Here is a 48,311-nt window from a genome sequence, read left to right as displayed (position 1 = left end):
GCGAGAGCCAGAGGGCCATACCCCAGAATAAGGAGATATAGCCAGCCAGGTAAATACATACGTGTTGCCATGGGTTCAGTTTTAAGGAATGTGTGGTAAAAGCGCTGTCCAGCAGCCGCCTGAAGCTGCGATACAGTTGTGCGGTCAATGTGCAGGCCAGCAGGTGGCAGGCGGCTACGCCCAGCAGTACCAGCAGCAGCAGGCTCAGGGTGCCGGCATCTACCGTGGCCGCGGTGCTGTCCGCCAGCCGCAGCAGCGGACCGGCATACAGGAAGGCCGATAGCAGGAGGAGTACCAGGACGGCTTGTCTCCCCCATCTTCGCAGGTGCCGGTATCGCGGCCCCTGGGCCTGGTCGTGCAGGAAATCGACATAGTCGTCTTCCCACGTTACTTTCCGCAGCCGGAACGGTTCCGGATGCGGGGGTTTTCGGGTGTTGCTTTGTGTGTTCATCATCTTTTGTTTTTTAAGGTTAATATTTGGAGTTGAGGAGTCTTGGAGTTGGGGAGTCCTGGAGTTGGGGAGTCTTGGAGTTGGGGAGACGAGGAGACTTGGAGACTTGGAGACTTGGAGAAATTTTATCTAACCTTCTCTCCCTCTCACCTTTTCTCCCTCTCACCCTCTCACCTTCTCTCCCTCTCACCTTCTCACCTTCTCCTCAACTCATCAACTCATCAACTCACCAACTCATCAACTCACCTGACTTTCTCCATGCAAAGCTCCCGGTGAAGTGTTAAGGTTTTTGCACATTACCATAAACTTTAACATTTATGTGTTTTGAGGGTATTTTAAGCATCATTCCCCGAAATAAGCCGACAAATGGCCTGAATTTCACGGAAAATCGGGTAATTTTCTTCTTACGGATTTCTTTAGTAATTCTCAGGAAAAAACTTACATACACACCCCCCCGGCCCCGCTCAAGACTTGTGCTGCGTTTATCGAAGTAGGGGAGCTTTTGGGCTCTTAAAAGAGATTAAGGCTTTGGTTGGTGAGGTTTAGTGTAAAGAATATTATATTTTCTCCCCTTGAGGGGGCCTGCCCGCCGGCAGGCGGGGATGCCGCGGTTGCTGAGCCCAGTCGAAGTAAAGGCAAAGGGGTGACAGCCTGGTAGCCGGAATGACTTAAATCTTTGCGGGACGGGGAGTTTTGACCAGCCCGAACTTTGGCGTATACACCCAAACATTTGCGCTGATACCAATGGTCCGGGACTTCAAACCCTCCCCCCGTAGCTGCGCTCGGGTACCTCTACTTCGACTTGGCTCAGCACGGCGCCTTTATCTAAAGGGAGGAGCCTTTTAATTTTTAACAAAACACACAATTTACTCTTTTTCAAGTTATTATTGCGTCAACTAAATGACGTTGGGCTAAAGCAAGGGGTGACAGCCTGGTTGCCGGAATGACTTAAATCTTTGCGAAACTCTGTGAGATCTCTGTGTGTCTTTGTGAAATAGCTATTACACAAAGTTGCATAGAGCATTCACAAAGAACCACAGAGAAAAATACATGATTGGTACGCCGAGTCCTTCGACTTTAGTTTGTCCTGAATTTATCGAAGGGCTCAGGACAGGCTAAAGTACAATGTCATTTCGTTCAGCAGATTTATTCATTTTTTGATAACTTTCCCAATCTAAAGGGAGGAGCTCTTTTTTAAGGCTCCCCTCTTGTGATGAAGAGGGGTGGACCGCTTTGCGGGACGGGGAGTTTTGACCAGCCCGAACTTTGGCGTGTTTGCCTTAACGCTTGGGATTATCCCTATGGTCCGGGACTTCAAACCCTCCCCCCTTCGCTGCGCTCGGGTACCTCTACTTCGACTTGGCTCAGCACGGCGCCTTTATCATCCCGATGACTATCGGGAGGGAGGAGCTTTTTAATTTTTAACAAAACACACAATTTACTCTTTTTCAAGTTATTATTGCGTCAACTAAATGACGTTGGGCTAAAGCGAGGGAGGACAGCCTGGTTGCCGGAATGACTACATCTTTGCGAAATTCTGTGAAAACCTCTGTGTGTCTGTGAAATAAGGCTATGACACAAAGTTGCACAGAGCATTCACAAAGAACCGCAGAGAAAAATACATCATTGGTATGCCCAGAGGGCTCGCTCCCGATAATCCCGATAATTATCGGGATCGGGAGCCGTGTACTTATTATGGTTTTAAGGGTTGGGAAGCAACACCGGGTATATTTACGCCGAAAATTATAAAGCCTCTTCCCGGTCTATTTTCTGAGACAGGTGGAAGATGAGTTCTTCCAGGAACCGTGCCCGTTGCCCTTTACGGTCCTTAATGGAAGCATAGGTCCTGTAAACCTGGGGCAAACGGACACCGAAAAAGGCTTCAAAGGCCTCGGTAATTTCCCGGATACCGGCCTGCCCGTGGTTAAATACCTTTCCGCTATAGAGGGCATAGATGAGCTCTACCACGTCTGTTTTACTCCCGGTCCAGGTGAGTGTGCCTTCCTCGCGGCGCCCCGGTGTGCCGTTACTTCGGGGCGGATAAGAAAGGTTGTGCATTTCCTTGTTAAGATAGGCTATCAGCCTGTCATGGGCCAGGATGGTGGCTACCATACTGTCATGCCCGGTAGAAAACCGGTCGTCCATGGAAAAATACAAGGTGTCCGGGTATATGGGGAGGTCTTCTTTATTCCGCTGAAAATAATGATGGTCCAGCATATCGGCCCCACGCCTGTAGTAGTGGTAAAACTCCGCATGGTCATTAAAATAGCCTTGCAGCTGGTCGATCTGCCCGGCCAGGTACTGTTTTTGAGTTTTTATACTACTCCGTGGCCGTTTGCTTTCGATATGGAATAATTTCATGTAATAGATCAGCCTGCTCACGGCCTGTGGTTTGATACGTTTAAAAAAGTCCTGTTCGGCTTTCTTGTCTTTAAAATCTTCCCGGATTACCCCGTTACGCATCCGTTCAATGATCTTGCGGCTGGTGTGCATCCCCTGCTCTGCCCGGGTCAGCATATCACTTTCCTTCTCTTCCAGCTGCGTAAGCTGCCGCCCCAATTCCTCCAGTAAATGTTCGTAGATGCTCATAAACAGGTTTTATCCATACACAGACTTTCGTTATCGGGGTATCACGTAAGTCTTGTCCATATTCTTTTTAAGCCTTCTAATATAATGCACTACACGTAACAGGGGGTAGCCCCGGCGAACACTTTTTTTATCCTTTTGGGACACCGGATTAACATTTATGTCCCCTACTTTTCCCTTTTCATGACCGGGATTGCAGTGTTGAGAAGTTATTTTATCATAGAGAAAGACCAAAATACCATCCGGACCATCCGTAAGGTCATGGAGGGTTTTGGCCAGTTCCGTTGCCTGGGCCATACACACTACCGGGAAAAGGCTATGAACGTCTTGCTCGAACAGCAACCGGATCTGGTCTTTTGCCGTATAGACCCCCCGGTATTTAAGGAGGCCTTCGCTTTTATGGCGGAATTACACCTCTACGATATCCGGGTGCCGGACCTTATTGGCATGTCGGCGACCCCGGGCCAGGCCTACAGGGCTTTTAAATACAACTTCCTGGATTACCTCCTGTGCCCTGTGCCCGAACTGGAAGTCCGTAAAAGCGTATTGCGTTATACGGAACGGAACCCTTTACGCCCTAACCTGCTCTGCCTGAAATCCTATCGCGACTACCATTACCTGGATACCGGCGAGATCCTTTTCCTCAAGGCCGATAATAACACCACAGATTTCTACATGGCCGATGGCCGGGTCATCGGGGCTTTCAAGACTTTAAAGGTTTTTGAGCATTCGCTCCCGGAAAACTTTCTGCGTATCCATAAAAGCTATATCGTCAATGCCGACTATGTGTCCAGGATCCACTTCGGTAAGCGCATATGTACGGTTAAACGGTATAGGCAGCCTATTCCTTTTACATCTACCTTTCAAAAAAACATCGACCGCATACATCACTGCCTGGGCCAATCTTCTATTTAGGGGCCACGGGTTATCCCCCGGTTTTCAGCGCTCAGTGCGCATTTGAGGTTTTCCTCGCAAAACAAAGGGGTTTACCACTACACGTACGGGTTTCCCTAATCATCCCGCTTTTCAGGCTGGAAATCGCCCGTCCTCCTCCTACTTTAGCCCTGCAAAAGCTGCTTTCCGGCATGGACACCAAGCCGACCGTCCATGCTTCCATAGTGCACTATCGGACAGGACCCGGCCGCCATCTGCGGCCCTGGAAAACTACAACCGTATTTAAACCCGTTTACAATGAAAACCGTAGTCACTTTTTTCCTGTTACCGGTATGTTTCACTATGGCGGTTTCCTGTACACCACCGGAAGACCTGGCCGAAACATCACCACCCGCACAGGACGTCATGGTTACCGGGGACGATGTCAGCACCCCGCCGGACAACGAAAAAGATGGATAAACCGTACTTTTTTAACACTTATAGTCCATTTTAACACAAGCCTTTAACATAATATGTTAAGGGCTTTTTTTAGCTTTGTACCAGGTTCAAATACAATGTTGGTGGTTACCAGGTGTACATACGGCCCCCTTGTTCTTCTTTTTGTTATTGTTTTAAACGTTACTTCTTGCCAAAGAAAAGCACCCCCGGAACAACAGCAAAAGGACCGGATTTCCTTATGGCTTGCCCGGGCGGCAACAGATACAATTTCTCCTTCACTCCGAAAAGAATTTCTCCACCTGGCCTATACCCGGGGCACGCAGATAGAAAACGACTCCCTGAAACAGCACAAACTGTCGGACATTGCTTACCAGGCCTACCAATACGGGGAATATGCCGTGTTTAAAAAAGCAGGCAGGCCTTTCAACTGGCCGTTCAAAGGAAAGATACCCTGGGTATGGCCGATGCTCATTGGAACTACGGGGCCTTTTACCTGGACCGGGAAGTGTATGACAGCGCCTATTATCACTACAGCCATGCCCAAGATCTTTTTGAAGCTGCTCCCCACCCCTATTATGCCGGGAAAATGCTTTACAATATGGCCATGATCCAGGGAAGGCTTAAGGATTATATGGCCTGTGAAGTCCTGGTATTCCGGGCTATTGCCCTCCTGGAACCTCTAAAGCGGTACAAGCAGCTCTATTATTGCTATAACCTCCTGGGGGTTATTTCTGAAGAACTCGAAGCCTACGCGGGGGCCATCCAATATCATCAAAAGGCAATGGATTACCTGGAGCGGGTGGAACATAAGAAAGCATTCATTCCGCATAGCCTGAATAACATCGGTATCCTTCACCAGAAACAGGGAGACCAGCCCGGGGCGATAACTCATTTTGAGGAGGCTTTACGTATTCTCCAACCCCGGTCTTCAGACATTTCGTTGTATGCCCGCCTCCTGGATAACCGGGCTTACAGCCGCCTGCTGGCCGGGGATACCACCGGGCTACCGCAGGATTTTTATACGGCTTTACAACTCCGGGACAGTACCGGAAACCGCTCGGGGGTGATCATGAGCAAGCAGCACCTGGCGGAATATTACGCGGCGCTCCGCGATACCACCCGGGCCATCACCTATGCCAAAGCGGCCCTGCTCCTGGCGCAAGAGCTCCGCAACAACAGGGATGTCCTTAAAACCCTGTTGTTGCTTTCTAACCTGGACCGAGCCGTCAGCAATACCTATTTGCAGCAATACATCGGGTTAAGCAAAGACCTCCGGGACCAGGAACGCAAAGTCCGGGACAAATTTGCCCGGGTACAGTACGAAACCGACCGGTATATGGAACGAACCCAGCAGTTGTCTTCACAGAAAACCTGGATACTAACCATTGGCATCGGGCTGCTTTTTATCATGTTGTTTTTATATATCCTTTACCGCCAACAGGCCAAAACCAAAATGCTGCACCTGGAAACCGCACAGCAAAAGGCCAACGAACAGGTTTACCTGATCACCCTGAAACAACACGAACGCTTACAGGAAGTGCGTAACCAGGAACGCATACGCATCTCTAAGGTGTTACACGGCGCCATTATCAGCGAACTCTTTGCCATCCGGATGCACTGGGGATTACTTCTCCTGGAAGGAGGTCCCGAAGCCATGCGGGAGCATAAAAACTACCTCAAAAAACTAAAGCATCTCGAAAGGGAGATCCGGGAGGCTTCGCATGCCCTGATAGGAAAACTGGTCTTTTACCCGCTGAACCTGGTGCATATGGTAGAAAAACTCACCGAAAGCCGGTGCCGGACCCTAACCCTGGAACCCGAAGTACGGAACGACGAAAATATTCCCTGGAACAAGGTGGACCTTTTTATCAAGACACAGTTATATCATATTATATCGGAAGGGCTTCAGAACTGTATCAAACACGCCAGGGCCAACCGTATAACCATCCGCTTTGTCCGGCAGGGCCGGTACCTGCTGTTAACCATACAGGACAACGGGCAGGGCTTCCGCCCGCATAAACGACAAAAAGGCATCGGCCTGATGCACATCCAGTCCCGGGTACATAAGCTCCGGGGCAAATTCCGGGTGGATACCGCCGTTGGGCAGGGCTCCACCTTAACCGTGTCTGTACCCGCCTTTAAATCCTACGAAGAAAATGACAGAAAAAGCAAATAATTACAATATCGTATTGATCGACGACCACCCGCTGATCACCAAGGTGTTCCGCGACACGTTAAAAGGTGTGGCCAGGGAAGACCTCCTGGTATTTAATATCGTAGAAGTGCATTCCTGTGATGAGGCCCTCACCCTTTTCGGAAAGCTTTCGTCCTTATACCGGATCGATATGGTTTTCCTGGACCTCCAGCTGCCCCCTTCTTCCGACGGGGAAATGATTTCCGGGGAGGACCTCGGGCTCTCCATACGGGAACGTTCTCCCGACACCAAGATTATCATCGTAACCGCTTTTAACGACCCGTACCGTATACATACGCTGCTGGAAAACATTAATCCGGACGGCTTCCTGGTCAAAAACGACCTGGAACCGGAAGAACTCCCCACGATTATCCGCCACCTCATCCAGGACCCGCCCTATTACAGTGCTACGGTAGCCCAGGCCCTGCGCCCCTATATGGCCCACCACGCCCTGCTGGACAAAATAGACCGGCACCTGCTCCACGAATTGTCACTGGGAGCCACGCTCTCCCATATGGTTACCGTCCTGCCGCTCTCCCGTTCGGCCATTGTTAAACGAAAACAACGGCTCAAAGAATACTTCGACATCCGGGGCGGGGACGACCGGGAACTCATCCGCAAGGCTCATGAAAAAGGGTTTGTTTAGGAACCCTGTTAAAAAAAGGGGGAAATTGTATCCTCCGGGTACACCTATTTGGTTCGTTTGTGCTTCCGGGTTTAACATCGGGGATTGTAATTTTACGTCATGGCCTGCTGTTCTAGTACAGTACGCTGAAAACATCTTAAAAACTACCCCGTTATGCAAGTTATATCCAGACACCGGAACGTCCTGGCAGTGCTCATCTGCCTGTTGTTTATCCTCCTCTTTGTGTATGCCGCCTGTACCAAGCTTATGGAATATGAAAAATTCCGGGTACAGCTGGGGCAGTCCCCTATACTAACATCCATCGGTTCATGGTTGGTTTGGACAGTGCCTGCCGCAGAGCTGGTCATTGCCGGGATGCTGGTGGTGCCCCGCCTGCGGCTTATGGCATTGTACGCCGCCTTTAGCCTGATGACCATGTTTACGGCCTATATTTTTATCATCCTTACCTATAGCCCTTTTGTCCCCTGCTCCTGCGGGGGTATCCTCGAAAAAATGGGCTGGGAAGAACACCTGGTGTTTAACAGTGTGTTTGTGCTGCTGGCCCTTACCGGCATACTGCTCCTCTCCCGGAAACAACCCGGTGTTGTTACCGGAAACTCCGAACCCTTACAAGCTCACCATAACTAACCGCGACATGAAAACAACGCTCCTTACCATAAGCTCCTGTTTTATACTCAGTATACTGGTCGTGGCCGGGCTGTTTGCCTGGTCCCGGCAAAAGACCCGTAAAGACAATGGGTTTTACCGGCTCTTGCCACCGCATCCGGCTATTAAAGTGAAGACTATGGATTTGAATTACAATTCCTATTATGTAGCCGGAACGGACAAAGATGTGGTGTACCTGAGTAATTATACCGCTCCGTTACACCTTGTTAAGGTAAGTTTACCTGACCTGGACACCACCCATATCCAACTCCGGGTGGATGAGCCGGAAATGAAATTTCGGAAGAATACGGAAGTGGCCATACGCCCTCCCTATTTCTATCTTATGGATGGAGTGACTCCCATGTTGAAAAGAGGAAAACTGAACGAATGGACGGCTCGTGACTTTATATATAACGAAGCCTATTTTTCTACGGCGGTACCTTTTGGCAGTGCTTCCCTCTTTATTGATGCCCTGAGCAACAAAACCAAAGAGCGCAGCCTGGGTATAGAGACCGATACTGAGCCTCATGTAAGGCTGGTGCCCGAAGTACTGGAAAAGCAATTGGACGGTATTTTCTGTACCAACGGAAAAATGCTGTACAACCAGGACCTGCACCATATGGTGTATGTATACTACTACCGCAACCAGTATATCGTAACTGATACCGCCTTAACGGTACAGTACCGTGCCCATACCATAGACACCATATCCAGGGTACGGATAAAAACGGGAACCATTAACGACGGCAAAACCAAAAAACTGGCCTCCCCGCCGTATGTGGTAAACAACAACGGGGCCACCTCCGGGAACTTCTTATATGTACAGTCTAACCTCATGGCTAAAAACGAAAAGCCGGAAGACTTTGAACACAAGACTGTTATTGATGTCTACGACCTGGTACGGCAGGACTATGCCTTTAGCTTTTACCTGCCCCCCTACCGGGAACAACGGGTATCCCACTTTTATGTGACCGGGGATTACCTGCTGGCCTTATATGGGCAACACCTGGTACTCTATAGCGTATACAATGAATTTACATAACGATACCAACAACATTTTTCGCGCGAGAAGTACAGGGTTATAGGCCCCTGTATAAATAACCGCCTGTACTCACTGATTTATTAATATTAAACTTTATTATCATGAAAAATTTTAAGTTTATTTTACCTGCAATGGTATTTGTAATGGCTATTGGAATGTCGTTTGCCTCCATATCCATAAAGGATGATACTCTGCAAACAGAGTATATTCAATTGACCGGGGAGTGTAGGAATATCACAGCAGGTTGTGATAGCTCTTCTTCACAAGACCCTCTTTGTGAAGTTCAATCCACGGTTACGGAGAATACTGCTTTCGTATTTCAAATACAGGATTCAGAAACAGTTTGTTCGCAACCGTTTAGGATGACAACTTCTACTCCTATTCCTATTGACGAAGACTTTTAATTGTCTATTGAATTGGGGGACTTACTTCCCCCAATTCTAATATATTAACATCATCAGACATTTAAAAAATCTAATTCTTACTCAGGGTAAAAGTAATTAAGTTAGCTTCATCCAGAATTTCATTAGCAAAATTTTGAATGTCACCAGATGTAACATTGTTTAAAGCGTTGTTTCGAAGAGAAAAGATATCATCACTTTCATCACCATCTCTGTATTGACCTACTAAATCTGATAGGCGTAGATTTGCCTTCCTTTTATAAATTAAATATATTCGATTTAAAGCATGCACGGCATAACTCATGTCCTTTTCCTTAATCCCATTATCTTTTATTTCTTCTAATTCTTCAAAAACAGCTTTTTGTACTGTTTCTTCTTCTCCGATTTTACACTCAGATACAATAGATAATTTTATCCAGTCGGGATTCCTATAGAATTTATGTGTTACACGAGGGTCATAAGATATATTATCATCGCTACGCAACCGATTAAAAATTATTCGATTCAATATCGTTGCAAGTATTTTAAATTTCGTTTCATTTTGTACAGTGTGTTGGATACTTTTGGTAAAACACATCTCAACCAATGCTCCATCATAGTCTTCCTTAACTTTAACAGTTTTTGGTCCATGTATAGCTATTCGCTGTACTTCAGCATTCATCTTATTACTCTTATTAAAATTTGGCAGGCTCCCTAAATAAAGATTAATGATAGGAATAACATTTTTTAAATCATAATCCCCAACAAAAACAAAAGTGAAATCTTCGGCAGTTGAAAACCGCTCCCTGTAGATTTGATAGGATTTCTTAAAATCTGTTTGGGCCAATCCTGCTAACCTGGTGGAATAACCCAATGTATTATGATCTCCTATAATATGGGCAATGGTATCATTAAATCTCTCTTTAGCTGTTACCTGTCCTTTTAAAAATTGCCGTTCGTTATTAAACCAATCTTTATATGCTTGTTCATTACAATTAGGATGAGTCAAATACAGATAAATTAATTGCATAAAATCTAAAAATTGATCTTTACCACATGAGCCTTTTATCCCTTCTTCGGAATGGTTTATATAAGGCATTAAATTTATAGATTTAGATTTCTGATATTCCCGTAATTTAAAATAGTCTATACTATTTACCCCACTATGTAAAATAATCCCGGCAGCATTATAAGCAGAAAAATAATCTTCAGATGTATATAAAGATGCTCCTCCCGGACTAAAACCATGTGCAAAAATTCTCTTTGATTTTTTTAACGGCTTTAATATCACTTTAACTCCATTATTTAGTTTTAACTCTGTTACTTCTTCTCCCTCTTTTATTTTATATGGTTTAGCGGCAAGTTTATCAATATCCGTTTCCGCCATTATTTTTTTAGGTAAACTATCATTTTTATAGGGAGAAACTTTAGTTCTCCAGGCTTGATCTATCCAACTTCTTATGGAAGCACTATCCAAATCTTTAATAGGACCGGGACTTAAAAGCACCAGGTCTGTAGATGTATCGGGACCGAATCTTTTCCCAAATTCCCCATTAACTTCATTAAGGGATATTTTATCAACCAGATCTATTTGCAATTCCTTTTTATCCTTCGGAAAAGCTTCCCTGGTAATAAAATGACTTAGACATTCTTCTAATACGATTTCATTATTCGAAAAGTCTTTGGCTTTAATTTCGCTGATTAACGCTTCTTTGATACTCACCAATTCACTCTTCGTAAAGCCATGGTCTTTAACTTGCTTTAATACTATTATAGCCGATTTTAGCATTGATTGAATCGAAGGCAAATCAGTAGTTTCCAAATCTATTACAAATACGGGATAGTCTTTTTGAAATTTAGCATCTATACCAATTACTCCAGAGTTATATTGTTTTTTGATTTGTTGTAACCGCCTTTTCAATAGGGCTCCGGTGACATTTTTAACCATCCTGTTTTTTAGGTCTATTTTCTTTATTATTTGACTTTCTTTTGGTTGCTTGAGATAAAGTTTCAACTTTGGGTTTGGCAGAATTCGATGTTCAATAATTATAAATTGCTCTTTATTTTTTAAATATTCTTCAGCATAGTTTCGTTGATTTCCTGTGTAATCAGAAGGTTCTAAATCAGAAAACCGATTTTTAATTTCTTCAATGATAACATTGGTGTCCATTTTTAAATCTCCCACAATAATTAACCCCATTTTTTCAGGTATATACCAATGCTTATAGAATTCATAGAAATCCTCTACGGTATAATCCTTCATAAGTTCAGATAGATTGAAGTGGCTTTTTCTACCGGGAAATAAAATTGGCACAGATCCTAAAGTATCCAATGGGCTTCTATATCCTTTTTGAAATTCTTGCAACACTTCGTTTTTTACCTGTACTGTATTCTTGCCAGAAAAATAAAGATTACCGGCAATATCCCTAAAATATGTAATTCCAGTAATAAAAGCCTTCCTATTAGCTCCCCGAAAGTTAAAATCATATTGGGTATAATCTCCAAATGTGCGAGCATTGGTATCGTATTTACCCCTCATCCCCAAATTGACAAAGTCAATATCTTGCCATATTCCATTTGGATGATGTAAAGTCCCTGTAAAGGGAATATGTTCTATGGCATGGGCTATTTGATTTTGGTTTAAAGTTTCATTACGAGATCCTGCTCTAACCACAAATGCCATTAATACCTCACCACTATTTGATGCTTTGTTGTTAAAAATATAGTAGGTAAAACCATTATCGAGTTTCCCATAAGTAATATCCGGATTTAAGGGTAAAGAGTCCAAGATCAAACGAGCTTCCAGGTTTTGCGATATGATTTCTGTCCGGGGAAACAAGCCTACCATCAGGGAAAGAATAAATGGCATGGCTTTTTCCATAATATGCACATTGAGTTTAATAGCCATCATTATTAGGTTTAAGGTTGGGGTTTTTGGTGATTTCGGTTTCCGGAATTGGGAATAAGATGTCTGTGGCCTGCCAGGTCGGTTTTAGTGTACCTAAAACGGCATCTGCGGTATTGGTCCGTTTTAAATCCAGCCAACGGTGACCCCATTCGGTAAAAAACTCTTTACGACGTTCTTGTAGAATGGTATCGAGTAAAGTCGACTTGGTTATTTCTGGCTGTACATCAACAATAAACGGTATTCCTGCCCGCTCCCGTATTTTGTCCAGGTCAGCAATAGCTTCATCCAACTTCTCCTGTTGCGCCCGGGCTTCAGCACGAATCAGGAATTGCTCGGCATATCGTAAAACAACAGAATATTCTAATGGAGTTCCAGTAGACAGCTTTACTTTGTATTTAAAAGGATAATAAAAGATAGGTTGATTTTCATCATTTGTATAGGTTCCAATCCAATTCATTAATCTTAAATCTTCATCTTCAAAAGAATTAACCAAGGCATTCCTAAGCTTAAACCGAGGGGATGAAGATTCAATAATAAACAAATTCCCCTCCTTCGTAGAACCCGCTAATACTGGTTTTATCTGCCATATAGCTTCATGACTATTTTTTAAAAAAACCAGATTTATATCATCTGATAATTCATATATTTCCGTGGCACCAATAACCTCTTCGGCCATCGTCTCGGCTTTTTCCCATTCTTCAATGTATAGGTAGACTCTTGCCAATAAAGCTGTCGCTGTATAGTAATTGGGTCGTGTACGATCCTCTCCTATATACGCTATACTCAGAAATCCTCTGGCTTCTTCTAAATCTGTTATAATTTGGGTATACACTTCTGTTTCCGAAGTCCTTGATATCAAAGCATTCTCCCGGTAATCCGTAGTAAACACTAAAGGAACATTGCCATAAAGATTTACAAGGTGAAAGAGCGTAAAAGCCCTAATAAACAATGCTTCCCCCTGCAATTGTTTTTTCACCTCCTCGGTAACCCCTTTTGAAGTTGCTAATCCCTCCAAAATGGCATTCGCCATGTAAATTGTATTATAGGCCGAAGACCACAGATAACCATTTCCCGAATTATTTATAGTTATATCATTTTGATTAAATTCAATATCGGTATCGGAAGTGGTAAAACCGGACTCTATTTCATCGGCTACCAAACCACTTATTACAGTTACGGAATTAGGGCCACCACTGGCAAAGTTGTTAGCATTAAACAAGCCATAGTATAATCCTTGTACTGCTGAAATAGCAGTTTCGTCGTTCTCAAAAACAATCTCGTCAACAATCATGGAGTTAGGCAGTTCAATATCTACAAAGTCCTTACATCCGACTATAGAGAAACAAAAAATTAAGATGCCTATCGTTTTAAAACTATATTTGGTTTTCATTATGTTAAAATTTTAATTGTACACCCCCGGTAATCATTTTAAGGGCTGGTAAAACATCTGTCCCCCTGGTAGCATATTGCGGATCCAACCCTATAAAATTGGTCCAGGTAATTAGGTTCTGTGCATGTAAATAAAGTTTACAGGATTTCATACCAATTTTCGAAATGAAGGCTTTCGGTAAGGTATAAGACAACGATATGTTTTTTAAACGGATAAAAGAAGCGTCACTATTGTAACCTATATCACTACTTTTCGCATAGCCGTATAATGTATTATTTGAAAGAAGTGTTGTAAAGTTTTGAGTGTTGGGATTATTCCATAGTTCTTCAGCTATATTTCCTGAATTGTTTGGCCCCCTACCCGAAGCATAGTTATGAACAAAACGATTGGCTACTCCTTTCTGTCTCACAAACTCCAGCAAAAAATCAAGTTGAAAATTTTTGAATTGTAACGTGTTATTTAGCCCACCATAGTACTTTCGTCCTAAGGGAATGGTCATAATACGGTCATCATAATTATACCTACCATCTTCATTCACATCACGCACCTGGTATAAACCTGTTTCCGGGTCAATTCCAGTATACTCATAGGCCAAGACAATATTTAACGGTTGCCCAACCCTATATCGATTGGCATAGGAAGACTGTTCTAAATCATCATACTTTACGAGGGTGTTTTTCGGCCAGGTGATATTAAAAGAAGTATTCCAACTAAGGTTAGCAGATTTAATGTTTAGCGTATGTACTTCCAGTTCCCAGCCCGTATTGCGAACCGTAGCCGGCATATTGGCCTGGACGGAGGAGAACCCGGTGACATCTGGTAAGGGATAACCTACCAATTGATTGGAAGAACGATTATAATACCATCCTATCCCGGTACGGATCCGGTCTTCCAGGAACCCGATGTCCAGGGCAGTTTCCAGTTTTTTATTGACCTCCCAGCCATAGTCCGGATTGGCCAACTGTGTGGGGTATAAACCGCCAGGTCCATTAGTAGGTTGGTAAATAGCATAATAGCCATAATCCGGAATTTGATCGTTCCCCGTGGTTCCGTAACTCCCTCGTAACTTTCCGAAGTTTATGAAAGGTAAGGCCTTCCTAAAAAGAGTTTCTTCGGAGAAAATCCATGCAGTACCTACCGCACCAAAGTTACCAAAACGGTTTCCGGGACCAAACCGACTTGAACCATCCCGACGTCCGGTCAAGTTAATAAAGTACTTTTTGTTCCAATTAAAACCGATTCTACCAAAAATTGCAGTGTATGCATACTCCGAATTGTTTTGTTTTGCGGAAACATTAGCTGCTGCACCCAAATTACCTATTAAACTTTCATTAGCGTAACCTTCCCCGTTCAGAGATAGTGCAACATATTCATTTTTCTGAAAGGTAGTCCCCACTAATACATCCAGTTTTGCATGACCTAAAGTTGTTGCGTAAAATAACTGGGGTTCAACAATCCATGACTTTCTTTTCGTATTACCATGTTGAGAACTATGGGAAACTCTTGATTGGTCTCTGGGCCTATAACTACTCTTGGGAATTTTTACCGTTTCTTCTACATTCAAATCGGTATATCCCAAATTAACTTTTAAAGATAGATCAGAGAAAAAAGAGTATTCTAAAGAAGAATTAACAATAAAATTATCGGTCTTAATTTCCTGTTCCTTTTGCTGACCCGCAAAAGGGTTGGACCACGTTTCATTTTCCCAGTTTAATTCCCCTCTATCGTTATAAATACGAGGAGCATTTGGAGATAACCAAATAGCTTGTCCAACTAAATTTAAATCAGCAAATAATCGATTATGGTCTACACCATAATTAAGGGAGAGTACCGCCTGGAAACGGTCATCATTGGACCTGTGATTCAGGTTTAAATTCCCGGTAAGTTTATGATACCCAAAATTACCCGGAAATACGGTCGTCTCCTGATGGTAAGAGCCTCCCAGCAAAAAAGAAGTACGGGCACTACCTCCGGAAACACTACCGTTTATATGGGTAATATTGGCGGAACCACCAATGAATTCCTTTTGCCAGTTTGTATAACGATTTTGATCCCAGGTGCCATTAATGTCGTAAGCAATAGCCGGGTATTCCGTAATACCGTCATTGGCAAAGGCTTCCCGGCGCATTTCCAAATATTGCCCGGTATTGAGCAAGTCCATGGTGTTTGATACCTTACCTACCCCGGTATATAGGTTAAAGTCATAAATCGTTTCTTCCGCACCTTTTCCCTTTTTAGTGGTAATGAGTACCACACCATTGGCCCCGCGAGAACCATAAATAGAAGTGGCATCAGCATCTTTTAATACCTCAATACTTTCTATATTGTTCAAATTAATGGTTTGTAAGGGATCAATTCCTTGATCTGCGGGCATCAACCCTCTGGTTGATATGGGATCGGAAGACACAGGAACCCCATCTATAATATATAAAGGAAAACTGTCACGCCCTAAACTATTACGTCCCCTTATTTGTATTCCAGTATAAGAACCTGGCACACCACTAAACTGATTTATTTCTACTCCTGCCATCCTACCTTGAAGAGATTGTATGGGATTGGCTAAAGGCTGTAGTTCAATATCTTTTAATGTGACCCTGGCAATACTCCCCGTCCTTTCCCGTTCCTTTACCGTATAATACCCAGCATTGACCGTAACCTCCCCCAGGGCCATGACATCCTCCTGTAATACCACATTCAGCGTAAGCCGCTCCCCTACCCTTTCTTTCCGTGTTTTAAACCCTACAAACGAATATACCAGGGTATCCTGCGCAATGGCCGTAAGGGTATAGGAACCGTCAAAACCGGAGATCGTGCCCTGCCCTTTGCCGGACACGATAATATTGACCCCGCCCAGCGGCTCGCCGTTACTGTCGGTAACCGTTCCGGTTACCTGGTGTTGGTCATCAATTTGTAAGGGGGGTAATGCCATTGCAGGCAACGGTAGGTTAAGTAAAATAAAGGCAATAGTTATGGGGCACCAGCAGGACAGGCCCGCTAATGTGGTGATCTTCATAATTTTAATATTTGAGTGTTAGCTAAAAAGCCCTGTGGGGTTACAGGCTAGAGGTTGCGGGTTCCGGGTTCCAAGTTCCAGGTTCCAGGTTCCAGGTTCCAAGTTGCAGGTTCCAGGTTACAGGTTACAGGTTCCGGGTTCCGGGTTTGTTTTAATTCCTGAAACTGGCCGGAGGGGTGGTTCCTGGGCCCTGCCGAAGGGTGGTTCCTGAGCTTCGTCGAAGGGCCAGTGCATCCAGTTTTTGTAAGCACTCCCGGAGTTCCCCGGTAAGGGTATCATGGCTTTTGCGTAACTGCCGGAAGGTTTCCAGTTCGGCGTTACATGCCTCTTGTAACTGTTCCAGTTTTTGGTGTGATTTTTTCATAATAAGCGTGTTAATGTGTGAGTATTAAAAACCGACCACCATGCTTTAAGAAAGCAAATTTGCATGTAAAGGGAAAAGCTATTACTTTTATTGGCAGTGTGAGTACCCGATAGGTGTAACGGTCTTTTACCCCTGTGGCAAACCTATGGTGTTTTTCCGCAGGCACGAGGCCGGTGTTACCGGACAACATTGCATGGCCTGACGCCTTTGCTTTTGCCGCCGGTTGCGCCCGCGTCATTCAGGAGCACGTTTTTGTTTTTTTGAAATGGGTTGTAGTGATTGGGGTTGTGGCTGCCGGTTGCAGCACAGGGCAAAGCCTGTTGCCGTAAAATGCTCTGGTGGGTGTTTTTTTCTCGTCGTTTTCATAATCGTGCTGGTATGGTTATGACAACGATGTGTACTCGGGAAGCTTAGGAATATTAAATTGGTATAAGACCAGTACGCGCCCTCGCAACTTAAGTTCGTGGTTCCGCCAGAACCTCCTTTCATCCTAAAGGAATCAAGGTTGCCCCGAAAGTTAACGAGGAACGCCATACTGGAATATATCACGAAGATAGTAAATTCCAGCAATAGGCGATCACTCGGTCAACTCGTGGCAATCTGGCGGATTTCGAACGAGTCAACATCGTCATAATAAGGGAGTATCCCCTATTCGGTGTCGCTATTATAGAACAAAGATAAAAAACTAATCGACATAAACAAATTTTATTAATCGACTAAATGAAAAAACATGCAAATATCGATGAAAAAGAGATATTCCTCAAGAACATTTCTAACATCGTTATGCACTTAAAACTAAGCAAATCTAAGTTCAATAAAAAGTTGGGCTGGTCAACCAATAAATTATCTAATATTCTTGCAAGCAAACAAGAACCTCTATTGAAAGATATCAAATGCATAAGAAGAGTTCTGGGATTAACGACAACTGATCTTTTGACAAGAATTCTAAATAAATCTGAAATTGACAGGTTAAAGGATAGGACTACGGATATTAAATTGGTAAGAAATACTTCTACAACGAGCAATTCCGGAAAACCTATGTCCTATATCATTGTATTACTACATAAAACCTATAATTTAAAAAGTGAGTTTACGAAAAAGGAGATAATTAACTCACTACCAAAGAAATTTGCTGATTACTCTATTGAATGGGAGAAAACCAGACTCAAGGCACATATTGCAAAGGCAGGAGAAAGAATCAATGCGGACAATAATATTGAATACACATTTAGACTGATAAAGAAATTACCATCGAAAATGGTGGAGCAAGCGGTACTGGATGTTGGTGATGATTGGTTAAATAAGAATTAAGAGTTTGTTAATGCAGTATATAAGTGGATAAGTACGAATGATATCTACAATAAGGAGATCTTCGAAAAAATATTGCCCATGTAAAGATTAAAAGAGTGGCGTTGACATAATATTTAAAACACCGTACATATCAATTAACCAGAACCAAAATTAGAATAGAATTGTCTTCATTACCAACATATTATTCCTTGTCTAAAATACTTAATAGGGTTAAAACTATTATAGATGATAATATAATAGGTAAAAGATTTTGGCTAAAAGTGGAAATAGCCAATATCAATTTTCATAGATCTGGACATATATACCTTGAGCTTGCTGAAAGTCAAAATGGTAAAACTGTTGCCCGATGTAGAGCCAATATTTGGAGTTATAATGTGCAGCAAATAAAGCATGCATTAGGAAAAGATTATGGTAACATTCTAAAAAAGGGAAATGAAATATTATGTTATACAAGCATTCAGTTTGATACAGTCTATGGTTTAAGTTGTATTATAACAGATATAAGTCTGGAATTCGCAGTTGGCCAAATAGAAAAGAAACGACAGGAGATCATAAATAGGCTTAAGAATGAAGGTCTTTTAGATTTAAACAAGAAAGTTCCAGTACCTCTAGTTCTTACCAATATTGCAGTAGTAGCCTCTAGGGATACCTCCGGATATCAGGATTTTATTAAAAATATTCAGGAAAACCAGTATGGTTATGTATATAATCTAGATATTTTTTCCGCTACCGTCCAAGGAAGTGGTGCAGAGGTCGAAATCCTTGATAGGCTTCAAACCATAAATAGAAAAAAGTATGATTGTGTTGTAATTATTAGAGGAGGGGGGTCTAAGATGGATTTGGACATTTTTAATTCTTATGAAATATCGAGACAGGTAAGTCAAATGCAAAGTGCAGTATTTTCCGGTATCGGTCACGAAACAGATACAACAGTACTGGATTTTGCAGCGAACAAAGCTTTTAAGACACCAACAGAAGTTTCCAATTATATCGTAAACAAGACCTACAATTTTGAAAAGGGGGTTGTTAATAATTATGAGTTAATCATGGAAAGGTATATTAAGCTGATGGACAGAAAGCAAGGAAATTTAAAGCTGTTTACCGAAGGTATAGCCAATGCATCTAATAGTTTTACCCGTTTGCGTAGAGGTTCTTTACATACGCTGATGAATCGCATAGTTTCTGAAACAAAGAAATTTATTAATCAAGAGAACAGCAAGCTGTCATCGAGCAATAAAGAAAGTTTACACGAAAGTAAGAGATTGCTTTACAACAGGATAGAATACATACATAAACAACGTGAAATGCTTGTCCTTTTGGTGGAGAATGTTATCAATACAAGAAGAGCCTATTTAACCAATGCTTTTGTATTGGTGTCCTCCAGTAGTCCTACAACAGTTCTCAATCGGGGATTTACTATACCAAGGGTAAATGGGAGCCTTTATTCCGGAGAAGAACTGACCAAAGACACCATTATTAAACTGGAATTCAAAAATGCGGTTATAGTTACCAAATATGTAAAAAAGGAAAAACAATGGAAAGTAAATCCGTTTCAGAGTTAACTTATGAAGAAGCATCGAACGAACTCGAGTCCATTCTTCAAAAATTAAGAAACGATGAGGTGAGCATCGATAAGCTGGAAGAGGTAGTTACTAGAGCTGCGGCATTATCCAAACTTTGTCAGGATAAATTGCGTAATACAGAAGCAAAAGTTCAGGAAATAATTGACAAACTAGGACTTTAGTACCTGCAAAAACAAAATCTGAGACTAGTTTTAATATCCTCATATCCCTAACCTATTTGGTATTACACAAGATTATCAAAACTAAATAGAAATAGCTAATTTATACAAAGATTTTAATATGCGTAACCCCAAGTGGCATCCGGATGAAATTTTATTGGCTCTGGATTTATATTTTCGCTTAGAACCGGGGCAAATCTATGCTAGAAATGAAGAAATAATCCAAATATCTAATCTTCTTAAGAAACTGCCTATTCATAAGATCATTCCAGACATTACCAAATTCCGCAATCCCAATGGTGTAAGTTTAAAGCTTAGCAATTTTTTAGCCATCGATCCAAACTATAAAGGAAAAGGCATGCAAGCTTATAGCACACTTGATAAAGAGCTCTTTGACAAGTTTGTCGATAATAAAGAGGAATTAAAGCGAATAGTACAACAAATAAAGTCTACACTAAACGGTGATATCAACCTTCAACTTCACCATATAGAAACAGAAGAAAAGGAGTTTTTCGAAGCTAAAGAGGGCGAGATTATTTACAAACTACATAAGCTAAGAGAGCGCAACCCTACCCTAACCAAGAAAAAGAAAGACAGCTACTACAAGAAACACGGCAAATTGGATTGTGAGGTTTGCGGGTTTGACTTCTATGAAGTGTATGGTGAATTAGGGAAAGGGTTTATTGAATGCCATCATCGAGTGCCCTTAGCCCAGTTGGACGGGAAGTCTAAAACGAAGCTAAAGGATTTGGCTTTGGTTTGTGCTAACTGTCATAGAATGTTGCATAGGGATATGGGGAGTATTGGGGTTGAGGAGTTGAGTAAGATGGTGAGAAAATAGGTTTACTTTTCTTTTTTTGTTGTTTTTACGGGAATCCACATATCTTTTTTGGAAAGATTTGTTTACTTTGAGAAATGGCAATCAAACATCAACCTAATAGAAAATAATATGAATGAAAAAAGAATTTCTTAAGAATAGTTGGAGAGAAAACTTTCTTTTCAAAGTCTATTCTAATACCTCTGTACATTTTAAAGAGAACTTTTGGTCTATATGAAATTGAATAACCATTATTTAACTGACAAATGACTAAAATAGGGTATCATATGCATTCTGATATTCTTAGTTTCCTCCAATGATCTTATATATGCAACAAATGTTAAAGAAAATATTTATTTCCTACAGTTGGAAGCCTCGAAGTAACAAAATGATTGTCACCGAATTGGCTGAAAGACTAACAAATGATGGAATTCACGTAATTTTAGATGATTGGGACTTAAAGGAAGGTCAAGATAAGTACCATTTTATGGAACAAATGGTTAATGATGAAACTGTAGACAAAGTACTATTAGTTTGTAATAAAGAATATGCTCTAAAAGCAAACAAAAAACAAGGAGGAGTTGGAATAGAGAGCTTGATTATATCAGACGAAATATACAATCAAGTCGAACAAACCAAATTTATTCCAATAATAATGGAATACGAGAATGACAAACCTTGTTTGCCAACATTTGTAAAAACACGAATTTACATTGATTTAAGTAAGGAACAGATTTACGAAGAAAACTATGATAAACTTATAAGGAATATATATAACAAACCCATTTCTAAAAGACCTCCTATTGGTAAAATGCCAATTCATTTAGAGGACGAAAATCCAGTTTTTCTGCCAACTGCTCATAAAGTTAATCAAATAAAAAACTCACTTTTAAACAACAATAAAAACAGCATATTATTAATCAAAGATTATCTACAAACTTTCATTGAAAGTTTATTAATTTTTAAACTTGACCAACAGAAAGATGAAATCGATAATTCCAATTTTATTGAAAAAGTAGAATTATCTATCGAGCAACTTCAACCTTTAAAATTAGATTTCATTGAGTTTCTAAATGTTATTTGTAAATATTCATCAGAGGTTTATGATGATCTTCTTATTGATTTTTTCGAGAATTTGCTTCAATTCTATGAAGATAATGCAATTGAATTGGAGCCTGGAAATAGTTTTAATAATATTATTAATGATAATTACAGGTTTTTTAATTATGACCTTTTTTTAAACTTTGTTTCCGTGATGATAAAACTGGAAAAATTTAAATCATTAGGGATAATTTATAGCAGTTCCTTTATTGTGACGAGGAAATATAATAACAAAGCTGAACCTGTCAATTTTGTAGATTTCAGAAAATACAATTACACCTTAAATGAACATAAAAGTAAAGGAATTAATCCAAAAAGAGTAAATGTTGTTGCAGATTTAATAAAAAAATATTCAACAGTAGTAAAATTTGAAGAAAACATATCTTCTGATATTTTAAGTTATTATATGTCCCTGATTTATCCTCCAAAAAGAGGTTATGCAGATCAATGGTTTCCTGAAACAGGTTATTATAATTCTGGGTATTCTGCTCTATTCCCGAAAATAATATCCAAAAGATATTTCGAAAAGATTAAGAGACTGTTTAACGTAGATAATATTGAGTCATATAAAGAATTAATAAATCAAGTCAAAGAAAAGGATAATGTTCAACGGGGCTATAATAAAATTCCAAAAATTGAGAACGGACTTAATCTCGAAAATGTTTGTAAACATGAATAATAGAATTTTGGGGAATAACTAAGCGTTTGTGCGGCCGGTACGTACGCCCTATCATGAACGTAGTGTGACAGGAAAAAGTTTTAAAGTGGATTAGGGTATTATTAAATTAAGGAGAAAGTCATCCCGAATTTGATCTAAAGATGACCGGAGGATTTTGTTTCATATTTATACTATAAAGTGTATATACATATGTTAGTGACGATTAAATACTAAGATTAAAACAACTAAATGTCAAATAAAAATACAACATGATATCAAGAGTGGCTGAATGATGAAAAATTAGTTAACACCTTAACCCAAGTAGTAAAAGAGACAAATGGTGAACTTTTGCCTTGTAGGGAACCCTGAAGTATGAATAGATACATAAAAGCAATGGAAATAGGTAATGCCTATGAAAAGGAAGGTATAACCTATTATGAATTAAAAGATAAGTTACGCATTGAATTCGATGTAAATAGTGAAACCACTTTTGTTAAATGGTTTATGAAATACTTTGATACTGCAATTGATTACACGATTAGAACTCCAATAAATACTTCATATCTAAATGAATTGACATACCAATTTATTCTAAAAAATCACAATTGTGAAGGCAGGTTTCAGATTATACAAAAAACCTTAGAGAGTAAAAGTTTTCTTACCGGTGAAGCATCCAAACAATACCTGGAATACATAGAATTAAAAGAATCCAGGGAATCATCAAAATTGGCAATTGAAAAAGCTGAGGAATCAATTAAATTAGCTAAGAAATCCACAAATCTTGCTCGTTGGGCTTTAATAATTGCCATAATAACAAGTGTCATATCTATAGTGTTCTCCATAGCAGAATTTAATAAGTAACCAACCATATACTCACACCCCCGTTGTGATGTAAATATTGATAAGACTTTAGATATGAACGTTACTAACCCAATTATTATTGATACAATTAAAACTAAATAATAATTAGTGTTCAATATAATAGTATCAACACCCCGCTCAATGAAGTGTTCAGAGCGAATGTCTCTGACTTCGCAGCCTATGCCCTATTTATACTAAACCCATTTTTTAATATTTACTATTGATAATGCCTGCTTTTGGTTGGTACTTTTTTGTTTTTTACGGGAATCCGTATGAATAATTGAAGTAATTTTAGTTTGTCATTAATAATATAGCATGAAAAGAATTCTAATCTATTTTACCATTATAATCGGTGCATTACTAGCAATTGTTATTTTACCACATCTTCTGTTATCCTATTCCATATTTCCCTTCCCCGAAGGAAGTGAAGGACTTTCTATACTAATAAATAATGCTACCAGCCCGATCATTTCAATATTAACTTTGATGGGAGTTTTCCTTGCTTATTTTTCGCAACAAAAAAATCACAGGGAACAGATGAAACAGCTTAGGCTTGAATCTCATTATAATTTCATCAATGATTTATATAATAAGGTTTCTCAAGATTTTTATAAGGATAACGAGAAAGGGCTTAGGCTACAACATGGTAAAATCATTGGGATAATTAATTCCTACAGGTCAGGGCAGCATCCGTCTTCTACTATGGAAGCTGACCAAAAAGAACTTACAGCAAGGATTAGTAAATATAGATATCATCTTGATAATTATGGGATGTTAGCAGACCAAATTTTGGGATCGGAATTAATAAATGCAAAATTATATAAGATTTTCAGTAAAAAAATACTGTCTGATCTAGAACTATTATATAATAAGCCACTAAAAAAAGTACTGGATCAGAAAACAAATAAAAAGCATAATTCACATAATTTGACCCCACTTAAAAAAATCATAGAAGATTATTTTATGGATGTCAATAAACTTATTAAAAAAATACATCAAATGTGATTTAGGATATCAACAGCATACTAAGACGTGTTTATACTAATATGCATATGTAATGTATAAAATCAACTATACAACAGCTATATTTCTCATTGGCAGTACACAGATAACCTATGCAAGACAAAATTGAAAAGACAGGAAATAATTATCATCTGAAATTAAACTGGATTTTTGACTATTTCCAAAAATTATAAAAGAATAAAACATGAGTAATAAAGCTTCTATTAGTAGGCTAAAAATCATTTTATCACTTCCTAATTTGTCTCCTTTTTCAGTTAGTTTTTTTGTTTTTATGGGAAACCACAGTAATGTGTGCTTCAAATCAGGTATTATATTGTATTAATTTATAATTATTAGCAGTTATATGTAAATAAAAAATTAATTTCTTAGACTTTCAAAAATAATATGGAGTATTGATTAATTTACATCATGCTTTTTTTCATAAATGCAGTAACTGTCCCATAGGACTCAGATTCAATAGTATATGGATTCCCATGATGAATTAAAAAAGACCGTCCCAACTTACTTGACCAAACTCCCTTATTCTTACCATAAGTCAATTGCCTTGAAGCATGAGTTGCTTCACCTTTTTTTTCATAAAATGCGACCTTTTTATAACCTTCTTCATAATCCCCATCTATACATTTGACGTAACCTAATTGACCAAATATTTCAGTCAGTATTCTTATGGAAAACTCGTCATCTACTCCAAATGGCCAATCTAATTTAACGCCATCCAATCTAATTGTAGGTCTTTTCTCCAAAGGCAAACTTACCCACCAACAATCAGTAACATTAGCAGCCCAAGCTATACAATTATAATTAGGACTGGCTTTATCTACAATTTCAAAAACCTTATCGTCTTTTAATTTTGGAAATGCATTAATGATCTGATTTCTATTTACTTCAGAATTTATCAATGAGGTACTATCTAATCATTAAACATTTTGAATTCTACCACTACGATAAGCTTTAACCCATTTTTTACATACCTGTTCAATAGTTTCTCGTCCACTTGAACTCATAGACTTTCCTGTGATTATATTTAGAGCCCAAACTAAAACACTTGGTTCTTTTTCAATTTCGTCAATGATTAATGGTACTACCTTGGCACCCAATTCTATAATCCTTTTGAAATTATCATCTTCAATAATGTTAGAAATTGAAGATTCAAAAGCAGTATTTTGTTCCCATAAATCAACTAATGTATCAAACTTGTCTTTTAAATAAATATTTTCAAATAAATCCTTATCTAATTTAATATCTTCATAATCATTTGGAATTTGCCGAGCACTTTCTTCTTTAATATTTTCTATTTTGGTGCTTTCGATCTTGACATTTGATGGTGGTAAATCAATGATAAGTGGCATAATCAACTTATTAGTTTTTTGGTTTCTTCTGTAATTCCATCATTAAATAATTGATTTTTTTTATCTCTAATTTTCTCAAATAAAGATAATATTAAATCATTATCATTTTTTATCTTATTATTATAGAGCACATCTATATCAAAAATATATGGAACGGAATCTCTTAATGGAGTGTCTAATATATGACTTATATTTATTTTAAAATTATTTTCTTTATCAAGTGAAGCAAACTTAAATTGAAAATTATTAACTGAAAAGGTGTTTTTATCATCCTTTATAAAGGTAGTGAAATATTCACTAATGTCTTTTAAGTCTAAGGGTAAGTTTATTTTATTGACATATCTTAATGAGATTCCATTTAATTCTTTTATTTCAAAAGCATCATTAAATATATCCCAAAACTTAAACGACTTCTCTTTGAAACTATCCCATCCAGTATATTTTCCATGAGACTGGAAGGTGAATTTTGTTTCTGTTATAGTAAAAATTTCTTGTCGATTTTTTGACATTACTTGAATACCATAAAATTGTTTATCCTTTAAAGAAACACTCGTTTCACTATTGTCATTATTCACTACAATATTTTGAACAAATCTTTCATTAACAATAGGATAATCTGATTTAATCTTTTTGGCTATTTCTTTAACCATATTAATATCAAAACTCTCAATCTTATCATATCTAAATTGAATCATAGATAAAATAATAGGAGCATTTTCATAATAGGTATTATTATCTGCCATTTTGTTTTGAATATTAATTAGTGAAAATTACTATGCAAATTTAGAGCTTATTAAATTAAAAATTATACATTTACGTATAATTCAGCCTTAGCTTTTAAAATGGATATTGAAACCCTAAGACTACTTTTATATAAAAAATCATTTAATAAAAAAGATTTATCTGTTTCGTACAGAACATTAAATCATTATGATGAATATGGTATTCTCCTTCAAGAAAGAAAAACAACTAATCAATGGCGAAAATTTAATGCAATTGAATACGTTTGGATAGAAATGATAATAATACTAAGAGAGCTAGGAATGCCTCTATCAAAAATTTTAATTCTCAAAAATAAATTATTTAAAGAAGGAACAAAAGGAAGTATAGACAAAGCAAATTTCATAATAAAATCATTTGAAGAAGAGATAATACTTTCCGTAATAAAAAACTATGATCTATATATTCTCGTTTTTATTGATTGTAATTATACATTTCATGATAGCTTATCTTTACAGCAATGGAACAATGGTATTTATAAAAATGAACCTCATATAAACGTTCCTCTAACCAACTTAATACAAGAAGCATTAAATAAATTAAATAATTTAGAAACATCTTAATCGGATATCTAATCCCCTGTTCTACAAAATATTTAAGACTCTGTGAATGTCCCCGCTCTCCGAAATGTCATATGCTAGGCGAATGTCTCTGAATTCCCAGCCTATATTAAGGGCATAAAAACTAATATGAACCACTCAAAGCCGTGGTTGAGGAATTGTACAAAAAATGGTAATCTGCCATTATATTATTGATATTTTACTATATTTATAGACATATTGATGACTTTTTAATAAAGCAGCAATACACTCCCCCCTACTTTTGCCCGGAATGAAATTCTTTGTTTTGGATGGTTTTTCTTGTTGGTTTTGTTGGTTGATTTTTGGGAAAATGATTTGGTTTACGGGAATCCACAGTAGAGTTTTGAAGTTGTTTTGTTTCTTTGGAGGAAGCTAATTTATAACTCTTCGTCTTTAAGAGATTTATATGTAATAATTCAAAAAATGGAGAAAGTAACTATCAAAAATCTAATTGATTTTCGCCAAAAAAGTAAGCGAGCACGAATCACCTTTGTCAATAATTTAAAAAAAGAAAAAAAATTAGATGATGGTTCTTCTGGCGGGGATTATTGGATTAGCTGCCTAAGCGCAATTAGTAATGCTTTCAGATATGATAATAAGGACCTATTAGAAGAAAAGATTGATTTATTGAGAGACAAAATTCAACACACACAAATCAAAAGAATACAAGATCAGTTTCAAAGGAATATTGATATTTTAGCAAATTTCCAGGATTTTGATTTTCAACACCTAAAGCCAAATTTGGAATTGGCTTTTCTCAAACGACCAAAAGTTAAATCAATCATTATAGTCAAAGACTTTCCCATTGAGGTAAAACCAAGCTATGTTTTTTCCTTTTCAGAAAATAACAGTGAAGAAATTGGGGCGGTTTGGTTTGTTGTAAAACTAGGTGGCTTCAAAAAAAGTGAATTAGGAATGTTTGCAGATATAATGTATCGATATTTAGACAAGCATTATTCCAAGGACTTTTTTGTTAATCCAAATTATTGTATTGCCGTGGACTTATTCAATGGTCAAGAAGTAAGATATTCGGAAATCCAAAATGGAGATATTCCTATATTAATTGATACAACTATTGAGGAGATTAAAAGGACATAACAAAACTAAGATAAGGTAATAGTGCATGTATTGTGATATTCTTTGTTGCGGAAATTATGAAAAGACAGAATCTTAAAATGGATATAAACAAAATTGATAATACAAGTCTTAATAAATTACCTGCCGGAAGTAGTTGTGAAATAAATTGTATTCATATAAAAATAAAAGACTTCAGACCAATTATAGAGGAATTTGAGAAATATATTTGTGATACAAGCTGGATAAACGAACTTGATGAAATATCTCAAATAACTTTTAGAGCAACTTCAAAAAAAACAATTGATAAAATTGTTAACGATATTATTGCTAAAATATCCACAAATGTAAATACAGATATTGGAGAATTTATTGTTTCATATGCAGCACAACAGGCATTGGAAATAGAACATTCTCATAAACTCATCCCGTTAGCCGAAATACTTAAAGAAAAAATATCTGGTAACCCAGGCTTTGATTATCATTCTGTGAGCGCAAACAGTTTTTTAGTTTTTGGGGAAGCAAAATTCAGCTTAGACTCCACACCAAGAGCTAAAGCATTAGATCAAATTATTGATTTTATTGGAGATAGGGATAGTTCTGAGTTACTATGGTTAATGCCATTTTTAAATGACAAGACAAAACAAAATATCATTAATAATCAAAAAGGATATTCAGCAGCTTTTTCTCATAATAATGACAACGTAATCAACACGATGAATAATGCTCTGGAATCAGATCCAATAAAAGAGATAATTAAGTTTAATGAACTTTATTTAATTGCAGTTGAATTATGTTAGATGAGAAAATATTCAACCAAGAAATTGATAATAACTTAATCAAAACTATTCTTTATGATTTTCATAAATATGGACCAACTAATAATAATCATCTAGAAACTTTATCATATATAAAAAAATTCAATTCTTCTTCGTTTAAAAGATATGAATCTAAACTAATGTATTTAATGGGGTTATTTTACAAGACGAAGGAACCTACCTCATTTTTAGAATCAATATACGACTCATATGCAGAAACTATAATTTCTGATACAGGTCATAACTTCACACCAGTTCAAGCAGATGCATATAATTCAATAAAAAAGTATACAAATTTTTCATTTTCAGCACCGACTAGTGCTGGAAAATCTTTCTTATTTCAAGAACTAATAAAAGAAACTCAAGGAGATATAATTATTGTTTTACCTTCAAGAGCTTTAATTTCGGAATATTTAATTAAGGTGAAAAAGCTTGTTTCAAAAGATACTTTAGTTTTACAATTTATTGAGGTTGTAAACACTAACAGAACAAAAAACAGAATCTATATTATTACTCCAGAAAGAGGAGAAGAATTATTCAAAAATATACCGAAGCTAAATGTAGAATTAATTCTACTTGATGAAGCACAAATCTCCGAGGAAGGAATAAGAGGTATGAAATTTGATTCCTTTGTACGAAGAATTGATAGAAAGTTAAATAATATAAAAAAAGTATTTACTCATCCTTTCATTCTTAATCCCGAAGCTCAATTTCAGAAGCATAATATTACAAAAAACATAGATTCAGAAACTTACCATCAAAAAACTGTTGGTAAAATCTTTATAGAACATGCAAAAGGTAAATTCAAATATTTTTCACCATTTCAAGACGAAATGAAAGGAAAAGATATTGAAAATGATATTGTAAAAGAAATTATTCAAAATGGAGGCACTGCTTTAATTTATATCTCAAAATCAAAAATTTATGATGGTAGCTACATTGAATCATTTGCAGATTATATAGAACTATGTCCAGAAATTACTAACAAAAGTGGACTTAGATATATAGAAAAACTTGAAGATTTTTTTGGAACTAAAGATGATAATGAAAAGAATTCAATGCTAATCTTTTTAATGAAAAAAGGTATTGTTATACATCATGGATCAATTCCATTAAAGGCAAGATTAATAATCGAAGAATTTGTAAATGGAAATCATGCAAAAATTTGTTTTTCAACTTCAACTCTGATTCAAGGAATAAATATGCCCTTTGATATTGTATGGATTAATAATTTTACTTTCAATGGTAATGAAGACCAAAAAACTCTAAATCTGAAAAATTTAATTGGAAGAGCCGGAAGAGTTACATTAGAAGATAATCACTTTGATTATGGTTATGTTTTGATTGAGGGAAGGAATAAAAAATTATTTAATGCAAGACTAAATAAAGAATCTTCATTAGCAACTACATCTAATCTTGATAATCAAACTGACCCAAACAATGAAGATTTTATAGATATAGTAGACGCTATTAAAAATGACACCTTCAATTCGGAATTACAACTAACGAAAAGCCAAATAGAACGTATTGAAAGAGCCAATTTGAATGACGAAATTTCTTTTATTTTAACAAATTTTCTAAATCAAGATCTAGAGCCTTTAACCGTTAAAGAGTATTATTTACTTACGGAGTATACAAGAAAAAAAATAAAAAAAGCTTTCGAAAATATTTATAAGGCACATTTGAGAAGAGTTGAATTAAGAAATGGAGAAAAAAGTGTACTTAGTACTTCAATACCTATCCTACTTTGGCAAATTCAAGGTAAATCTTTTGCAGAAATCATTTCACTTCGACACGCATTTTTATCTGAAAAAGATTTTAGGCGAAAATTAAGACGAAAATTAAGAAATAAAAAAATATCAATAAGCGATTTTAAAAAGCAACTTAAAGAAAAAAAAGCAAGGTTTTCTTGTATTGCCGAAGCTTTACCAAACAAAAGCTTTAAAAAACCAGTTCCTTTATTCAATAGTAACACAAGCATAATTGATTTAGATTTTGATAAAATCATTTATGATACTTACGATTATATTGACAAGGTTCTTTCCTTGTCTGTAAAAGATCCTATTTCAAGCACATTAATTCTTTACTTTCATAAAACTAATGATTTGAGAGCACAAATATTAAGCAATTATATAAAGTATGGGACTAATGATTCGACTGAAATTTGGTTATTAAAGTATGGATTTAGTTTTGAAGACATAGAAAAACTAATTAAACATATCGAAAAAATAGATGAAACAGAGATAATATTTAAAGATTCAATACAGCAATTCATTTCTGACCCGGAAAATAATAAGTTAGTTGAACGATACATATAAAATAACTTTTGTCAATAATAACCACGTGTTCATGTGGTCGATACGACCTAACATGAGCACAGTGCTGACCGAATAGATTGATTATTAAGTGGCCTCCAAGGAAGTACTATGTTCTAACCAATAATTGTTACTATTGTTAAACGTTAACCGTATTTCAGACGGACCGCAGTTAGCTGCATGTTAAAATATTTAATGAACATTAAGCATCTTGAAATAGAAATCCCAAAGGAAACCCCTTTTGCAAACTGCAAACTCGAAAGAAAAAAGTATGCAGATATCCTGACAAACATTGTTAATTCTTACAGTTATGGTTTTGTTCTTGGAATAAACAACAAATGGGGAACAGGGAAAACCACATTTGTGAAAATGTGGGAACAGGATTTAAAAAATAAAGGACATAAAACAGTCTATTTTAATGCCTGGGAAAATGATTTTGAAGACAATCCATTAACAGCACTAATGGGTGAATTAAAAACATTGACCAAAAAATCAACAGAACCAGAGTTTAAGTCAACGCTTAAGAAAGCTGCAACATTATCGAAGCATATTGCACCGATTATTGCTCAAGCTCTTGCAGATAAATATATCGACACCAAAGGTGTTAAAGAAGCAATCACAGGTCTAACTAAAGGCTTATCCGATGTTTTTGAAAATGAGGTAAACGAATATGCAGAAAAGAAAAAGAGTATATCAGGGTTTAAAAAAAGTCTATCGGAATTTATAGCAAATACAAACGAAGGGAAACCATTAATATTTATAGTGGACGAATTAGACAGATGCAGACCAAATTATGCTGTATCGATATTGGAACAAATTAAACATTTCTTTTCTGTTCCAAATGTCGTATTTGTTCTATCCATAGATAAAATTCAATTAGGTAATGCGATAAAAGGTGTTTACGGCAGCGATTTTATAGATTCTGAGGAATATTTAAGAAGATTTATTGATTTAGAATACGCAATTCCCGAACCTGATACCGATGTATTTCACGAATACTTGTTTGATTACTACAGGTTTAATGAATTTTTCAATGTTCCCGAAAGACTAAAACATCGTGAATTGCGAAAGGATAGTGAATATTTTCTAAGCATATCTAAATTACTTTTCACAAATAGAAGTATCCCCCTAAGACAACAAGAAAAGATATTTGGACTCGTACGAGTTGCACTACGCAGCTTCAATCCTAATAATTATGTGGTGCCTCATATATTTCTATTCTTAGCTTTCATTAAAATAACGGACAGTGAATTTTATGAAAGTATGAAAAACAAAAAACTCACACTTCCACAAGTCCAAGAAAAGTATTTAAAGACAGTAATAGCAAACAAAAATGATGATACAGAAACCGAATTAATATTACTGGAAGTTTATTTGGTTAATTTTTACCACAACTTTTTAAGACCAAAAAATTCTCGAAAAAAACTCTATGAATTCGATAGTGATATTGGGTCTAATAAACTTTTGATAGATTCTATAATAGGAATGAATAATAGTTTTTTGAATATTTTGGAAGACATACACAGAGGACGAAATGAAGGGAATTTAGATTTAGGGTATTTCTTAAATAGACTTGAATTATTGGAAAATTTAAAAACATAAAAAGTCAGAAAGAGTTTTTAGATATGAACTGGTATGAATATCAAGAATTAGTAGCTGATATTTTCCGAGGCATTGGAGCCAAAGTCAATACAAATTATAAAGCTGTAGGCGCTAGAGGTGAACATGCTATAGATGTTTGGGTAAAGATGGAAAAGTTTGGAATTGAAATGACATGGATATGTGAATGTAAATATTGGAAGGACTCAATACCAAAAGAAAAAGTACTTACACTTTATGAAATAACCAAAGACTTGGGCGTTGATAAAGGATTCTTATTTTCAGAAAGTGGATTTCAATCCGGAGCTATCAGATGTACAAAAAATACGAATATAACTCTGACCAATGTTGATGAAATTAAAGAGTTGATTCAGCAAGAACTTGAAGAAGTAAGATTGATAGATTTTCTTAAGCGTATTGAAAATTTAAAGAAAACTTTAAAAAATTCGTGGATAGATGATTTAGGATATCCAATTGCAAACAATAACACAAATTTCGATAAGTGTTTGACTATAGACGGAACTCTAATGTTTATGATACTTCAGGTTCAAAAGGCATTAAATAACGATTTCCCAGTGTATCTTACCAAATACTCAACGGAGGGCTGTAAGTGTGAGAATGTTGTAGAATTAAATAAAACGTTAAGTGAAGAATTAAAAATAGTTGAAACCATTGTAAAGGAAATAGATAATCAAACACAGAAAACAGCTATAGAGGTTTCCAATAATATTAACATTTTTATTCAAGCAATAAAAAACCTATTAAAATCGTCCGAAATTCAATTATTTGATAAATCAATTGACATTGACAATCAAAGTATGGAGACTTTAAAATATATGAAAGCTATAGCTAAATCAGCAGATGATTTAAAAAGGACCTCTAAAGGTGCTATAGCTCGAGAGATACATAATATGATGAGATTGTTAATTGAATATATTTATCCTCATTTAACAAAGGTCGAAATGAATAAAAATGAGTGGAATGATTCCAAAGAAAGGATTCTTAATCAATTAGATATTCTATGTAGTATCTCATAAACTGTGTATATAGTAAATATTGAGGGGGCCCGCTCTCCGAAGTGTGATATGCTATGCGAATGTCCCTGACATCGCCGTCTATATTAAGGGCATAAAAACTAATATGGCCTACTCAAAGCCGCGGTTGAGGAATTGTATAAAAAATCGTAACCTGCCATTATATTATTGATATTTTTCTATATTTATAGACGTATTGATGACTTTTTTGGTAAAGCAGTAATACACTCCCCCCCTACTTTTGCCCGGAATGAGATTCTTTGTTTTGGATGGTTCTTCTTGTTGGTTTTTGAGAAAAATGATTGTATTTACGGGAATCCGTAACATAGTTTTAAGATTGTTTTGTTTCTTTGGAAGAAGTTAATTTATAACCCTTCGTCCTTAAGAGATTTATATGTAATAATAAGTAGGCAAAGCAATGAATAGAAGAAAAAACATATATGGGTTAGTTTTATTTATAGGTTTTGTATTTTCAGGTAGTTTTTTTTCTTTCGGACAAGACAACAAATTGATTGCATCTTGTTGTGAGGGAAGCGAAGCTAGGTGTACAGGTTCGGCCTATTGTTCGGCCTGTACAAATTGTAGTAGATGTAAGCATTGTAATAGTGGTGGTTCATGTGGAGTATGCTCTGGAAATTATCGAAGAACCCAAAAAAGGACCTATTCCAATAATAATTCTCAAACTTACAAAAGAAAATACTCGACAGGCTCTTCAAGTTCAAACAATTCAAACTTTCGGAATCTAAATTCTATTACTTCCCATAGTTCTTATTCAAAGAATAATATATACTATTTACCAAATGACACATTCTCGAAGTATTATCTAAAAACATTAATAGTTAATACAGAGACACTTAATTTGAGAAGCGGGCCAGGAACCTCATATCCAGTAATTGAAAAACTAACAAAAGGTCAGAAACTCACATTTCTTGCAATGACCGGAAATTGGGTGAAGGTTAATGTAAAATCAACTAAAACGATTGGGTTCATACACTACAAATACATACTTGTGGTTGAATAAAGCACTTGTACCTAATTTAAAACTTATATTTATGAAAAGTAAAAATCCCCAAAAGACAAAACATGCAAATTTATATCTCTTCCTATTTGCCTTGTTAATTACTATTATCATTTATAAGTCAATAGATATTGCTAATGAACTTTTACCGGAGGATAAAAAATACAGTGCTGAAATATGGGGAACAGTAAATGATTGGATAATTTATGGAGTTATGCTTGTAACGGCTGTATTTCTATACCAAACGTTACAATCCCAGATGAAGGTACAGAAGATGCAACAAAAACTTATGGATATTGAGGACTTCAAATTTAGAAGAGAACTCATGCCTCGTTTTGATATACAAGGTGATCCTCCCGAATATAAAAAAAATCATATCCTTACTAAGTACAATGTTATTGTTAGAGACAATGATGCTCAAAATATTAGTATAGAATGTAATTCAAAGTCTTCAATTCATTCTGGCAAGAAAACCTGGAATAAGAAAATACTCGACAAAAACAATACCATGGACTTTCACTATGAAATTCCGATCGAGGCTGGAAGTATATCATTTGAAATAAGGATATATGTCAATTTTGAAGATATTAAAGGAAACAGATATAGCCAATATGCAGAAATTATAAAACCAGACAAACGTACGCAATCGTATGGTCAACGGCCAAGGCCAACTCCCCTTACGGAAGAGGTTTAGTGACATGTTCTCCAAATACGGAAATTCTCCAAAAACGGAGCCCCAACTAGTTCTCGTTTGAGCTCCAAACTGGTCCCCCGTATGTTGAAAACTCTTCGAATGTTTCCCCACTTTACAAAGTGGGAAAGGCCACACAAAAAGAAGAAAAAAGCGATAAAAAAGTGTTGTTATCCCGGAATTTTAAGGAATAAATAGCTGTATTCGAATTGATATAACGAGTTAATGGTAATTTAAAGTTATGCCGACATTAAAAGAATATTTCAATAATGATTTTACAGATTTGAGTTTAGACTCAGATTTAACAATGACTATTCATAAATCAGATAAAAACATCCAATCGACAGAAACCGTCATTATCAAAAGAAGAGTAAGACATAACCTTGATAGTTCTTGTCGCTTATTAACTTTTTATATACCAGAAAGGAAAGACACGTTATTGATAATTGGTAATATCCTTGAAAATATTGCTAACCACATAGAGCAATCCAATGATGTTGAAAGCATTGGAGGTTATGAAAACGATTTACAAATAGGAACTCACGAAAATATATTTTCACATAGACTATATTTCTATACGGAATCTTCATTAACTAAGGATGAGATTATTAAACTTGATAAATTCTGTAAAGGAAAAAAGGTCTTTGCGACTATACGAAGTGAAGAATACGTTAAAACTCGAATGAAAAAAGAAAAACCTTTAGCATTTATCTCTCACGATTCAAGAAATAAAGAAACAATAGCGAAACCTCTTGCAATTGGGCTCAGCTCACGACTTTGTTCAGTTTGGTATGATGAGTATTCATTAAAAGTCGGACAAAGTCTTCGAGAATCTATCGAAGACGGTATTAAAAATGCTAAGAAGTGTATTTTGGTCTTAACACCAGAGTTTTTAAAAAACCCAGGATGGACCAAAAAAGAGTTTAATTCTATTTTTACAAGAGAAATGATTTTTAATGAAAAGGTTGTAATACCAATCTGGTACAATGTTACAAAAGAAGATGTTTATACATATTCGCCTTCATTAGCGGATACCGTAGCATTAATTTGGCCAGATTCATTAAACAAAAGTGATGATGAGTATAAAAAAGATATGGAAAAACTTATTAGTAAAATTCATACTGTAATAATGGAATAAAAAACTACCACTAATATTAAAACCGAATGAGTAAAAAGCTATTTAAAAAAGGACAAAAATTTAACGATTGGACTCTAGTTTCCTACTTAGGTGGTGGTGGAAATGGAGAAGTATGGCAATGTGAAAACTCTAAAGGAAAAATTGGTGCTATAAAACTGATTAAAACACTAACACAAAAATCCTATAATCGTTTCCTGGACGAAATAAAAGTTGTTGAAGCCAATTCTGACATTGATGGTATTATTCCAATTATTGATAAAAATTTACCAAAAGAACTAGATGGAACTGAAATTCCATATTTTGTTATGCCAGTTGCCAGTAGTGCGGAAAAAGCTCTTAAAGGCCAAGCAATTGAGAAAAAAATTGATTCCATAATTGAAATAGCCAAAACTTTAAAAAATCTACACGATAGAAAAATATCTCATCGAGATATAAAACCACCCAATATTTTAGTCTATAAATCAAGGTTTTGTATTGCTGATTTTGGATTAGTGGATTTTCCTAGTAAAAAAGACATTTCTCATATAAATGAAGTAATTGGAGCTAAATGGACAATGGCTCCCGAAATGAAAAGAGAATCGTCATCTGCTGATAGCTTAAAAGCTGATGTTTATTCACTTGCGAAAACACTTTGGATTATACTAACAGAAAATCAAAAAGGTTTTGATGGACAATACTCAACTGACTCAATCATAGAATTAAGAAAATTCTACAACTCTCATTACACTAGTCCAATTGACAAGTTATTGACAGGCTCAACCGATAACGACCCAGATAAAAGACCTACAATGAAACAATTCATTAATGAACTTGAAAACTGGAAATTATTAAATGAGGATTTTCACGAACAAAATTTAGAACAATGGTTTGAAATTCAAACTAAACTTTTTCCAACCTCATTCCCTAAAAGAGTCATATGGGAGAACAAAGAGGACATAATTAAAGTTCTTAATTTGATAGGTTCTTACGATAATTTAAACCATTTATTTTTTCCTGATGGTGGAGGATTGGATTTGGTAGGTGCAAAAATTTCTTTTGAAAGAGATTGTATAGAACTAGATTTTGGAGGACTAACAGATATTGTCAAACCCAAAAGGCTAATATTTGAGTCCTTCGGAACTGAGGCAGAATGGAACTATTTCAGATTAGAACTCGATGAATTAGCATTATCAGGCGTTTACAAAAATGATGACGGAAAAATACCATACGAACAAAATCATGATAAAGAAAGTGTGTCCGAAATTTACCCTGGAACGTATGACAAATATGATTTAGTAGAGCATCGATACGACTACAATGAAATGGGATATGAAATTCCTGAAACGGCAAGACATGTTTCTAGATTTTTCAGAGGTTCATTTGTCATTTTTAGCAAAAGGTCTACATATAACTTGACACCTTCAACTTATGATGGTCGACACAATAAAATGACCACTGATGAATTTAGGGAATACATTAGCAATTGGATGAATAAATACAATAGCGAAATGTCATTTTTAGAAAGAATGATGAGAAGACGTAGATTAAATCAAAAATAACAGCATACAATATTAGTATGTAATGCGGCTGATATAGCCTAAACCAAAGTTTTCGGTTTCCCTGCTCTACGAAGTGTTGAAGGGCCAACTGGTCCTCGTTTGAGCCTAGCGGAAACGAGGGCCTTAGCCCAAAAACAGTTTTATCCGTATCTTTAATGCTTCCATAAATTATTTTATGGGCTAACAGGTAAAAACCCAACTCAATGGACAGCATCAAGGAAATCACCGAAGCACTTATACAATTCAGGGACCGCCGGGACTGGCAGCAGTTTCACGATTCCAAGAACCTGGCTACGGCTATTGCCATCGAGGCCGCAGAGCTCAACGAGTTGTTTCTCTGGAAAACCATCGAACAATCGGAGCTGGTAGATAAAGAAAGGCTCCGGGAAGAGCTGGCCGATGTATTTTCCTTTGCCTTTTTAATGGCCGAAAAACACGGTTTTGACGTGAAAGAAATTGTACTGGACAAGATTAAAAAAAACAACCAAAAATACCCCGAAGACAAAGCCAGGGGCACTGCTAAAAAATATACCGATCTATGATCGTTTACCACCGTACTAAAGAAGACTTTAGCAATGATGTACTCACCAATAATATTGCCGAGATCATTGCTTCTCACATCCAGGAAAAGACAGGCAAAAAAATAGCCCCCAACGAGTTACGCTCCTTTAAAAATTCCCTGGGCCATATGGACCGTATTTTGCAGGACAAGGATATCCCGGACGACTGCGGTATCTCGGTAGAATATCACATCCCGCAAACTTCAAAGCGGGTAGATTTTATTATAAGCGGTTCTGACGGCACCCATGATAATGTTATTATTATAGAGCTTAAGCAATGGAAGGAGGCACATCTGACAGACAGGGACGGGCTGGTGGTTACCCGTTACCAGGGCGGATTAAGTGAAACCAGCCATCCTTCATACCAGGTGTGGTCGTATGCAGCCTTGTTACAATCGTTCAACCAAACCATAGAGCAGGACGATATAAGGCTCTACCCCTGTGCTTATCTGCACAATTACAAGCCGGATACTACCATTACGAACGAATTTTACAGCTATTACCTGCAAAAAGCCCCCGTGTTTCTGAAACCGGATGCCCTGCGGTTCCGGGAATTCATCAAACGTATTATAAAACAGGGGGACAGGAGCAAGATACTTCATCGTATAGACCACGGTAAGATGCGCCCCACCAAAACATTGGCCGATAGTCTGAAAAACATAGTAGCAGGCCAAAAGGAGTTTATCATGATCGACGACCAGAAGGTAGTTTATGAAAATGCCCTGCAACTGGCCATGCACTCTCATGAGAACAACAAAAATGTACTGATTGTAGAAGGCGGGCCCGGTACGGGGAAAACCGTAGTGGCCATAAACCTTTTGATAGAGCTGGTACGAAGAGGTAAAATGAGCCAGTACGTCACCAAAACCTCTGCGCCCAGGGAGGTGTATTTCGAGAAGCTGAATGGCACCAGGCACCTGGTGGAACTAAAATCTCTTTTTGTGGGTTCCGGTACGTTTATCTCTGCTCCGCCCAATATGATCTCATGCCTTATTGTAGACGAAGCGCACAGGCTTACGGAAAAGACCGGCTTTTTAAAGCGGGGAGATAATCAGATTAAGGAAATCTTACGTTCGTCGGTTTCATCTGTTTTCTTCATTGACGAGTACCAAAAGGTTTCTGTAGATGATTACGGGAACATCGCCACTATTGAAAGAATTGCTTCTCAATTGGGCATAAACGTTCATAAACTGGCACTGGAATCGCAGTTTAGATGCAATGGCTCTGATGGCTACCTGGCATGGGTAGATCATATGTTAGAGATCCGGGAGACCGCAAATTATGATTTCAGCGCTGATTATGATTATGACTTTAAAGTTTTTGATACCGCCAAAGAATTACAGGAAGCTATTTTTGAAAAGAATAAAATAAATAACCGGGCTCGAATGGTAGCCGGGTATTGCTGGCCCTGGGACAGTAAAAAGAATCCTGCCACTTATGATTTTAAAGCGGAGGAATTTGGGTTTAACATGCGATGGAATATGACTTCTTACGGAGGTAAATGGATTATAGACCCCGAATCTATTACCGAAATAGGATGTATTCATACTTCCCAGGGCCTGGATGTGGATTATATTGGTGTTATTATTGGTAACGATCTTGTGGTAAGAGATGGAGAAGTCAAAGTAAATCCGAAAGCAAGGGATAAGGGTGACCGGACCATCAGGGGCTGGAAATCCGGAATTAAGAACAATCCCGACTACTGGAAACCACTTGTAAGGGAAATTATAAAAAACACCTATAGAGCATTAATGACCAGGGGAATGAAAGGGTGTTATATTTATTGTACGGATAAGGAAACTTCAGCATATTTTAAAAATGCTTTGGGGAAACAAAGGGCTATGCTAAAAACATCCAGCACGCCGTAGTGAAAGCACATTGATAAAAAAATCTACTATTCGTAGTTTTATTCACTTCCTTTTTGGTATCCGGGCAGGAATTTAATTTTGGCATTTACCATGCCCTGCCCTGGAATATAAGTGAATGCATAGCACGGAAAAGAGGGATTGTGTATATTTATGTAATAGCGGTAAGCTAAAACGAAACAACAGGATTAATAAATGACATTCTTATACACCGCAAGAGGTACATACGACAAGAATTATGACGAAGACGGAATGCCCTGGAAGAAATATATGGAATGGTCTAAACTGACTCATTTGACGGAGCTCGTTTCTCTTGATGGAATGCTGAATGAAATATTGGTAGAACCCGATTATGACAATGCAGAAGATTGGAAGTTCATTCATCTTGTTGAACACTATCAAACAGGATTTTTCACAACCCTTGAGTATGTATTTAAAAGGCTAAAAGCGAAAGACCGGTATAACTTACTGACTGTTGTTTTAGAACCGGACAAGAATTGTGAAAATATAAAAGTTGACGGTTATGAATTTATAGGTTACGATTTGTTAGACCAGGATTTCAGCATTAGTGCGTTAACGAACTGTGGTGGTTTTGATGAAACATTTTTAGCCCGGGATTTAAATAACAAAGGACTCATTGATACCTTTTCGAAAGCCTATGACATTAAAAAACGACTTCTAGAAAACAATCCTGAAGAACATCATGCAGACACTAACGTAATTGCAGTTTGGCGACATAAAACAATTGGAAGGTGAAAAACGCTAATCAAACAGACAACTCTGCCAGTAACAAAGACCAGAAAGTATGCAAAAGCATACAAAAAAGAAAAGCTGGACAAAATATTTTGGGATTAGTCACATGATATTTGAGTATAATCCACAGACTGAACAAAGCGAATGCGAAATATACTGACCTTAATACTTATTATGGGATTTTTAAGTAAACTATTTGGCCAAAAAGAGACAAAAACGGAATACCAGCCCGATTGGACTTTCTATTTCTCCAACGTAAATGACAAACCGGCTTCTATTGCCACCGACCTGAATCTGATAAACGTAGCACCGATAAAAGGACAGGAAAATGTTGTTTATGTTTCTATAAAAATGCCCAATCCAAGAGAAGACGGGCTTTCCAGTAATGAAGATGCTAACGAACTATGGAAGATCGAAGACGAGATCATAAACGCATTGGATAAAAACAACCTGGAATACACCTTTGCAGGACGCCTGACTTCCGACGGATACAGGGACCTCTACTTCTTTGGAGAGAACACCATTTTAATGGAAAAGCAGGTTTCTTCTACCATGATCGCTTTCCCGGATTTTGAATTCGATTTCGGACATCAACCGGACAAGGAATGGAGTCAGTATTTTGACTTTTTATATCCTTTGCCCAAACAAATGCAAATTATCCAAAACCGACGGGTACTGGAGCAATTAGAAAAAGAAGGAGATCCTCTAACAAAAGAAAGAGAAGTTTTTCACTGGATCTATTTCAAAACGCAAAGTGACCTCGACCAGTTTGAGAATTTTACAAAAAGCCAGGGGTATAAAACATTAAGAAAAGACAAATCGCTGGATACAGCCGATTATGAATTTGTTATCCAGGTTTCAAGAGTGGACAAAGTAGGCTATAACGAAATAGACGATTATACTTTGCAACTCTGGGAAAAAGCGAAGGAGTTGAATGGCGATTATGATGGTTGGGAGACTTCGGTTGAACATTAAAAATGTAGATAAGTTCCATACGATTCCCCGCTCCCAACTGGTCCTCGTTTGAGCACCGCGGAAACGAGAATCTAACATATAAAAGCATTTGTAACGCTTACCAACTAGCAAAAACACATACAACTGAAAGCTAAACAGACATATTTAAAGGGAAAATCAGTTTTTGTAGTTTCCTTGATCGTCATCGGGATTACCATACTGACCGTTTATTTAACCGGAGTAAATTACAACCGGAGTTTGACTTCAAACCTGTATTTATCATTAGGGATCATTGCAACCACCCTTTTCCTGTTTATGACTTACGGGCTTTATAAAGGAATGGGACTGATTGACAATTTTCCAAAATTCAGGAATTTTAGAAAAGGGGATATTATCGGACATACAGCACCCGCTTTTGACACACCGGGTGTTTCGGTCGGGGATGGAATGAGCGGGTTGATCATTTCCATCTTATGTTGGATTGGGGTTACGATACTTTTTATTGTCCTGTTGGTCGTATTAGAAGCTGTATTTTGGTTTTCGATTTTTATAATCCTCGCCATGTTGTATTGGATTTTTTTCAGGGCTTTAAAGTTTGTTTTTAATAAATCAACGGAAACTAAGGGAGACATTGGAATTTCAGCAATTTATTCGCTGACTTATACTATACTCTATACAGGTTGGATTTTTGGAATAGTGTACCTGACACAAACAATGAAATAAAGCTCGTTGACATTATCGGTCCCATCTTCATGACGTATTTGGGACCACCCCATGTAAACCGTTGCCAATAATAATGAACAAAACCTTCAAATTTCAACATTCAATTTTACTTTTCTTTGGATATGCAGCATATCTTTTACTAGAAAATCCTTTAAATTTAATTTTAGAAAAATTTTCATTACCCGTACTATATCAAGGTTATTTATCTAACCTGATTTTACTACTTCCTCTTTTATTGTTTTTAGTCTTTTTACTATACAACCTCAATCTAGAAAAATATTTGACAACAAAAGACAAAAGGATATTTTTAATACCTGCTGTTTATTTATTGTATATTATAGCAGCAAACTTTAAAGAATTTGAAAATACCTTTTCTCTTGAGTTTTTTATATTCTTATTTGGACTCTGTTTGGTTGGGTTTACCGAGGAGTTTTTATTCAGAGGTATCCTATTTACAAAATTAACTACTCCCTTTTCATCAGTATATATTGGAGCCATAATGTCTTCTTTTTTATTTGGAATAGGTCACTACATAAACTTAATTCATAGTCCTGATTTTATAAATGAAATCACATTTCAGGTGATTTATGCCTTTTGCATAGGAATACTGATGTGTGGGATTTTTTACAGAACAAAAAATCTATTTATTCCGTCTTTAATTCATACAATTCTGAATCTTCAAGCCCAAATACGCACATTTAATGCCATTAGAAACAAACAAACGCCTATAATGAAAAAACAAGAGGTTTTTCATCCATCACTAGGAGAAATTTTAAGCCAAGAATTAATGTTTAGTTTGTTTTGTTTAATTGTGGGCTTTATATTAATTTATTATCAGCATAAAAAAGACAACAATAAAATTACTATTGGCAACAGCTAAGGCCTTCAACTAGTCCTCGTCTTGTAGCCTTACCCGCTCTTCGAAGTGTGATATGCTATACGAATGTCCCTGACTTCGCAGCCTATATTAAGGGCATAAAAACTAATATGGGCCACTCAAAGCCGTGGTTTTATCCCGTATGACATGCTTCGGAGCAATGAAAACATCCGTTTACCTGGTCGTAATGTTTCCGGGCCTCTCTTACGGCACTATGGCAGTCGTAGTGGTAGCCCAGATCCTTTCTGTTTTCTACAAGAGGTAACCTAAGACAGCTTTCCTTGTGCACTTCATGGTCTCCGTTGGCTTGGGCATTTTTGTTTACATAATACTTTGGCATGGTTTTGTTTTTTAAAGTTCAGGGACAAACATAAGGGCATACTGCCGCGCTTTATTACGGGAACCCTCATTGTTGTTGTTTTTATATTTTTGGGGACAAGCTGTGCTTTGTTTATTACCGTACAAATACTAAACATATTTTACACGCTAAGGTTTTAAGAGACTATACATGTCCGGTTTAGGAGTTCCGGAAACTCCTGACCAAGTGGATGCAAAATGAAATTTTATTAAATTACGGGCATTTATCCGTATGAGATAGGAAGTAATTTACCATTGGATAAGTCGTAAGCCATGGCTTATAGGTGCTGTTAGCGGCTGTTATTTTACTTGTTTTTTTATCCATTCAGTCATTTCACTTAAGACGATAGGTGAAAATGATTCATTTAACGTTTCATATTCTTCTGGCAAGCCTGTTTCACAAGTCTGAAATTGGTGATTTAAGTTTGGGAGTTCTTTAATGGTTATATTTTTATTGCCTGATTCCACTAATGTGCTTTTCCACATTGGTAGATTTTCTTTTGCTAAAACTTGCAAATCGTTTAAGCCATTTAGTGCAAGAACAGGACATTTTATTTTCTTTATGTACTCTTTTGGGTTGTATCTCAAGAAATTGACCATCCAAGGTCTTAATATTGAATTGACTTGTGCCGATACATACTCCTCATAGCTCATATCTTTTGGTTTATCAGGGTCGTTTTTCGATATTTCTTGGATGTAGGCTACCATTTTTTCTTTCAAAACAGTATCGTTTTTATTCTGCTTTACAAGTTCAAATGCCTCTTGATTTACTTTCTGTAATTGGTCTATTTTAGTTTTGTTTACTCCTCTTATTTTGGCTAGAGCTCTTTGTTGGTCTAGTAGGATTTCATCTCCTGGTAAACTCGGTCCTGCCAATGAAACTATAAATGCTATATCTGATGAATTTGAAGCTACAATAGGTGCAATTAGACCTCCTTCACTGTGACCTATTAAGCCAATATTGTTTTTTTGAATTTCTTTTCTCTTCAAAAGATAGTCTAGGGCAGCACTTACATCTTCTGCAAAATCATACGAATTTGCGGAATTAAAATCTCCCTCTGATTCGCCTACACCTCTTTTGTCATATCTCAACACCGCAATACCGTTTTTCGTCAAATAGTTGGAAATGTCTAAAAAAGGTTTGTGGTCACCAAATTCAGAATTTCTGTTATTTTTTCCATTTCCACTTATTAAAATAACAGCGGGAAAAATTCCTGATTCATTTGGCAAAGATAAATTTCCTTTAAGGGTAATATGGTCTTTGGAGTTTTTGAAAGAGACATTTTCAGAAATAGGAGAAATTAAATTCTGTTGTCCTGATTTTTTTTGGTTTTTACATCCTACAAGGGTAATAAGAAGAATTAGGTTTAGAATGCTACAAGTAATTTGTTTCATAGGATAGTTTTATAATAGACGATTAAATAAAGTTTTTGTTACACTCTATTGAATTTTCATTATAATTGCTGCTAACTCATAAATATACGCAATACCATAACCTATTTCTTGTTTTTCCAAAACGTATACGCATCACAATATACGATTAACATACAAGATATTATATAAAATTATAGCGATGTGCATTTTGTATTGTCAGGAGCAAACATACGGTTAATGATTTCTACCTGTTTACGGTAATCCGTATATTTCGCAATCTATGTTACGTAATCAATATACTAATATGTGCTGCTCATTGCTGAGGTTCTTCCAAAACGGTAAAAACAGCCTTAATCTTCTTTTTTATGATTTTACGGGATTCCGTATATTATTTTTGAAAAGATTTGCTTATTTAGCTGAAAAGGCAAAATGACTAGCCAGGAAGTTTAATTAATACCGGCTCTAAGAAATTTATACCAACAAAGCTAAAGGGGAAATGAAAAAACTTATACTAACTTCATTAACTAATATTTTTTGTACAGTATTACTGATAGCACAGGATCATATAGTAGTAGATAAAGAAGTTATACTAAACACAGCTACAAATAAATTTCATGGTATAGAATATTATAGAGGTAGTGAAGGAGGATTTGTAAATCCATATGAAAATGATTTTGTTAATTCAAATTTGAAAGATATTGGGGTTGATTTAGTACAGATTAAAGTTCATCTTAAGGACATTGCTCCTATTAATTCAAACACAAATCAAGTAGAATATAATTTTGAGGTTTTAGATAGAGATGTAGAATTATTAAATAGTAAAGGTTACACTGCTGCTATACAGATAATGCCTGACAGAGCCTGGTTTCCATTTCAGCAATATTATATAGATAATAAAGATAATGGTGACTTTGTTTACAGGCAAGACGAAAATGGTCAATTCGATTATGGTTGGTGGAATTATAACTATATGAATGGATTACACACTATGAGCACTTGGCGAAAAGTAATTTATAACATAGCAAATAGATATAAAGATAAAAACATTAGATTGATAATTTTTGATGAACCATGCGTGTATGATGATATAAACATAACAAATTGCACTAACGAAGAAGAATTTGCACTTACTTATGATAAAGCTGCCGAAGTATACATTAACGCAGCACAAGTGGTTAAAGGTTATGACAAACTGAGGCATATAAAAATTGGAGGGTTTGCTGGTCATAAGTTTCAAACATCTGTCTTAGCAAAAAGAATATTCGACAAAGACAATAACAGTTATGATAATCTTGATTTTATTGCAATGAATATTTTTTTGGGTAAAACAAATGACTATATACGAAATGGAAATAACGGTATTCTTAAAGAAGAAAAACGATTTGAAGTTTTGAATAGAACTATACAATTTGAAGAATTGGCGAGTTCTACCTTAGATCAAAATAATGGATTCGCTAAAGAGTTAATGGTAGATTCGTATAATGTTTTCGGTTCTAGCGGACTTACGTTTCCCGCAAACAGAGATCATTTTGGAGCAATACACCAAACTTTAGCACAACTACATGCTTTCCAAGGAGGTATTGATGTTCTTTTAAAATGGAATGTAATAGGAAATTCTGGGGTTTTTAGTAGCGGATTTGGAAACAATCCAATAAATGAAAAAAAACCAACTTATCATGCTTGGAGGTTTATACATGATATTTTAGAATTAAAAGAAAACAATTCAATTGTTGAATGCCGAACACAAGAAGATGCATTAACAGAAAATGTCGAACATTTTACAAACAATGCATACGAAAATCATGTGCAGACTAAGGATGCATTTAAAGTTCAACCCTTTGCAATATTAACACAAAATGGTGGAATTAATGTTGCACTAGTAAATAAGTATGGAAGTGGTCAATCTCGTTTTATAAAAATACCATCTAACATGAAATTTTATGAAACATATAAATTCATAAACGATGAGAATGACACGGATTATAACAATGCTTTTAATATCCATAATACCGGTTTAATAAACGATGAATATTCAATAAATGTTTATTGCCATCCTGAAAGTATAACAGTAATTAAATTTTATGCGGATATCCCTCAAAATATATCAAAAAATAATTCAGATACATTAATTGATCTTAATATAGATAATACACTATTACAGGTAACATCAAATAATTCTGTTTATAATGATGTATACATATACAATTTAAATGGTGTTCTTCTTAAAAATGAGAAGCTTAATAATAATTTTAACGAAATAAACATAAGTGAGCTCTCCGCTGGATTATACATAATTAAAATTATAACTGATGACAATACCACATTAACTAAGAAAATTCTTAAAAATAAATAGAACAAGACAGCACACCGTGTAGCCTTACCCAGATATATTTACCCGCTCTTCGAAGTGTTGCAAGCTCTGCGAACGTCTCCGACTTCGCAGCTTATTA

43 protein-coding genes are annotated in these 48,311 nt (G+C 36.7%); 32 read left to right on the top strand and 11 right to left on the bottom strand.

Annotated features, from left to right (window positions below; translation table 11 throughout):
• A partial coding sequence (locus ACVBDY_RS06075; protein ID WP_447174572.1) for a hypothetical protein occupies positions 1-454 on the bottom strand: 454 nt, incomplete at its 3' end.
• A gap of 1,740 nt (positions 455-2,194) precedes the next feature.
• On the bottom strand, positions 2,195-3,040 hold the full coding sequence (locus ACVBDY_RS06070; protein WP_447174571.1) for an RteC domain-containing protein: 846 nt from the start codon (positions 3,038-3,040) through the stop codon (positions 2,195-2,197).
• A gap of 180 nt (positions 3,041-3,220) precedes the next feature.
• On the opposite strand from ACVBDY_RS06070, the gene ACVBDY_RS06065 reads away from it, so the two are divergent.
• From ACVBDY_RS06065 to ACVBDY_RS06030, 8 genes are all read left to right on the top strand, one after another.
• A complete protein-coding gene (locus tag ACVBDY_RS06065) occupies positions 3,221-3,952 on the top strand; it encodes a LytR/AlgR family response regulator transcription factor (RefSeq protein ID WP_447174570.1) in 732 nt (243 codons plus the stop codon).
• Positions 3,953-4,228: 276 nt separating this feature from the next.
• The gene (locus ACVBDY_RS06060) at positions 4,229-4,390 is read left to right on the top strand and encodes a hypothetical protein (protein WP_447174569.1); all 162 of its coding nucleotides are present in this window, start codon (positions 4,229-4,231) and stop codon (positions 4,388-4,390) included.
• Positions 4,391-4,491: 101 nt separating this feature from the next.
• Positions 4,492-4,977 carry a hypothetical protein gene (locus ACVBDY_RS06055; RefSeq protein ID WP_447174568.1) on the top strand — a complete coding sequence of 162 codons (486 nt, stop codon included), beginning with the start codon at positions 4,492-4,494 and terminating at the stop codon, positions 4,975-4,977.
• On the top strand, positions 4,956-6,545 hold the full coding sequence (locus tag ACVBDY_RS06050) for a tetratricopeptide repeat-containing sensor histidine kinase (RefSeq protein WP_447174573.1): 1,590 nt from the start codon (positions 4,956-4,958) through the stop codon (positions 6,543-6,545). Before ACVBDY_RS06055 ends, ACVBDY_RS06050 begins: the two co-directional genes overlap by 22 nt.
• Positions 6,526-7,209 (top strand): response regulator, encoded by a 684-nt coding sequence (locus ACVBDY_RS06045; protein ID WP_447174567.1) that lies wholly within the window; start codon positions 6,526-6,528, stop codon positions 7,207-7,209. The genes ACVBDY_RS06050 and ACVBDY_RS06045 overlap by 20 nt, the downstream gene beginning before the upstream one ends.
• Positions 7,210-7,362: 153 nt before the next feature.
• Positions 7,363-7,836 carry a MauE/DoxX family redox-associated membrane protein gene (locus ACVBDY_RS06040; RefSeq protein ID WP_447174566.1) on the top strand — a complete coding sequence of 158 codons (474 nt, stop codon included), beginning with the start codon at positions 7,363-7,365 and terminating at the stop codon, positions 7,834-7,836.
• 7 nt (positions 7,837-7,843) lie between these two features.
• Positions 7,844-8,896 (top strand): hypothetical protein, encoded by a 1,053-nt coding sequence (locus tag ACVBDY_RS06035; protein ID WP_447174565.1) that lies wholly within the window; start codon positions 7,844-7,846, stop codon positions 8,894-8,896.
• A gap of 101 nt (positions 8,897-8,997) precedes the next feature.
• Complete coding sequence (locus ACVBDY_RS06030; RefSeq protein WP_112371317.1) at positions 8,998-9,300, top strand: DUF6520 family protein; 303 nt, start codon at positions 8,998-9,000, stop codon at positions 9,298-9,300.
• A 70-nt stretch (positions 9,301-9,370) separates the two neighbouring features.
• Here the strand turns inward: ACVBDY_RS06030 and ACVBDY_RS06025 are convergent, their stop codons facing one another.
• From ACVBDY_RS06025 to ACVBDY_RS06010, 4 genes are all read right to left on the bottom strand, one after another.
• Complete coding sequence (locus ACVBDY_RS06025; RefSeq protein WP_447174564.1) at positions 9,371-12,187, bottom strand: M16 family metallopeptidase; 2,817 nt, start codon at positions 12,185-12,187, stop codon at positions 9,371-9,373.
• Complete coding sequence (locus ACVBDY_RS06020) at positions 12,174-13,574, bottom strand: RagB/SusD family nutrient uptake outer membrane protein (protein ID WP_447174563.1); 1,401 nt, start codon at positions 13,572-13,574, stop codon at positions 12,174-12,176. Before ACVBDY_RS06020 ends, ACVBDY_RS06025 begins: the two co-directional genes overlap by 14 nt.
• A gap of 4 nt (positions 13,575-13,578) precedes the next feature.
• Entirely contained in the window at positions 13,579-16,587 is a 3,009-nt protein-coding gene (locus tag ACVBDY_RS06015) for a SusC/RagA family TonB-linked outer membrane protein (RefSeq protein ID WP_447174562.1), read from the bottom strand.
• A 151-nt stretch (positions 16,588-16,738) separates the two neighbouring features.
• The gene (locus ACVBDY_RS06010; protein WP_447174561.1) at positions 16,739-16,951 is read right to left on the bottom strand and encodes a hypothetical protein; all 213 of its coding nucleotides are present in this window, start codon (positions 16,949-16,951) and stop codon (positions 16,739-16,741) included.
• Between the two features lie 720 nt (positions 16,952-17,671).
• Here ACVBDY_RS06010 and ACVBDY_RS06005 point away from each other — a divergent pair.
• The 7 genes from ACVBDY_RS06005 (at position 17,672) to ACVBDY_RS05975 (ending at position 24,445) form a co-directional block, all read left to right on the top strand.
• Positions 17,672-18,262: a hypothetical protein gene (locus tag ACVBDY_RS06005; protein WP_447174560.1), complete on the top strand. Its 591-nt coding sequence runs from the start codon at positions 17,672-17,674 to the stop codon at positions 18,260-18,262.
• 161 nt (positions 18,263-18,423) lie between these two features.
• Positions 18,424-19,824, top strand: coding sequence for an exodeoxyribonuclease VII large subunit (gene xseA / locus ACVBDY_RS06000; protein ID WP_447174559.1), 1,401 nt, complete (start codon positions 18,424-18,426; stop codon positions 19,822-19,824).
• Entirely contained in the window at positions 19,797-20,006 is a 210-nt protein-coding gene (gene xseB / locus ACVBDY_RS05995) for an exodeoxyribonuclease VII small subunit (RefSeq protein ID WP_447174558.1), read from the top strand. Before xseA ends, xseB begins: the two co-directional genes overlap by 28 nt.
• A 118-nt stretch (positions 20,007-20,124) precedes the next feature.
• Positions 20,125-20,844, top strand: coding sequence for an HNH endonuclease (locus ACVBDY_RS05990; protein WP_447174557.1), 720 nt, complete (start codon positions 20,125-20,127; stop codon positions 20,842-20,844).
• Between the two features lie 292 nt (positions 20,845-21,136).
• Complete coding sequence (locus ACVBDY_RS05985; RefSeq protein WP_447174556.1) at positions 21,137-22,600, top strand: toll/interleukin-1 receptor domain-containing protein; 1,464 nt, start codon at positions 21,137-21,139, stop codon at positions 22,598-22,600.
• 351 nt (positions 22,601-22,951) lie between these two features.
• On the top strand, positions 22,952-23,440 hold the full coding sequence (locus ACVBDY_RS05980; RefSeq protein ID WP_447174555.1) for a hypothetical protein: 489 nt from the start codon (positions 22,952-22,954) through the stop codon (positions 23,438-23,440).
• Between the two features lie 315 nt (positions 23,441-23,755).
• The gene (locus ACVBDY_RS05975; RefSeq protein WP_447174554.1) at positions 23,756-24,445 is read left to right on the top strand and encodes a hypothetical protein; all 690 of its coding nucleotides are present in this window, start codon (positions 23,756-23,758) and stop codon (positions 24,443-24,445) included.
• A 419-nt stretch (positions 24,446-24,864) separates the two neighbouring features.
• Here the strand turns inward: ACVBDY_RS05975 and ACVBDY_RS05970 are convergent, their stop codons facing one another.
• Genes ACVBDY_RS05970 through ACVBDY_RS05960 form a run of 3 tightly spaced genes read right to left on the bottom strand, consistent with a single transcriptional unit; the run spans position 24,865 to position 26,555 of the window.
• Positions 24,865-25,362: a DUF7689 domain-containing protein gene (locus ACVBDY_RS05970; protein ID WP_447174553.1), complete on the bottom strand. Its 498-nt coding sequence runs from the start codon at positions 25,360-25,362 to the stop codon at positions 24,865-24,867.
• 18 nt (positions 25,363-25,380) lie between these two features.
• Positions 25,381-25,812 carry a hypothetical protein gene (locus tag ACVBDY_RS05965; protein ID WP_447174552.1) on the bottom strand — a complete coding sequence of 144 codons (432 nt, stop codon included), beginning with the start codon at positions 25,810-25,812 and terminating at the stop codon, positions 25,381-25,383.
• A gap of 2 nt (positions 25,813-25,814) precedes the next feature.
• Entirely contained in the window at positions 25,815-26,555 is a 741-nt protein-coding gene (locus ACVBDY_RS05960) for a TIGR04255 family protein (RefSeq protein ID WP_447174551.1), read from the bottom strand.
• A gap of 99 nt (positions 26,556-26,654) precedes the next feature.
• On the opposite strand from ACVBDY_RS05960, the gene ACVBDY_RS05955 reads away from it, so the two are divergent.
• The 16 genes from ACVBDY_RS05955 (at position 26,655) to ACVBDY_RS05880 (ending at position 44,133) form a co-directional block, all read left to right on the top strand.
• A complete protein-coding gene (locus ACVBDY_RS05955; protein ID WP_447174550.1) occupies positions 26,655-27,155 on the top strand; it encodes a MerR family transcriptional regulator in 501 nt (166 codons plus the stop codon).
• A gap of 441 nt (positions 27,156-27,596) precedes the next feature.
• Positions 27,597-28,271, top strand: a complete 675-nt coding sequence (locus ACVBDY_RS05950; protein ID WP_447174549.1) for a hypothetical protein — start codon at positions 27,597-27,599, stop codon at positions 28,269-28,271.
• 56 nt (positions 28,272-28,327) lie between these two features.
• Entirely contained in the window at positions 28,328-29,047 is a 720-nt protein-coding gene (locus tag ACVBDY_RS05945) for a hypothetical protein (protein ID WP_447174548.1), read from the top strand.
• Positions 29,041-31,383 (top strand): DEAD/DEAH box helicase, encoded by a 2,343-nt coding sequence (locus ACVBDY_RS05940; RefSeq protein WP_447174547.1) that lies wholly within the window; start codon positions 29,041-29,043, stop codon positions 31,381-31,383. The genes ACVBDY_RS05945 and ACVBDY_RS05940 overlap by 7 nt, the downstream gene beginning before the upstream one ends.
• Before the next feature lie 192 nt (positions 31,384-31,575).
• Positions 31,576-32,982, top strand: a complete 1,407-nt coding sequence (locus ACVBDY_RS05935) for a KAP family P-loop NTPase fold protein (protein ID WP_447174546.1) — start codon at positions 31,576-31,578, stop codon at positions 32,980-32,982.
• A gap of 23 nt (positions 32,983-33,005) precedes the next feature.
• Positions 33,006-34,016 (top strand): restriction endonuclease, encoded by a 1,011-nt coding sequence (locus tag ACVBDY_RS05930; RefSeq protein WP_447174545.1) that lies wholly within the window; start codon positions 33,006-33,008, stop codon positions 34,014-34,016.
• A gap of 415 nt (positions 34,017-34,431) precedes the next feature.
• Positions 34,432-35,034, top strand: a complete 603-nt coding sequence (locus ACVBDY_RS05925; protein WP_447174544.1) for an SH3 domain-containing protein — start codon at positions 34,432-34,434, stop codon at positions 35,032-35,034.
• Between the two features lie 31 nt (positions 35,035-35,065).
• Positions 35,066-35,725 carry a hypothetical protein gene (locus ACVBDY_RS05920; protein WP_447174543.1) on the top strand — a complete coding sequence of 220 codons (660 nt, stop codon included), beginning with the start codon at positions 35,066-35,068 and terminating at the stop codon, positions 35,723-35,725.
• A 238-nt stretch (positions 35,726-35,963) separates the two neighbouring features.
• The gene (locus ACVBDY_RS05915; protein WP_447174542.1) at positions 35,964-36,860 is read left to right on the top strand and encodes a toll/interleukin-1 receptor domain-containing protein; all 897 of its coding nucleotides are present in this window, start codon (positions 35,964-35,966) and stop codon (positions 36,858-36,860) included.
• 26 nt (positions 36,861-36,886) lie between these two features.
• On the top strand, positions 36,887-38,398 hold the full coding sequence (locus ACVBDY_RS05910) for a protein kinase domain-containing protein (RefSeq protein ID WP_447174541.1): 1,512 nt from the start codon (positions 36,887-36,889) through the stop codon (positions 38,396-38,398).
• A 203-nt stretch (positions 38,399-38,601) separates the two neighbouring features.
• On the top strand, positions 38,602-38,940 hold the full coding sequence (locus ACVBDY_RS05905) for a MazG-like family protein (protein ID WP_447174540.1): 339 nt from the start codon (positions 38,602-38,604) through the stop codon (positions 38,938-38,940).
• The gene (locus tag ACVBDY_RS05900) at positions 38,937-40,826 is read left to right on the top strand and encodes a DNA/RNA helicase domain-containing protein (RefSeq protein WP_447174539.1); all 1,890 of its coding nucleotides are present in this window, start codon (positions 38,937-38,939) and stop codon (positions 40,824-40,826) included. Before ACVBDY_RS05905 ends, ACVBDY_RS05900 begins: the two co-directional genes overlap by 4 nt.
• 192 nt (positions 40,827-41,018) lie before the next feature.
• On the top strand, positions 41,019-41,579 hold the full coding sequence (locus tag ACVBDY_RS05895) for a hypothetical protein (RefSeq protein WP_447174538.1): 561 nt from the start codon (positions 41,019-41,021) through the stop codon (positions 41,577-41,579).
• Between the two features lie 141 nt (positions 41,580-41,720).
• On the top strand, positions 41,721-42,551 hold the full coding sequence (locus ACVBDY_RS05890; protein ID WP_447174537.1) for a DUF695 domain-containing protein: 831 nt from the start codon (positions 41,721-41,723) through the stop codon (positions 42,549-42,551).
• A gap of 237 nt (positions 42,552-42,788) precedes the next feature.
• Positions 42,789-43,253 carry a hypothetical protein gene (locus ACVBDY_RS05885; protein WP_447174536.1) on the top strand — a complete coding sequence of 155 codons (465 nt, stop codon included), beginning with the start codon at positions 42,789-42,791 and terminating at the stop codon, positions 43,251-43,253.
• A 73-nt stretch (positions 43,254-43,326) separates the two neighbouring features.
• A complete protein-coding gene (locus ACVBDY_RS05880; protein ID WP_447174535.1) occupies positions 43,327-44,133 on the top strand; it encodes a CPBP family intramembrane glutamic endopeptidase in 807 nt (268 codons plus the stop codon).
• 130 nt (positions 44,134-44,263) lie between these two features.
• Here the strand turns inward: ACVBDY_RS05880 and ACVBDY_RS05875 are convergent, their stop codons facing one another.
• Positions 44,264-44,470: a hypothetical protein gene (locus tag ACVBDY_RS05875; protein WP_447174534.1), complete on the bottom strand. Its 207-nt coding sequence runs from the start codon at positions 44,468-44,470 to the stop codon at positions 44,264-44,266.
• A 317-nt stretch (positions 44,471-44,787) separates the two neighbouring features.
• Entirely contained in the window at positions 44,788-45,882 is a 1,095-nt protein-coding gene (locus tag ACVBDY_RS05870) for an alpha/beta hydrolase family protein (protein WP_447174533.1), read from the bottom strand.
• A gap of 475 nt (positions 45,883-46,357) precedes the next feature.
• On the opposite strand from ACVBDY_RS05870, the gene ACVBDY_RS05865 reads away from it, so the two are divergent.
• The gene (locus ACVBDY_RS05865; protein ID WP_447174516.1) at positions 46,358-48,214 is read left to right on the top strand and encodes a T9SS type A sorting domain-containing protein; all 1,857 of its coding nucleotides are present in this window, start codon (positions 46,358-46,360) and stop codon (positions 48,212-48,214) included.
• Positions 48,215-48,311: the final 97 nt, after the last annotated feature.

It is taken from the genome of Sinomicrobium halophytocola, assembly GCF_052983395.1.
The sequence above is the reverse complement of the archived record's forward strand: the minus strand, read 5'-3'. Positions and strand labels throughout refer to the sequence as shown.

Coding starts and splice junctions, on each gene's coding strand:
- ACVBDY_RS05930 (WP_447174545.1), top strand. CDS start 33,006: ATGAACTGGTATGAATATCAAGAATTAGTAGCTGATATTTTCCGAGGC.
- ACVBDY_RS06020 (WP_447174563.1), bottom strand. CDS start 13,574: ATGAAAACCAAATATAGTTTTAAAACGATAGGCATCTTAATTTTTTGT.
- ACVBDY_RS05945 (WP_447174548.1), top strand. CDS start 28,328: ATGAAAAGACAGAATCTTAAAATGGATATAAACAAAATTGATAATACA.
- ACVBDY_RS06045 (WP_447174567.1), top strand. CDS start 6,526: ATGACAGAAAAAGCAAATAATTACAATATCGTATTGATCGACGACCAC.
- ACVBDY_RS05900 (WP_447174539.1), top strand. CDS start 38,937: ATGATCGTTTACCACCGTACTAAAGAAGACTTTAGCAATGATGTACTC.
- ACVBDY_RS05950 (WP_447174549.1), top strand. CDS start 27,597: ATGGAGAAAGTAACTATCAAAAATCTAATTGATTTTCGCCAAAAAAGT.
- ACVBDY_RS05880 (WP_447174535.1), top strand. CDS start 43,327: ATGAACAAAACCTTCAAATTTCAACATTCAATTTTACTTTTCTTTGGA.
- ACVBDY_RS05920 (WP_447174543.1), top strand. CDS start 35,066: ATGAAAAGTAAAAATCCCCAAAAGACAAAACATGCAAATTTATATCTC.
- ACVBDY_RS05965 (WP_447174552.1), bottom strand. CDS start 25,812: ATGCCACTTATCATTGATTTACCACCATCAAATGTCAAGATCGAAAGC.
- ACVBDY_RS06030 (WP_112371317.1), top strand. CDS start 8,998: ATGAAAAATTTTAAGTTTATTTTACCTGCAATGGTATTTGTAATGGCT.
- ACVBDY_RS06015 (WP_447174562.1), bottom strand. CDS start 16,587: ATGAAGATCACCACATTAGCGGGCCTGTCCTGCTGGTGCCCCATAACT.
- ACVBDY_RS05865 (WP_447174516.1), top strand. CDS start 46,358: ATGAAAAAACTTATACTAACTTCATTAACTAATATTTTTTGTACAGTA.
- ACVBDY_RS05925 (WP_447174544.1), top strand. CDS start 34,432: ATGAATAGAAGAAAAAACATATATGGGTTAGTTTTATTTATAGGTTTT.
- ACVBDY_RS05975 (WP_447174554.1), top strand. CDS start 23,756: ATGAAAAGAATTCTAATCTATTTTACCATTATAATCGGTGCATTACTA.
- ACVBDY_RS05935 (WP_447174546.1), top strand. CDS start 31,576: ATGAACATTAAGCATCTTGAAATAGAAATCCCAAAGGAAACCCCTTTT.
- xseB (WP_447174558.1), top strand. CDS start 19,797: ATGGAAAGTAAATCCGTTTCAGAGTTAACTTATGAAGAAGCATCGAAC.
- ACVBDY_RS05985 (WP_447174556.1), top strand. CDS start 21,137: ATGATCTTATATATGCAACAAATGTTAAAGAAAATATTTATTTCCTAC.
- ACVBDY_RS06050 (WP_447174573.1), top strand. CDS start 4,956: ATGCTTTACAATATGGCCATGATCCAGGGAAGGCTTAAGGATTATATG.
- ACVBDY_RS05915 (WP_447174542.1), top strand. CDS start 35,964: ATGCCGACATTAAAAGAATATTTCAATAATGATTTTACAGATTTGAGT.
- ACVBDY_RS06060 (WP_447174569.1), top strand. CDS start 4,229: ATGAAAACCGTAGTCACTTTTTTCCTGTTACCGGTATGTTTCACTATG.
- ACVBDY_RS05890 (WP_447174537.1), top strand. CDS start 41,721: ATGCGAAATATACTGACCTTAATACTTATTATGGGATTTTTAAGTAAA.
- ACVBDY_RS05910 (WP_447174541.1), top strand. CDS start 36,887: ATGAGTAAAAAGCTATTTAAAAAAGGACAAAAATTTAACGATTGGACT.
- ACVBDY_RS05940 (WP_447174547.1), top strand. CDS start 29,041: ATGTTAGATGAGAAAATATTCAACCAAGAAATTGATAATAACTTAATC.
- ACVBDY_RS06005 (WP_447174560.1), top strand. CDS start 17,672: ATGAAAAAACATGCAAATATCGATGAAAAAGAGATATTCCTCAAGAAC.
- ACVBDY_RS06070 (WP_447174571.1), bottom strand. CDS start 3,040: ATGAGCATCTACGAACATTTACTGGAGGAATTGGGGCGGCAGCTTACG.
- ACVBDY_RS05980 (WP_447174555.1), top strand. CDS start 22,952: ATGAATAGATACATAAAAGCAATGGAAATAGGTAATGCCTATGAAAAG.
- ACVBDY_RS05895 (WP_447174538.1), top strand. CDS start 41,019: ATGACATTCTTATACACCGCAAGAGGTACATACGACAAGAATTATGAC.
- ACVBDY_RS06065 (WP_447174570.1), top strand. CDS start 3,221: ATGACCGGGATTGCAGTGTTGAGAAGTTATTTTATCATAGAGAAAGAC.
- ACVBDY_RS06025 (WP_447174564.1), bottom strand. CDS start 12,187: ATGATGGCTATTAAACTCAATGTGCATATTATGGAAAAAGCCATGCCA.
- ACVBDY_RS05875 (WP_447174534.1), bottom strand. CDS start 44,470: ATGCCAAAGTATTATGTAAACAAAAATGCCCAAGCCAACGGAGACCAT.
- ACVBDY_RS06010 (WP_447174561.1), bottom strand. CDS start 16,951: ATGAAAAAATCACACCAAAAACTGGAACAGTTACAAGAGGCATGTAAC.
- ACVBDY_RS05905 (WP_447174540.1), top strand. CDS start 38,602: ATGGACAGCATCAAGGAAATCACCGAAGCACTTATACAATTCAGGGAC.
- ACVBDY_RS06040 (WP_447174566.1), top strand. CDS start 7,363: ATGCAAGTTATATCCAGACACCGGAACGTCCTGGCAGTGCTCATCTGC.
- ACVBDY_RS06035 (WP_447174565.1), top strand. CDS start 7,844: ATGAAAACAACGCTCCTTACCATAAGCTCCTGTTTTATACTCAGTATA.
- ACVBDY_RS05960 (WP_447174551.1), bottom strand. CDS start 26,555: ATGGCAGATAATAATACCTATTATGAAAATGCTCCTATTATTTTATCT.
- ACVBDY_RS05990 (WP_447174557.1), top strand. CDS start 20,125: ATGCGTAACCCCAAGTGGCATCCGGATGAAATTTTATTGGCTCTGGAT.
- ACVBDY_RS05870 (WP_447174533.1), bottom strand. CDS start 45,882: ATGAAACAAATTACTTGTAGCATTCTAAACCTAATTCTTCTTATTACC.
- ACVBDY_RS05955 (WP_447174550.1), top strand. CDS start 26,655: ATGGATATTGAAACCCTAAGACTACTTTTATATAAAAAATCATTTAAT.